Annotated in this window: 57 protein-coding genes, 3 tRNA genes and 1 riboswitch (2 of these 61 cut by a window edge); of the genes, 24 read left to right on the top strand and 36 right to left on the bottom strand. The window is 30.7% G+C overall.

All coding sequences use genetic code 11. The annotated features are described in order from the left end of the window. Window positions 1-81, top strand: partial view of a hypothetical protein gene (locus LG45_RS02560; protein WP_035124096.1) — the final stretch only. The gene continues 738 nt to the left of window position 1, outside the view; the window shows 81 of its 819 coding nt (coding positions 739-819); the start codon falls outside the window, past its left edge; the stop codon is at window positions 79-81. An 89-nt stretch (window positions 82-170) separates the two neighbouring features. Next, window positions 171-1781, top strand: a complete 1611-nt coding sequence (locus LG45_RS02565; protein WP_035124098.1) for a class I SAM-dependent methyltransferase — start codon at window positions 171-173, stop codon at window positions 1779-1781. Here the strand turns inward: LG45_RS02565 and LG45_RS02570 are convergent. The 4 genes from LG45_RS02570 to LG45_RS02585 all read right to left on the bottom strand — a co-directional run bounded on the left by LG45_RS02570 (window position 1778) and on the right by LG45_RS02585 (window position 5905). After that, entirely contained in the window at window positions 1778-2566 is a 789-nt protein-coding gene (locus tag LG45_RS02570) for an ABC transporter ATP-binding protein (RefSeq protein WP_035124100.1), read from the bottom strand. The two genes, LG45_RS02565 and LG45_RS02570, sit on opposite strands and share 4 nt — an antisense overlap. Window positions 2567-2576: 10 nt before the next feature. After that, window positions 2577-3602: an iron ABC transporter permease gene (locus tag LG45_RS02575; protein WP_035124102.1), complete on the bottom strand. Its 1026-nt coding sequence runs from the start codon at window positions 3600-3602 to the stop codon at window positions 2577-2579. 92 nt (window positions 3603-3694) lie between these two features. Further along, entirely contained in the window at window positions 3695-4831 is a 1137-nt protein-coding gene (locus LG45_RS02580) for an ABC transporter substrate-binding protein (RefSeq protein WP_035124284.1), read from the bottom strand. A 225-nt stretch (window positions 4832-5056) separates the two neighbouring features. Then, window positions 5057-5905 carry a T9SS type A sorting domain-containing protein gene (locus LG45_RS02585; RefSeq protein ID WP_035124104.1) on the bottom strand — a complete coding sequence of 283 codons (849 nt, stop codon included), beginning with the start codon at window positions 5903-5905 and terminating at the stop codon, window positions 5057-5059. Window positions 5906-5984: 79 nt separating this feature from the next. After that, window positions 5985-6185: riboswitch (cobalamin riboswitch) on the top strand. A gap of 30 nt (window positions 6186-6215) precedes the next feature. Between LG45_RS02585 and LG45_RS02590 the strand changes: the two genes are divergently transcribed. Further along, on the top strand, window positions 6216-8045 hold the full coding sequence (locus tag LG45_RS02590; protein WP_035124106.1) for a TonB-dependent receptor plug domain-containing protein: 1830 nt from the start codon (window positions 6216-6218) through the stop codon (window positions 8043-8045). A 4-nt stretch (window positions 8046-8049) separates the two neighbouring features. Next, the gene (locus LG45_RS02595) at window positions 8050-9123 is read left to right on the top strand and encodes a YncE family protein (protein WP_035124108.1); all 1074 of its coding nucleotides are present in this window, start codon (window positions 8050-8052) and stop codon (window positions 9121-9123) included. Between the two features lie 54 nt (window positions 9124-9177). Here LG45_RS02595 and LG45_RS02600 read toward each other — a convergent pair whose 3' ends face one another. Then, the gene (locus tag LG45_RS02600; RefSeq protein WP_035124109.1) at window positions 9178-10602 is read right to left on the bottom strand and encodes a S41 family peptidase; all 1425 of its coding nucleotides are present in this window, start codon (window positions 10600-10602) and stop codon (window positions 9178-9180) included. 107 nt (window positions 10603-10709) lie between these two features. Between LG45_RS02600 and LG45_RS02605 the strand changes: the two genes are divergently transcribed. From LG45_RS02605 to LG45_RS02620, 4 genes are read left to right on the top strand one after another with little or no spacing between them, the layout of a single operon-like run. Then, entirely contained in the window at window positions 10710-11219 is a 510-nt protein-coding gene (locus LG45_RS02605; protein ID WP_035124111.1) for an RNA polymerase sigma factor, read from the top strand. Then, the gene (locus LG45_RS02610) at window positions 11206-11664 is read left to right on the top strand and encodes a glutathione S-transferase family protein (RefSeq protein WP_035124114.1); all 459 of its coding nucleotides are present in this window, start codon (window positions 11206-11208) and stop codon (window positions 11662-11664) included. Before LG45_RS02605 ends, LG45_RS02610 begins: the two co-directional genes overlap by 14 nt. A gap of 25 nt (window positions 11665-11689) precedes the next feature. After that, entirely contained in the window at window positions 11690-12211 is a 522-nt protein-coding gene (locus tag LG45_RS02615) for a DUF4252 domain-containing protein (protein WP_035124285.1), read from the top strand. Window positions 12212-12267: 56 nt separating this feature from the next. Then, window positions 12268-12801 (top strand): DUF4252 domain-containing protein, encoded by a 534-nt coding sequence (locus LG45_RS02620; protein ID WP_035124286.1) that lies wholly within the window; start codon window positions 12268-12270, stop codon window positions 12799-12801. Between the two features lie 54 nt (window positions 12802-12855). On the opposite strand, the gene LG45_RS02625 is transcribed toward LG45_RS02620, so the two are convergent. Genes LG45_RS02625 through LG45_RS02640 form a run of 4 tightly spaced genes read right to left on the bottom strand, consistent with a single transcriptional unit; the run spans window position 12856 to window position 16583 of the window. Then, complete coding sequence (locus tag LG45_RS02625) at window positions 12856-13299, bottom strand: sterol desaturase family protein (protein ID WP_035124116.1); 444 nt, start codon at window positions 13297-13299, stop codon at window positions 12856-12858. 12 nt (window positions 13300-13311) lie between these two features. Beyond that, complete coding sequence (locus tag LG45_RS02630) at window positions 13312-14151, bottom strand: phytoene/squalene synthase family protein (protein ID WP_035124119.1); 840 nt, start codon at window positions 14149-14151, stop codon at window positions 13312-13314. Between the two features lie 20 nt (window positions 14152-14171). Continuing rightward, a complete protein-coding gene (locus tag LG45_RS02635) occupies window positions 14172-15632 on the bottom strand; it encodes a phytoene desaturase family protein (RefSeq protein WP_035124125.1) in 1461 nt (486 codons plus the stop codon). Between the two features lie 54 nt (window positions 15633-15686). After that, the gene (locus LG45_RS02640) at window positions 15687-16583 is read right to left on the bottom strand and encodes a MerR family transcriptional regulator (protein ID WP_035124287.1); all 897 of its coding nucleotides are present in this window, start codon (window positions 16581-16583) and stop codon (window positions 15687-15689) included. 471 nt (window positions 16584-17054) lie between these two features. Here LG45_RS02640 and LG45_RS02645 point away from each other — a divergent pair, with 471 nt between their 5' ends. The 3 genes from LG45_RS02645 (at window position 17055) to LG45_RS02655 (ending at window position 20042) form a co-directional block, all read left to right on the top strand. Further along, window positions 17055-17807: an alpha/beta hydrolase gene (locus LG45_RS02645; RefSeq protein WP_089046938.1), complete on the top strand. Its 753-nt coding sequence runs from the start codon at window positions 17055-17057 to the stop codon at window positions 17805-17807. 155 nt (window positions 17808-17962) lie between these two features. Further along, complete coding sequence (locus LG45_RS02650; RefSeq protein ID WP_035124128.1) at window positions 17963-18652, top strand: isochorismatase family protein; 690 nt, start codon at window positions 17963-17965, stop codon at window positions 18650-18652. Between the two features lie 451 nt (window positions 18653-19103). Continuing rightward, window positions 19104-20042: a ring-cleaving dioxygenase gene (locus LG45_RS02655; protein ID WP_035124130.1), complete on the top strand. Its 939-nt coding sequence runs from the start codon at window positions 19104-19106 to the stop codon at window positions 20040-20042. Between the two features lie 172 nt (window positions 20043-20214). Here the strand turns inward: LG45_RS02655 and LG45_RS02660 are convergent, their stop codons facing one another. Beyond that, complete coding sequence (locus LG45_RS02660) at window positions 20215-22170, bottom strand: sigma 54-interacting response regulator (protein ID WP_035124132.1); 1956 nt, start codon at window positions 22168-22170, stop codon at window positions 20215-20217. Between the two features lie 305 nt (window positions 22171-22475). Between LG45_RS02660 and LG45_RS02670 the strand changes: the two genes are divergently transcribed. Beyond that, a complete protein-coding gene (locus LG45_RS02670; protein WP_035124136.1) occupies window positions 22476-24932 on the top strand; it encodes a sensor histidine kinase in 2457 nt (818 codons plus the stop codon). Window positions 24933-25092: 160 nt separating this feature from the next. Here LG45_RS02670 and LG45_RS02675 read toward each other — a convergent pair whose 3' ends face one another. The 16 genes from LG45_RS02675 to LG45_RS02750 form a co-directional block, all read right to left on the bottom strand. Continuing rightward, on the bottom strand, window positions 25093-25506 hold the full coding sequence (locus LG45_RS02675; protein WP_035124138.1) for an OsmC family protein: 414 nt from the start codon (window positions 25504-25506) through the stop codon (window positions 25093-25095). Between the two features lie 111 nt (window positions 25507-25617). Beyond that, window positions 25618-26097, bottom strand: coding sequence for a nucleoside-triphosphatase (locus LG45_RS02680; protein ID WP_165570786.1), 480 nt, complete (start codon window positions 26095-26097; stop codon window positions 25618-25620). Beyond that, the gene (locus tag LG45_RS02685; RefSeq protein WP_035124142.1) at window positions 26081-27082 is read right to left on the bottom strand and encodes a hypothetical protein; all 1002 of its coding nucleotides are present in this window, start codon (window positions 27080-27082) and stop codon (window positions 26081-26083) included. The genes LG45_RS02680 and LG45_RS02685 overlap by 17 nt, the downstream gene beginning before the upstream one ends. Window positions 27083-27087: 5 nt before the next feature. Further along, a complete protein-coding gene (locus LG45_RS02690; RefSeq protein ID WP_035124144.1) occupies window positions 27088-27702 on the bottom strand; it encodes a pyridoxamine 5'-phosphate oxidase family protein in 615 nt (204 codons plus the stop codon). A gap of 43 nt (window positions 27703-27745) precedes the next feature. Further along, window positions 27746-28729: a type I glyceraldehyde-3-phosphate dehydrogenase gene (locus LG45_RS02695; RefSeq protein ID WP_035124146.1), complete on the bottom strand. Its 984-nt coding sequence runs from the start codon at window positions 28727-28729 to the stop codon at window positions 27746-27748. 25 nt (window positions 28730-28754) lie between these two features. Further along, window positions 28755-29516 (bottom strand): sulfite exporter TauE/SafE family protein, encoded by a 762-nt coding sequence (locus LG45_RS02700; protein WP_035124148.1) that lies wholly within the window; start codon window positions 29514-29516, stop codon window positions 28755-28757. 7 nt (window positions 29517-29523) lie between these two features. Continuing rightward, window positions 29524-30408, bottom strand: coding sequence for an alpha/beta fold hydrolase (locus LG45_RS02705; RefSeq protein ID WP_035124150.1), 885 nt, complete (start codon window positions 30406-30408; stop codon window positions 29524-29526). Next, window positions 30405-30824 carry a nuclear transport factor 2 family protein gene (locus LG45_RS02710; protein WP_035124152.1) on the bottom strand — a complete coding sequence of 140 codons (420 nt, stop codon included), beginning with the start codon at window positions 30822-30824 and terminating at the stop codon, window positions 30405-30407. The genes LG45_RS02705 and LG45_RS02710 overlap by 4 nt, the downstream gene beginning before the upstream one ends. Window positions 30825-30963: 139 nt before the next feature. Further along, complete coding sequence (locus tag LG45_RS02715) at window positions 30964-31356, bottom strand: Rid family hydrolase (RefSeq protein WP_035124154.1); 393 nt, start codon at window positions 31354-31356, stop codon at window positions 30964-30966. Window positions 31357-31416: 60 nt separating this feature from the next. Continuing rightward, on the bottom strand, window positions 31417-32283 hold the full coding sequence (locus LG45_RS02720) for an alpha/beta fold hydrolase (RefSeq protein ID WP_035124156.1): 867 nt from the start codon (window positions 32281-32283) through the stop codon (window positions 31417-31419). Window positions 32284-32454: 171 nt separating this feature from the next. Beyond that, on the bottom strand, window positions 32455-33318 hold the full coding sequence (locus LG45_RS02725; protein WP_131494633.1) for a helix-turn-helix domain-containing protein: 864 nt from the start codon (window positions 33316-33318) through the stop codon (window positions 32455-32457). A gap of 408 nt (window positions 33319-33726) precedes the next feature. Continuing rightward, window positions 33727-34071, bottom strand: a complete 345-nt coding sequence (locus LG45_RS16705) for a VOC family protein (protein WP_035124158.1) — start codon at window positions 34069-34071, stop codon at window positions 33727-33729. Window positions 34072-34184: 113 nt separating this feature from the next. Then, window positions 34185-35048 carry an alpha/beta fold hydrolase gene (locus LG45_RS02735; RefSeq protein ID WP_035124160.1) on the bottom strand — a complete coding sequence of 288 codons (864 nt, stop codon included), beginning with the start codon at window positions 35046-35048 and terminating at the stop codon, window positions 34185-34187. 435 nt (window positions 35049-35483) lie between these two features. Continuing rightward, window positions 35484-35566: transfer RNA gene (locus LG45_RS02740), tRNA-Leu, on the bottom strand. 39 nt (window positions 35567-35605) lie between these two features. Then, a tRNA-Lys gene (locus tag LG45_RS02745) sits at window positions 35606-35678 on the bottom strand. A 39-nt stretch (window positions 35679-35717) separates the two neighbouring features. Further along, window positions 35718-35790, bottom strand: a tRNA-Lys gene (locus LG45_RS02750). 126 nt (window positions 35791-35916) lie between these two features. Here LG45_RS02750 and LG45_RS02755 point away from each other — a divergent pair. Further along, on the top strand, window positions 35917-36435 hold the full coding sequence (locus LG45_RS02755) for a shikimate kinase (RefSeq protein WP_035124162.1): 519 nt from the start codon (window positions 35917-35919) through the stop codon (window positions 36433-36435). On the opposite strand, the gene LG45_RS02760 is transcribed toward LG45_RS02755, so the two are convergent. The 3 genes from LG45_RS02760 to LG45_RS02770 are packed head-to-tail and all read right to left on the bottom strand — an operon-like array spanning window position 36427 to window position 37883. Further along, entirely contained in the window at window positions 36427-36924 is a 498-nt protein-coding gene (locus LG45_RS02760) for a phosphoribosyltransferase family protein (protein ID WP_035124164.1), read from the bottom strand. The genes LG45_RS02755 and LG45_RS02760 overlap by 9 nt on opposite strands. Window positions 36925-36928: 4 nt before the next feature. Beyond that, window positions 36929-37510, bottom strand: a complete 582-nt coding sequence (locus LG45_RS02765; protein ID WP_035124166.1) for a class I SAM-dependent methyltransferase — start codon at window positions 37508-37510, stop codon at window positions 36929-36931. Next, window positions 37497-37883, bottom strand: a complete 387-nt coding sequence (locus LG45_RS02770; RefSeq protein ID WP_035124168.1) for an RNA-binding S4 domain-containing protein — start codon at window positions 37881-37883, stop codon at window positions 37497-37499. Before LG45_RS02770 ends, LG45_RS02765 begins: the two co-directional genes overlap by 14 nt. A 79-nt stretch (window positions 37884-37962) precedes the next feature. Between LG45_RS02770 and LG45_RS02775 the strand changes: the two genes are divergently transcribed. Continuing rightward, complete coding sequence (locus LG45_RS02775; protein WP_035124170.1) at window positions 37963-38892, top strand: FKBP-type peptidyl-prolyl cis-trans isomerase; 930 nt, start codon at window positions 37963-37965, stop codon at window positions 38890-38892. 58 nt (window positions 38893-38950) lie between these two features. Here LG45_RS02775 and LG45_RS02780 read toward each other — a convergent pair whose 3' ends face one another. The 3 genes from LG45_RS02780 to LG45_RS16430 form a co-directional block, all read right to left on the bottom strand. Further along, window positions 38951-39904, bottom strand: coding sequence for a transketolase family protein (locus LG45_RS02780; RefSeq protein ID WP_035124172.1), 954 nt, complete (start codon window positions 39902-39904; stop codon window positions 38951-38953). Window positions 39905-39908: 4 nt separating this feature from the next. Then, complete coding sequence (locus LG45_RS02785; protein WP_035124174.1) at window positions 39909-40760, bottom strand: transketolase; 852 nt, start codon at window positions 40758-40760, stop codon at window positions 39909-39911. A 163-nt stretch (window positions 40761-40923) separates the two neighbouring features. Beyond that, window positions 40924-41097 (bottom strand): hypothetical protein, encoded by a 174-nt coding sequence (locus tag LG45_RS16430; protein ID WP_165570787.1) that lies wholly within the window; start codon window positions 41095-41097, stop codon window positions 40924-40926. Between the two features lie 206 nt (window positions 41098-41303). Here LG45_RS16430 and tgt point away from each other — a divergent pair, with 206 nt between their 5' ends. From tgt to LG45_RS02840, 10 genes are all read left to right on the top strand, one after another. Beyond that, window positions 41304-42434 (top strand): tRNA guanosine(34) transglycosylase Tgt, encoded by a 1131-nt coding sequence (tgt, locus tag LG45_RS02790; protein ID WP_035124176.1) that lies wholly within the window; start codon window positions 41304-41306, stop codon window positions 42432-42434. A 50-nt stretch (window positions 42435-42484) separates the two neighbouring features. Then, the gene (locus LG45_RS02795; protein WP_035124178.1) at window positions 42485-43570 is read left to right on the top strand and encodes an LptF/LptG family permease; all 1086 of its coding nucleotides are present in this window, start codon (window positions 42485-42487) and stop codon (window positions 43568-43570) included. Next, complete coding sequence (locus LG45_RS02800; RefSeq protein ID WP_035124179.1) at window positions 43557-44438, top strand: DMT family transporter; 882 nt, start codon at window positions 43557-43559, stop codon at window positions 44436-44438. Before LG45_RS02795 ends, LG45_RS02800 begins: the two co-directional genes overlap by 14 nt. 94 nt (window positions 44439-44532) lie before the next feature. Continuing rightward, on the top strand, window positions 44533-45486 hold the full coding sequence (locus LG45_RS02805; protein ID WP_035124181.1) for an acetyl-CoA carboxylase carboxyltransferase subunit alpha: 954 nt from the start codon (window positions 44533-44535) through the stop codon (window positions 45484-45486). A gap of 140 nt (window positions 45487-45626) precedes the next feature. Then, complete coding sequence (gene dnaB, locus LG45_RS02810) at window positions 45627-47171, top strand: replicative DNA helicase (RefSeq protein WP_035124183.1); 1545 nt, start codon at window positions 45627-45629, stop codon at window positions 47169-47171. Window positions 47172-47434: 263 nt separating this feature from the next. Beyond that, on the top strand, window positions 47435-47746 hold the full coding sequence (locus tag LG45_RS02815) for a hypothetical protein (protein WP_035124185.1): 312 nt from the start codon (window positions 47435-47437) through the stop codon (window positions 47744-47746). Between the two features lie 625 nt (window positions 47747-48371). Continuing rightward, window positions 48372-49175, top strand: a complete 804-nt coding sequence (locus tag LG45_RS02825) for a sensor histidine kinase (protein WP_052087459.1) — start codon at window positions 48372-48374, stop codon at window positions 49173-49175. Window positions 49176-49177: 2 nt separating this feature from the next. Further along, window positions 49178-49849: a response regulator transcription factor gene (locus tag LG45_RS02830; RefSeq protein WP_035124189.1), complete on the top strand. Its 672-nt coding sequence runs from the start codon at window positions 49178-49180 to the stop codon at window positions 49847-49849. A gap of 390 nt (window positions 49850-50239) precedes the next feature. Then, window positions 50240-51505 (top strand): hypothetical protein, encoded by a 1266-nt coding sequence (locus tag LG45_RS02835; protein ID WP_035124190.1) that lies wholly within the window; start codon window positions 50240-50242, stop codon window positions 51503-51505. An 87-nt stretch (window positions 51506-51592) separates the two neighbouring features. Next, entirely contained in the window at window positions 51593-51994 is a 402-nt protein-coding gene (locus tag LG45_RS02840) for an energy transducer TonB (protein ID WP_052087460.1), read from the top strand. Window positions 51995-52001: 7 nt separating this feature from the next. On the opposite strand, the gene LG45_RS02845 is transcribed toward LG45_RS02840, so the two are convergent. From LG45_RS02845 to cphA, 4 genes are all read right to left on the bottom strand, one after another. After that, window positions 52002-54134, bottom strand: coding sequence for a S9 family peptidase (locus LG45_RS02845; RefSeq protein WP_035124191.1), 2133 nt, complete (start codon window positions 54132-54134; stop codon window positions 52002-52004). 124 nt (window positions 54135-54258) lie between these two features. Continuing rightward, window positions 54259-56121 carry a peptidase U32 family protein gene (locus LG45_RS02850; RefSeq protein ID WP_035124192.1) on the bottom strand — a complete coding sequence of 621 codons (1863 nt, stop codon included), beginning with the start codon at window positions 56119-56121 and terminating at the stop codon, window positions 54259-54261. Window positions 56122-56285: 164 nt separating this feature from the next. Next, on the bottom strand, window positions 56286-56741 hold the full coding sequence (locus LG45_RS02855) for a DUF1569 domain-containing protein (protein WP_035124194.1): 456 nt from the start codon (window positions 56739-56741) through the stop codon (window positions 56286-56288). 68 nt (window positions 56742-56809) lie between these two features. Continuing rightward, on the bottom strand, window positions 56810-57671 hold the final stretch of the coding sequence (gene cphA / locus LG45_RS02860; protein ID WP_035124196.1) for a cyanophycin synthetase. 1760 nt of this gene lie beyond the right edge of the window; only the last 862 of its 2622 coding nucleotides appear in the window; the start codon falls outside the window, past its right edge; its stop codon occupies window positions 56810-56812.

Genomic DNA, 57671 nt, shown 5'->3' on the forward strand with positions numbered 1-57671 from the left:
AACTTAGATATTAAATTTGATAAACTCGAAAACCTTCTTCAGGTGTACCGAGTTCGGTTCGAAAAAAGTAATCCGTCATAATTAAATATGTTTTTGTTAACGATTCTAACCTTTAAGTTCCAAAAAAAAATCCTTATATTTGAAAGACTAGAATTTCTAAATTTCAAAATATGATGGATAAAAACCAACTTCGAAGCACCATTTTTAAACACCTTGACGGATTGGCAACCGCGCCAGTTGCAGTAGCATTATCTAAAAAAGGAATTCTAGATTTTATTCTTCAAAATCAAGAAGTTACTCTTGAAAGATTGGTTTTGCAATTTCGTTGCAATGAAGGTTATCTAAATGTTGGTCTCCGGGTTTTGTGCTCTCAAGGTTTTTTAGATTATCATGTAAATAATGAAACTCAAGAAATAAAATTCGCGGTAAATAGTAAATCTAAAACCGCTTTTTCATTGTTTTATTTGTACGATGAAGTTGTCGATTTGTTGCATTTTTCAAGTCAGTTTCATCCGCGTCTATTTGAAGAAGAACCTTTTAATCGTCTGAATTTAATTTTCGAAAAATATAAAAATAACTACGGAATTACTTTTTCTGATGATTTAGAAATTGCAGCAATTCAATACCAAATCATTAAACATGTTGAAGGTTATTTGGTTGGACCTACATTGGTTCGATTAGGAATGAACGGAATGTTTCACAAATATTTTATGGAAAGTTCTTTCCGCGCCGAAGAATACCATAAATCACCAGAATTATTTACTAAAATTCTAGATTTCTTTGTGTTTTTAGGTTGGTTTAATGAAAAAAACGGCAACTATCAGTTCACAGAAGAGGGTTTATTTTTCGCCAAACGTGCTTCGGCTTATGGAGTTACGGTTTCCTATTTACCAACATTTGCTAAAATTGAAGAATTAATGTTTGGAAATCCAGCAATTTTACGATTACTAGATAATGGTGCAGACGAAATTCACGTAGATAGAGAAATGAATGTTTGGGGAAGTGGTGGTGCGCACGATACCTATTTTAAAGTAGTTGACGAAATTTTAATTGAATTATTTAACCTGCCAATTGAGCAACAACCCAAAGGAATTTTAGATATGGGTTGCGGTAACGGTGCTTTTTTACAACACATTTTCGAGGTTATCGACAGGCAAACTTTACGCGGAAAAATGCTCGACGATTATCCGTTATTTTTAGTTGGTGCCGATTATAATCAAGCGGCTTTAAAAGTGACGCGTGCCAATTTAATAAAAGCTGATATTTGGGCAAAAGTTATTTTTGGCGATATCGGAAGACCCGATTTGTTGAGTAGCGACTTGATGGAAAATTATAATATCGATTTGAAAGATTTATTAAATGTGCGTACTTTTTTAGATCATAATCGAATTTGGGAAACTCCAAAAAATGAAACTCCTAATAGAATAAGTACTTCAACTGGAGCTTTTGCGCATCGTGGCGTTAGAATTAGCAATAATTTGGTAGAACAAAATTTACTAGAACATTTACAAAAGTGGTCGCCTTATGTTTCAAAATTCGGATTGTTATTAATTGAATTGCATACTATTTCACCAACTTTAACATCGTCAAATATTGGAAAATCTGCTGCAACAGCTTACGATGCAACACACGGTTTTTCAGATCAATATATAGTTGAAATTGCCGTTTTTAATAAAATTGCTGCTGAAGCCGGATTGTTTCCAGATGAAAAAATATTCAAACGTTTTCCAGATGCCGATTATGCAACTGTGAGTATTAACTTATTGAAAGGGAAAAATTAATTTGTAACAATGAACTTTCCTTTTTCAGGATCAAAATAAATGTTTTCATTTTTGAATAGTGTATCAAAAACGCCTTTTGAAATCAAGTTGCACGGTTCATCTTGTTCAAATGTGGTTTCGGTCATGACAATCATTTCATCAGATAATTGAATTGCCAAATCGATATCATGTGTCGAAAATAAAATACATTTATTAGTTTCTTTGGATAGTTTTTTCAGCAGTTTAAAAACCGAAACTTTGTGTAATAAATCCAAATGAGTTGTTGGTTCATCCAGTATAATTAAAGGCGTATCTTGTGCCAAAGCTCTTGCAATTAGTACTTTTTGAAGTTGTCCGTCGCTTATTTCGTAATGTTTTTTATCTGATAAATGATCGATTTGAGTCAGTTCAATGGCGCTGTTTATTTTCTCTAAATCGTCGTTAGATAATTTTCCAATCCAATTGGTGTAAGGTTGTCTTCCTAAAGCGATTAACTCGAAAATTGTCAAATTACTTGAAGGCAATCTTTCGGTTAAAACCACACTTAAATTTTGTGCCAATGCAACCGAATCAAAAGTTTGAATGTCTTTGTTATTCAAAAAAACAGTTCCAGAAAGTGGTTTCTGAATTCCAGTTAAAGTTCTTAAAAGTGTCGATTTTCCAATTCCGTTGGCACCAACTAAACTGATAAGTTTGCCTTCAGATAAATTGATGTTTAAGTTTTTGGCGATGGTATTTTCGGCATTTTTAGTTTTGTAACCAATGCTTAAATTTGAAGTTGTAAGAATGTTTTTTTTGTCTTCCATTTGTATCAAATTAAATCATTCTTTTTTTACTAAGCAACAACCAAATCACAACTGGCGCACCAACAATTGATGTTATCGCATTTATTGGAAGCGTAAAATCCATTCCTGGCATTTGTGAAACCATGTCACAAAATAACATGATTATGGCTCCAATTAATATCGTTCCAAAAAATAATATTTTATGATTGCTAGTCTGAAAAAGTAGTTTTGCCAAATGCGGAACTGCCAATCCAACAAAAGCAATTGGTCCTGCAAAAGCAGTAATACTTCCTGCTAAAATACTGGTTGCGAATATGATAATCAATCTTGATTTTTTAATATTCAAACCTAAACTACGAGCGTAATTTTCTCCTAAAAGCAAAGCATCTAACGATTTAATAGAAAACAAACTCAATATTAGTACGATTAAAACAGCATTTGATAAGAAAATAATATTGTTCCAAGATAGATTTCCGATACTTCCTAAACTCCAAAAAGTAAATTTTTGTAATTGTTCTGCCGTACTAAAATAGGTTAAAACCGATACGATTGCGCCAGCAAAACTGCTAAACATCAATCCGACAATTAGTACCGACATAGTGTCTCGTAATTTGTTAGAAACCAATAAAACCAATAGTAAAACGAATAAACTTCCTAAGCAAGATGCTATAATTATTCCGAAAGACGAAAGTAACATTTCAGAGAGAAAATTTGGTAAAACTCCTGCTCCTAAAATCACAAAAGCAACTCCTAAACTCGAACCCGAACTCAAACCCAAAACATAAGGTCCGGCAAGTGGATTTCTAAATAAGGTTTGCATCAATAATCCAGAAATTGATAATCCGATGCCAACTAAAATGGCAGTAATTGCTTTTGGTAATCTAAAATTGATGATGATGTATTCCCAAGTTTCTTTGCTTGCATTTGAACCCAACAAACTTTTAAAAACTTCTTTTAACGGAATCGCAACTTGTCCAAACGAAATATTCAATAGCAATGATACCACTAATAAAAGTAGTAAGAATGTGAATAGAAAAGTATTTCGGTTTTGGAACATTTATATGTTTATATGTCAATCTGAACTTGTTTCAGATTCTAAAATTTAATTGTAAGATGCTGAAATAAATTCAGCAGGACAAAGATTGTGTTTTATTTCAACTTCTCAAAAAAGAATGGTTCATAACCAACAAGTAATTCTGGGTGCAAAATTTTAACCAAATCTTTCAATACTAAATCAGGACGATTCGGAGCCAATTCATAATACAAAACGCCACCAGTTTTCCCTTTTTTTCTTGTAAATGAATATACATTTTTATTTTGAAACGCCATGAATTGTTCATAATGCGGATTAGCATCAGTCATTTGTTTTAACGAAGAGAATTGCCCAGATGTGATCCAGAAATCGGCCTCTTTTGCTTTTTCTAAAACCGTTTCAAAAGATAATGATAAACTTCCTGTTCCATTGGTTTCTTTCCATAAGTAATCGCCTTGAGCATGAACTAAAAGTTGCGAACCCCAACTTGTACCTTTTGGTAAATACCATTTATCTTCGAACATATCTCCTGCTAAAATTGTAGGTTTTGAAGTTGCCATTTTAGCAATTTCAATTGTTTTTAAAAAGTCTTTTTCAATTTTATCGAAGATTTCGTTTGCTTCTTTTTGTTTGCCATATAATGCCCCAAAAAATTTAATCCATTCGGCTTTTCCTAGAGGAGTTTCTTCGTTCCAATCGCCGTTTAGCATCACTTTTAAACCGCTTTTTTGCAAATTATCTAATGTTGGATTGTTGTTGTCAAGTCCGTATCCAATAATAACTTCAGGTTGTAAATCGATTAAAACTTCGGTATTTAACGATTGATTTCCGCCAAGTTCCTTTATCTTTTTAGCATCAATTAAAGTTCGAACTTTATCCGAAGAAATGTAATCTAAATTTGGAAAACCAACTAAAGAATTTTCTTCTTTCAGCATTTCTAAAGATGGAATGTGTGTAGTAGAAGTAACGACAATATTTTTAATAGGAACATTAATTTTTAGTAATGAATTTAAGCTATCAGGAACAATTCCATCCTTTTCTATTAAAAGATATTGATACGTTTTAGAAGCTTTTGGCCACGGATTTTTTACAGTGATAATTGTATAACCTTCATAGTTTTCAATAGAAAAACCTTTGGCATATTTAACTGTGTTTTCAGAAGAAATTTCGTTGGTAATTTTGGTTTCTTGTTTGCATTTTACAAAAAGAAAAAATAGGGTTAACGATAAACAGATTTGTAAATTACGAAGCATTCTTTTTTTTGGCAAAAGTAAAATAATGTTTTTACAAATTTGTCATTGTGTTACATTTGATACAAAATCAGATCTTAATTGGTTGTAAATTTGATAAAAGAAAAATCATGAGAGATAATTCTAACACTTTTATGTATGTCGTTGCAGGTATTATTCTGCTTCACTTTATTGTAGGATTCATTTGGCTAATAATTAAATTGTCCAAAAAGAAAGATAATAAATAAATTATTGCTTCACCAATTTATAATTTGCATTTTGACCATTTTCAAACGTAACAGCTAAAACATAAATTCCTTGATGCAAATGCGAAGATAAAATATCAAGTTTTTCTTTGGAAGTTGTATTAATCAGTTGTTTTCCTGTGGCATCAAATAGCAAGTAGTTTGAAATTAATTCTTCTGTTTGAATATTGAAATTGTTTGTAAATGGATTCGGAGAAATAATTGTTTTAGTATTTTCAAATGGTGTATTGGAAAGCGCAATTCCTCCAACAATATTTTGTGTAGATTGAACAACGGTTGTATAAGTATCAAGCGCGGTTTTAAGAAGATTTTTATCGCAGTTACAAACTACGTCGTAATATTTTAAAAGATCATTACCAATTGATGCCGAAGGATAAGTTTGTGAATAATAAAATACATTATGATTTTGAAAAATAGCGTTCAAACCCGCATCATTGGTAGTTATTATTCCACTACTTTCACCTATTGGCGAACCGAGATTAATATTCGATAATTTCAGTTGTACTGCATCAGTATAGGAGCAATCATCTGATATTCTTGCAAATTGAATAACACTTGAATAATTTGTCAAGTCAGTAATTAATGCTGGAGAATAGGTGCCTGCAATTCTTACTGTTCTTTGAGAGTAGCCTGGATACGGATGAATTATATACACTTCATAATTTTGTACTCCATAATTACTTAAAATTGTATTTAAACCTGCATCATTTGATTGTGTGGAGCTTACAGGTAATCCAATGGTAGCATTTACTAACCTTATGTCCATCATTGGCGGACAAGACTGACCAAAACTAAAATTGAAAAACAATAAAAGTAGTACTACTTTTTTCATAAAGAGTTGTTTAACGGTTGCGTAAAGTTACTAATTTTTTTTAATTGCTATTAATTTGCCAAATGAGTTTTAAAATCTATCTTTGCATCCGAAATAAGGTTGTGATTTAGAATCATTAAAATCACATTAAAAGGGAATTTGGATAAAAACCAAAGCTGTACCCGCAACTGTAAGCTATCAAGCTTGTTGTTAACTACAAAACCATTGTTCCGATACATCGGAATGAGAAGGTAAACAACAAGACGCAAGCCAGGAGACCTGCCTTTTTTATAACAAATATCGAATCTTCGGGAAAAAAGATTCTGAAATTATGACTTTAAGAAAGCAGTTTTTATTTGCAGTTTTGTTTCTGTGCCAAGCTATTTGTGCGCAACAAGATTCTATTACCATTTTAGACGATGTTTTAATTTCAGATCTTCAGCTTAAAAAATTCTCCAATTCGCAGTCGGTTGTAAAACTTCCAGATTCAATACTTTCTAAAAATCGAACTTCGTTAACCACTTTATTAAACTACAATTCAGTAATTTATTTTAAAGAAAACGGACTCGGAATGGTTTCGTCAGCGTCATTTAGAGGAACAACTGCGCAACAAACTGCGGTTATTTGGAACGGAATAAACATCAATTCACAACTTAACGGTCAAACTGATTTCAATACTATTTCTGCCAAAGATTTTAATTCGATTTCGATTCGTGCTGGTGGCGGAAGTACTGTTTATGGAAGTAGTGCGATTGGTGGAAGTATTCATTTGAACAACGATTTAAGCTTTAGAAATAAATTTGATAATACAATTCAAAGTAACTATGGTAGTTTCAATACGCTTGGTGTAAATTATAAAATGCAATTGGCATCTGCTAAATTTAGTTCGCAAATTAGCATTTCTAGAAATTCTTCCGATAACGATTATGACTATTTAGATTCTGATAAAAAAAACGAAAATGGACAATTTTATAACACCAGTTTCAATGTGAATTTGGGTTATAAATTGGATTCTAAAAATATTTTGAAATTGTATAGTTATTTATTTGATGGTGAGCGCCATTTTTCGGGAACACTTGCTGCGCCTTCTAAAAGTAAGTACAACGACTTGAATATCAGAAATTTATTAGAATGGATTGGAAGCTATAATCAATTTACATCAAAGGTAAAAGTAGCTTTTTTATCTGAAAAATATAAATATTTCGAAAATGCTGCGACTTCAATTTTTAGTGATGCCAAAGCCGAAACTTTTACTGCAAAATATGATTTATTGTATAAAGTAAATTCAAAATTAGAGTTGAATTCGGTTGTAGATTTTACTCAAACCAAAGGTTTTGGAAGTGATATTGGCGAAAATAAAAGACAAATTGGTTCTGGAATTTTATTGCTGAAACACAGACTTTTCACTAAATTTTTATACGAAATAACGGTTCGAAAAGAAATAACCGATAATTATAAAAGTCCGGTTTTGTTTTCTGTTGGAACCAATTTTTCGGCATTTTCATTTTATAATTTAAAGATAAACGCTTCAAGAAATTACAGAATTCCAACGTTTAACGATTTGTATTATCAAGGAAGTGGTAACTTGAATTTAAAACCAGAAAGTTCGTATCAAGTTGAAATCGGACAAGAATTTAAATTTAAAAACACCACTTTTTCACTTACCAATTATTACATAAAAATTCAGGATTTGTTACGTTGGTCACCAAGTTCAGGAGGCAATTGGACGCCTAATAATGTTGCGAAAGTTACAACTTATGGCGCCGAAATTCTATTGAATTACAACAAAAAAATAGGTAAAAATCAATTTGATTTTACTACAACTTATGCCTACACAATATCTGAAGATGAACAAAAAAAGAAGCAATTAATTTATGTACCGTATCATAAATTCACAGCTGCTTTGGCGTATTCATTTAATAAATTGTCGGCGCATTATCAGTATTTATACAATGGTGAAGTTTTTACTTCTTCGGATAATTTTTACACACTCGACGATTATTTGGTTTCTAATTTTGGAATCGATTATCAATTTGGAAAAAAGAAATTCTTGCAACTTGGATTTGATGTACTCAATGTTTTTAATGAAAACTATCAAAGTGTTAGCACACGACCAATGCCAGGAAGAAATTACACAATAAATCTAACCTTTAATTTTTAATAGAATGAAATTCAGTAAATTAGTATTTGTAGCTTTAGTAAGCTCGATTTTTTTAACATCTTGTAGCGACGATGATGACAATAATGAAACACCTTTGGGTAGTTATGATAATGGCGTTTTAATTTTAAATCAAGGTGGTTTTGGAAACGGAAATGCAACAATTTCTTATATATCTGAAGATTTTGTGACTCATCAAAACGATATTTTTTCGATTGTAAATCCAACTATTACGCTTGGTGATACGGCTCAAGATATTGGTTTATATCAAGATTTGGCTTTTGTAGTTTTAAATTATTCAAATAAAATTGAAGTTGTAAATCGTTACACAATGACGCATGTTGCTACAATTTCTACAGGATTAAGTAACCCAAGATATATTGCTTTTTCAAACGGAAAAGGATTTGTAACCAATTGGGGTGATGGCGGAAGTACTTCGGACGATTTTGTTGCTGTTTTAAATCTTTCGACTTATGCAGTTTCAAGTACAATTTCAGTTGCTGAAGGTCCAGAACGTATTGTTGAAGAAAATAATAAATTGTATGTTGCTCACGCTGGTGGATATGGTTACGGAAATACAATTTCTGTAATTAATGGTTCTACAAATACACTTTCAACTACTATAAATGTTGGAGATGTGCCAAATTCATTAGAAGTAGAAAATGGTTCTTTGTATGTAATTTGTGGAGGAAATCCGAGTTATGCTCCTACAGAAACAGCTGGAAGTTTGGTGAAAATTAATTTGTCAAATAATTCAGTTTCAAATACGATAAGTTTTCCAGCAGCAACACATCCATCGAATTTGGCAATTGAAGATGATAAAGTTTTTTATACTATTGACGATGCTATTTTCTCAAAAGGGTTAAATGAAACGACTTTGCCAACAACTCCATTATTTACAACAACTGCCCAAGGAGTTTATGGTGTTTATAGTTTTGCAGTAGAAAATGATAAAATTTATGTAGGTGATGCAGCCGATTACAGTTCTAATGGAAAAGTATATATCTATTCTTCAACTGGAACTTTAGAACACCAATATACTGTTGGAGTAATTCCAGCGGGTTTTTACTTTAACAACTAGTTAATTAAGAATTTTAAAAAAGCCCAAAACTATAAATTAGATTTGGGCATTTTTTTATTTTATTTCCGAATACATTTCGCTTCGTAAAGGTTCTAATTCTTTGGAATCGGAAAGGTATTCGAATTGTTTTACCTTATTTTGGTTCGACTTTCGATTGCCATTGGATATTAAATCTAAAGTATAACTAATCATTGGTTCGTTTGAATTTCCAATTTCTCCCATGTTTCCATAATCTTCTAAAAAAGGAAAATCAGCTAACAATCCTGTTTGATAATCGCCAAAGCCGTCTGCGTTAATTACCTTTAAAACAATGGGTTGCATGGCATATTTGTGGGTTTTCCGTGCGCTCGATTTTTTGAAATTTGGTGCGTCATATAAAGTTACTGAACCCACATTTTTACCTGTAGTTCTATCGCCAATTTGGACTACATCTATATAAGGTTTCAATCCGTTGATTACCAATTCACTTGCTGATGCGGTACTTCTTGAAGTTAAAATGTAGACTTTTGTCAAATTTAGTCTGTTGATAGCAGTTCCATTTCCGATGGAGTTCGTGAAATTATTAACGAATTGTCCTGGATTATTATCTTGCCAATAATTTTCTAATTTTTCATTCCATTGTTCTTTTGCAAATAGTTGTCCCGAAAATTGTCCGGTAATCATGCTTGCTAAACGCGTTGCTGTTGCAATCGATCCACCAGAATTATAGCGTAAATCGAGAATTAAATCGGTTACATTTTCAGTTTTAAAATTTGCGAAAGCGGCGTTCAATTGATTTTCATAACCAGTAAAAAATCCGTTGTACATTATATAGCCAATTTTTTTGTCGCTTTGTGTAAATACATTGGTTGCATATACAGGATTTTCAGCAAGAGCCGTTTTGGTTAATGTCACCGATTGTCCGTTTGGAGTAATGTTTCCGTTATCATAATCGGCTAAATTTAAAGTATAAGTTGTAGCCGAAAGCAACGATTGGAAATTGCTAGCAGTTAACGGCGTTCCGTTTACCGCATAGAATAAATCACCACGCTGAATGTCTTTTGCGGAAGCATCAGAATTTGGTAAAATATATCGAACCCATCCGAAAATATCAGTCGAACTTCCAGATTTGTATCTTAAACCATAATCAACTCCATTGTTTAATGTGTTTCCTGTTAGAATTCCTTCCAAAACGGAGTAATTACTATAAATAACAGAAAATCTATCGATTGATGAATCAACTCTTAAATGATTGAACAAATTTACAGGATTAGAATAATCTGAATTGGATAGAAAAGTATTCAATTCATCTTGATTTGCAAATCGATCATCTGATAAATCAGAAACATCTTCTTGCCACAGATAATATAAATTTAAACCTTTCCAAACGAAATTATTTATTTCTAAATCTTCTGGAACCGATAAATCATCTTGCTTTTCACAACTTAAAGTAACGATTACCAATAGGAAAATTGGAAGAATAAAAAATATTTTTTTCATTGAAAATGAGTCTTTTACATAGCTAACATCAAATATATTAAAAAATATTTAGTTATCTTGTAACAAAAATAAATGTGTCTCGTCTTTACTATATAACCAACAACCAAATGAACCAAAACGAGTTTATAAAAACAGTTTCTCCTTTTAAAGACAAGCTCTTTAGATTGGCAAAACGACTGCTCGTAAGCACAGAAGAAGCAGAAGATGCAACGCAAGAAGTTCTAGTGAAATTATGGACAAGAAATGAAACGCTAAGCGAATTGAAAAGTGTAGAGGCGATGGCAATGACAATGACAAAAAATTATTGTCTAGATCAATTAAAATCGAAACGTGCTGGAAATATGACGATTGTTCATAATAATTACACCGATAGTCAAGCGAGTTTGCAGCAAAAAATTGAGGATGTTGATAGTTTGAATTGGGTTGAAAAAATAATTAACGATTTGCCCGAACAGCAAAAATTAATTATTCAAATGCGAGATATAGAGCAATACGAATTTGAAGATATTGCAAAAATACTAGACATGAGCGAAGCAACAATTAGAGTTGCACTTTCAAGAGCTAGAAAAACAATTAGAGAAGTAATGACCAAAACACATAATTATGGCATTGGATAGAATAGAAAAATTAATAGACAAATACTTTGAAGGAGAAACAAGTATTGCCGAAGAAAACGAATTAAAAACGTATTTTTCTTCATTAGATGTTGCGCAGCATTTACAGCAGTACAAACCAGTTTTTGGTTATTTCTCTCAAGCAAAAGCAGAAGAGTTTAAAGCTGAGATTCCATTAAACACTAAAAAGCGCAATGTCGCTGTGTGGTTATCAATTGCTGCTTCGTTTGTGATTATGCTTGGCGTAGGAACGTTTATGTATCTGAATACAATTGAAGAAATTCCATCAACTGCAACAGCTTATGGAACTTATGATGATCCTGAAAAAGCATTAGCCGAAACAGAAAAAGCATTAGCATTGGTATCAGAACATTTAAATACTGGCATTGAAAGTGTGAGTTACATCAATGAGTATCAAAACTCAAAAAATAAAATTTTTAAAAAATAATCAAATCAAAAATCGAATAGAAATCATGAGAAAAGTAATTTTAATTATCGCGTTAGTATTAGTATCTAATACATTTTTTGCACAATCTGTCTTTGATAAATTTGACAATCAAGACGATATCACAACTGTAATTGTAAATAAAAAAATGTTTACAATGTTGAGTAAAGTGGATGCCAAAGACAAGCAATCACAACAATACATCAACTTAATTAAGAAGTTAGACAACCTAAAAGTATTTGTTACTTCCAATACAAAAAAAGGAAGCGAAATGAAATCGGTTGCCGAAAAATACCAAAAATCTGCTGGTTTAGAAGAGTTAATGCGTGTATCTGATAAAGGTAAAAATGTAAAAATTTCTGTAAAATCGGGAGCAACAGATTCACAAGTAAAAGAACTATTAATGTTTATTGAAGGTTCTGGAAAAGAAGAATCGGTTTTAATGTCATTAACTGGTAATTTTGATATCGATGAGTTATCTGCTTTAACAGAAAAAATGAACTTACCTGGCGGCGAAGAGTTAATCAAAGCTGGAAAAGGTAAAAAATAAGGAATTAACAATGGCAACTTTGAAAAATAAGTTGCCATTTAATTTAATCTAAAATGATGAAAACTGCACTATATATTGCCATCGCCGTAAGTTTAATTTTGGTTGGCTGTGAATCGAAACCTAGTTTGCAAAAGTTCTTTGTAGAAAATCAGGAGAAAAAAGATTTTATTGCTTTGGATGTTTCACCGTCCATTTTAAATGTTGATAAAGCGAGTTTGACAGGTGAGCAAAAAAGTGCTTTAGAATCGTTTAAGAAAATGAATATAATTGCTTTCAAAAAAGACGGAAAAAATAACGCCGAATATGAAGTTGAGAAAGCAAAATTAAATACCGTTCTAAAAGACGAAAAGTACCAACAATTAATGAAATTTGGATCAGGAAGTGAAGGTGCTTCTGTTAGTTTTGTTGGAACTGAAGATAATATTGAAGAGTTTATATTTTATGCCAATAAAAAAGAAAATGGTTTTGCCGTTGTTCGAGTTATAGGAGACCAAATGGATCCTAATGACGTGATGACAATGTTATCGGTTTTGCAAAAGTCAAATATTGATATGGAGCAATTAAAACCATTGCAAGGTTTATTGAAGTAATTATAAGAGGTTAGTTGTAAAGTAAAAAACCCGTTCAAGTTGAACGGGATTTTTTTATTTTTTAAAATATTTTAAAGGAACAAACAACATTCCAAAACATTCTCCATCTCCTTTTCCAATATGTTTGTGGTGCATTTTGTGAGCGCGACGAACTCCTTTTGCATAGATATTGTTGGCATTTCTAAACAACTTAAAGCGTTGATGAATAAAGACGTCGTGAACAATAAAATAAGCCAAACCATAAGCGAAAATTCCTAAACCGATTGATAATCCAATCTCTAGAATTCCGTTTTGCCAAAGTAAAAAACATCCGATGCTTACTACAGCATAGAAAATAAAAAAAGCATCGTTTCTTTCAAACCATGAGTCGTGATCTTTTTTATGATGGTCGGCATGAAGACTCCATAAAAAACCGTGCATTACATACTTGTGTGTGAACCAAGCCATGAATTCCATGATGCAGAAAGTTAAAATAAAAACTAGAATATGAATCCACATAACGTGTAAAATTTAAATAATATTTAATTTATAAGTAAAATAGCATTTGGCAAATAAGCCATATTTTTGATAATCGGAAACTCTAATTCGAGTATTTTTGATTTCTGCCGAAGGTGTTTTCTTTAATTTAGATAACAATTTTTTGTAATAAATATACGCTGTATAAACTCCGAATTTAGCTTCCAATGGCAAGTTTACAATTCCTTGATAACCAGCTTCGAAATCGGCTTCAATTTCTTGAATGATTTTATTTTTAGATTCTTCATCTAGTTTTGATAAATCGGTATTCGGAAAATAAGTACGACTTAAATCTTCAAAATCGGCTTTTAAATCTCTAAGGAAATTCACCTTTTGAAAAGCAGAACCCAATCGCATTGCTGAATGTTCTAGCTCGTTATATTTTGTATCATCGCCATTTACAAAAACTTTCAAACACATCAATCCTACAACATCTGCCGAACCATAAATGTATTCGTTGTATTCTTCAAATGTTTTATATTCGGTTTTAACCAAATCCAAACGCATGCTTTTCATGAAAGCATTTATCATTGAATTTGGAATTTGATATTTGTGAACTGTATGCTGAAAAGAATTTAAAATCGGATTCAAACTGATTTTATTTTGTAAAGCAGTTTGTAAATCTTTTTCGAACAAATCGAATAAATCTTCTTTATTATAGTCGTGAAACGTGTCTACAATTTCATCTGCAAAGCGCACAAAGCCATAGATGTTGTAAATATCTTGACGAATTGAAGGCGCTAACATCTTTACAGCAGCCGAAAATGATGTGCTGTAAGATTTAGTTACATTTTTGCTGCATTCAAAAGATACTGTGTCAAAAATAGATTTCATAGAATTAACTCTTTTAAAATTTAGCTGTGTTTTTGTATTAAATCGGCAACCAGTTTACCAGAAATTAATGCTGGCGGAACTCCAGGTCCGGGAACTGTTAATTGTCCAGTAAAATAGAGACTTTTCACTTTTTTACTTTTCAATTTTGGCCTTAAAAATGCGGTTTGCAATAACGTATTTGCCATTCCATAAGCATTTCCTTTGTATGAGTTATAATCGTTTATAAAATCATTTACGCAAAAAGACTGTTTAAAGATAATGTTATTTTTCAGACTTTGTTGCGTAAGTTGCTCTAAACGAATCATAATTTTTTCAAAATATTTTTCGCGTAGTGCATCTGTATCGTTCAATCCTGGCGCTAATGGAATCAAAAATATTGCAGCTTCCTTACCTACAGGTGCAGAGTTCTCATCAGTTTTAGATGGAAAACTTGCATAAAATAGTGGTTCTTCTGGCCATTTTGGATTGTCGTAAATATCTTTGGCATGAACATCAAAATCTACGTCAAAAAACAACGAATGGTGTTCTACATTTTCTATTTTTTTATCAAATCCTACATAAAATAGGAGTGAAGAAGGAGCAAAAACGCGACTTTCCCAGTATTTTTCAGAGTAAGCACGGTATTTTTCATCCAATAAAGTTTCAGAATGATGATAATCGGCACCTGATAAAATCACATCAGCCGATAAAGTTTCTCCATTGATAACAATTGCAGTAGCTTTTCCGTTTTCTACAATTATTTTTTCTACGTTGGAATCGGTATTTATTGTTACTCCAAGTTCTTTAGCCAATTTTTCCATGGCTAGAATTACAGAATACATTCCGTTTTTTGGATGCCAAGTTCCTAATCCGAAATCCGCAAAATTCATGAAATTATAAAAAGTTGGAGTATCAGATGGTTTTGCACCTAAGAAAAGGACAGGAAATTCTAATATCTGAACTAGTTTTTTGTTTTTAAATCTTCTACGAATGTCTTTAGAAATATTTCCAAAAAATTGATCAACTTTCTTTGCGGTTTCAAGTGTTACTAATTCCAAAGGCGAAACTCCCGGACGATAAACCAAATCTTTTATTGCAATGTCATAATTACTTTGAGCTTCTTTTATGAAAGTAGTCAGTTTTTCTCCACTTCCTTTTTCAATTGATTCAAAAGTGGCTACGATTTCAGGAAGATTATCTGCGATTGTTACAAACTCGTTTATTCCAAAATATACTTGATACGCTGGCGACAATTTGATTAAATCGTAATAATCGGAGGGTTTTTTATTAAAATCTCCAAAAAATCGTTCGAATACATCGGGCATCCAATACCATGTTGGACCAATGTCAAATGTAAATCCGTCTCTTTTAAGTTGTCTTGCTCTTCCGCCAATGGTACTATTTTTTTCGTACACATCAACATCATAGCCTTTTTGAGCTAAATAGCAACTTGCGGCTAATGCTGAAAAACCTGAACCTATTATTTTTATTTTCTTTTTCATATTGTTTAACAAAAATAATAAAAAGTTAAACAATAAAAACTATTTAGGAAAAATTTATATGTTTTCAACTAATTGATTTATTGAATTAAATACATTTACATTGTGAGATACGCTCTTTGGGTCAACATTTTCTGTCATTCTACCGATAAGCCAAACTTCTGAATTTTCATCTAGAATTTCTTCTTTTAAATTTTTGATATAATCATTAACTTCTGCTTTTTCTGGTTCTACCGTCATATAACAAACGTAAACTATGTTGTCAAAATATTTTTTAATGTCTTTCAAGCTATCAGTAGGAACGCTTTCACCAAGATAAATTGTCTTGTAACCTTGACTTAAAATTTCATAATTTAGATACATCAAACCTAATTCATGGATTTCATTCATAGGTAAATATAGGACAAAAACTTTATCATTTCTAGTCGGTTCCTTACTCTGAATTTTTTCGGTATTTACAAGTAATTTTAATTTGATTAAATAACTTATGAAGTGTTCGTGCGCCGGAGTTATGGTATCTACTTGCCAAAGAAATCCGATTTCTTCCATTAACGGAATAAAAACTTCAAAGAAAACTTCTCTAAACGATTTTTCAGATAACAGAGTGTCATAAGTTTTGAAAAAAAGATTTTGATCAAAATTCATCATGGCAAGTTTGAAAGAACTTATAGCATGATTTTTAGCACTTTTGTTAGACACAATATCGCGAACTAATTCTGGAATTTTTTCAGCTGGCATTTTAGAAATCTTCGAAATCTTATAGCCATAATCATGCAACAATGTTATGTTTAGTAACTTTTGCAATGCGTTCAAATCGTAAAATCTTATGTTGGTATCTGTTCGCATAGGTTCTAATACGTTGTATCGTTTCTCCCATATTCTAATAGTATGCGCTTTAATACCTGAAAGATTTTCTAAATCTTTAATGCTAAAAGTATTTTTTACATTGTTCATCATTTATTATTTTTTGTTAAACAAAATTAGTGAAAAATATCTATATAATTATAAATTTTACTTGAAATAAAAAAAACAACCTTTTAAGTATTGTTTTTAGCAAAAAAAATATTAAAAATAGTGCGCTCAATAGAGTTTTCAGATATTTTTTGATTTGAGTATACTCCTATGTTTAATTTTATCAGTTCATTTTTAATTTTAAAAAAAATTATACTTTAATCAGTCAATAATCGCATTATTATTTACTCTATATCGTTGACATAATTTTATCGATCTCGATATATCGCTAAACTTTAATTATAAAAATAATTTAAGTAATTGATTTTTAGCATTTTAAATAAAAGGCATGAAGCTTGGTCTTTTTTGTTTAGTAAGCATCAAAAAAATGATGATTAAATAAACTAAAGAAATAATCTATTAACATCAAAAAAAATGAAAAATGTAAATCACACAAAAAACATTGTAAGAATCATGACAAAAGCAATCATGCTGGTTCTTCTAGTAATTATGTCGGTAAATGTTGCTTTTGCTCAAAAGCAAGTTAAAAATGTTGTATTGGTTCATGGAGCATTTGCCGATGGATCTGGATGGGAAGGAGTTTATAAACTCTTAAAGAAGAAAGGGTTAAATGTGAGTATTGTTGCTAATCCTAATACTTCATTTGAAGAAGACATTGCCGCTGCCAAACGAACTATTGATAGGCTAGATGGACCAATAGTATTGGTAGGTCATTCTTATGGAGGTGCAATCATTACAGAAGCTGGAAATTCTGATAAAGTTGTAGGACTAGTTTATATTGCTGCCTTTGTTCCTGATGAAGGAGAAACTCTATTACAGTTGCTTCAATCTGGTCCACCTGCAAAAAACTCTGGTATTGAACCACCATCTGCTGATGGATTTGTATGGTATGGAAAAGAAAAATTTCACTCTGGTTTTTGTGCTGATATAAGTAAAGAAAAAGCTAAATTTTTGTATGATTCACAAGTTCCTATTGCTGCATCGGCATTTGTAGCCAAAATTGGAAAGCCAGCATGGAAAACAAAGCCAATTTGGTATATTTTAGGGACAGAAGATGAAACACTACCAGTTGAGGGTGCAAGATTCATGGCGAAAAGGGCTAATGCAAAAGTTACAGAAATTAAATCTAGTCATGTAGTTTATATATCACATGCTAAAGAAGTAGCGGATATTATTGCTCAGGCAACAAATGAAAGTTCAAAATAAATAATACTATTTTAAAGTGAATATCAATTAAAATTATGATGGTAAAGTATAGAATTTTAATTAAGATAACAACTGTTTTTATCATCAAGGATTAAATTTAAATTAAATATCAAATAAAAATTTACAAACAATAACATTTTAAAAAATTAAATATCATGAAAAAATTAATATTAATAATAGTTTTAGCATTAGAATCAATAGTTGCTTTTGCACAAAAACCAAGTCCAAGTTTATTAACACCAACAAACCATAGTTTAGTAATGGTTGATTATCAAAGTCAAATGGCATTTGCTACTAAAAATATTAGTGTAGATCAGTTGAGAACCAATGTTGCATTGGTAGCTGGCACTACAAAAATTTTTAATGTTCCAACGACAGTAACTACCGTAGCAGAAACAACTTTTAGTGGTCCAGTTTTTCCAGAAGTTTTAGAATTTTACCCAAAAGCAACTTCAAATTACATCGATAGAACTACAATGAATTTTTGGGAAGATGTTAACGCTCACAAATCTGTTGTAAATAAAGGTAAAAAAATACTTGTAATAGGTGGTTTATGGACAAGTGTATGTATTGTAGGTCCAGTTTTATCTGCAATTGATGAAGGATATACAGTATATGTGCTCACAGATGCAAGCGGAGATGTTTCTAACGAGGCACATGAGATGGCTATAACTAGAATGGTTCAAGCAGGAGCACGTCCTATTACTTCATTACAATATATATTAGAATTACAACGCGATTGGTCAAGAAGTGCAACTTATAAAGCAGTTACAGATTTAATAGTTAAATATGGAGGTGCATATGGCGTAGGAATTCAATATGCTCGTACGGTGATAAAACATTAATCTAAGTTATAAAAAAACCAGAGACTTTTATCTCTGGTTTTTAAATTATTTTAAATAAAAAATAGTTGTTAAGAATTTAATTTCCGTTGTTCTGTTTATATCAAATAAAGAGCTTTAGCCGAAAAGCAGCAATTGTTAGTTTTAATGTAAAATTAATTTGAGTGCTAACTATATCAATTTTGCTTTAATTTTTAGGATAATAGTTTGCTTCAAGATTAGTAATTTTTGATCAATTGAAAAATATAAAATGATGTTGAAATATCAGAAACTGTATCAATTTTTTTTGTTCAGTGTTTTTTTGGACCATTTATTCCGAACAATTATTTACTACTTCAAAATTTGAATTTGCTTTTAAAAATGAGCTTAAAAACTAAAAGATCTCAATCTAATAAAATGTTTGATGCATTTTAACGATTAAAAATTTGTTTTATAATTAATTTAAAGAAGAATTATGGAAAACACTATCTTAGGGATACACCATATCACAGCAATTGCTGGAGATGCACAGCGAAATTTCAATTTTTATTCAAAAATATTGGGATTAAGATTTATAAAAAAAACAGTTAATTTCGATGATCCAGGAACGTATCATTTTTATTTTGGAGATGAAATTGGAAGTGCAGGAACAATTTTAACATTTTTCCCTTGGGGAGAAGGCATTCAACAAGGAAGAAAAGGATCAGGAATGGCTACCGAAATTGGATATTCAGTACCAAAAGGAAGTTTAGACTTTTGGATTAAACGTTTTGAAGAACATAATGTAATTTTCAGTAATCCATCAGAAAAATTTGGCGAAAAATATTTAACATTTACAGATCCAGACGGTTTAAAATTAGAACTTATCGAATCGAAAACTTTAGATTCCCGAAAAACATGGGAGACTAATGAAATAAAAAGTGAAGTTGCACTTAAAGGATTTCATAATATTACTTTAACTTTAAATAGTATTAAAGCTACGTCTGCAATTTTAACAGAGATTTTTAGTTATAGATTATTAGATAAAGAAGCAAATCGATTTCGTTATTCAACGTCATCGGTAGAAAATGCTGCCATTGTGGATTTAGTTGAATTAGAGTTTGAAAAACGTGGACATGTAGCTAACGGATCAGTCCATCACGTAGCATTTCGTGTAAAAAATGATGAAAGCTTAATGTATTTTCGTGAAATTATTAGTGAATTAGGATTTGGTATTACACCGCAAATTGATCGCCAATATTTTCATTCATTATATTTTAGAGAACCTGGAGGAGTACTTTTTGAAATTGCTACAGACAATCCAGGATTCACAGTTGACGAAACTTTAGAAAATTTGGGTAAAGAGTTAAAATTGCCCGCACAGCATGAATCAAAAAGAAAAGAAATAGAAGCGCTTTTAGTAAAAATAAATTGATGATTTTGAGTTATTTACTTGTTTAAGATGTTCGTGGATTTTTGTTAGGATGTCCATGAGCATCTCTTTTTATGTGTTAACTTTAATTTTTTTTTTGATTATTAATTTCAAAATTTAAAATGTCTAATATTTAATTGAATGTGTAGTATTTTTATAGATTTTTTTTAAAAAATTATAGAAAAGAGCTGTTCTTTATACCAAGTTTTTTCATTTTCGAATTTAAAGTAGAAGCAGGAATGTTTAAAATTTCTGCAGCACCGCCAGCTCCAGAAACTTTTCCCTTGCATTTCTTTAAAATGTACGTAATATAGTCTCGTTCATTTTCGTGAATTGTTTTTATTAAAAATTCTTGCATTTTATCTTCTTCCGATTTTTTTGAAAAGTTTGGTAACAAAATTTCTTTTATTAAGTTACCATCAGTAAGTAACAAACTTCTTTGAATTACATGTTCTAATTCTCTGATATTACCAGGCCAATCATAAGACATCATTAAATTTAATGCATCATCGGATAATTCAGGTGATTTAGTACCTGCTATTTTGCAAATTTTTTCAATAAAATAAGAAGCCAAGACAGGAATATCATCTCTACGTTCTTTAAGTGACGGAACAGTAATTGGAAAAACATGCAGTCTGTAATATAAATCAAGTCTAAAACGACCAGACGCCACTTCATTTTCTAAATTACGATTGGTTGCTGCAATGATGCGAACATCAATATTAATTGGAGTGCTTCCACCAATTCTTTCAATTTCTTTTTCTTGAAGAACTCGTAATAATTTGACTTGAATATCCATAGGCATTTCACCGATTTCATCCAAAAAAATAGTGCCTCCATTTGCAGTTTCAAATTTTCCAATACGCTTGTCTAATGCACCTGTGAAAGCTCCTTTTTCATGACCAAAAAGCAATGATTCAGCAAGATTGTCAGGAATAGCTCCACAATTAATAATTATTAGTGGCTTGTCTTTTCTAGGTGATAAATTATGGATACTTTGCGCTACTTTTTCTTTACCTGTTCCACTTTCTCCTAAGATTAAAACAGAGGTCTCTGAAGGTGCTACTTTTTTTATGTAATCAAAAACGGACAACATTTTTTGACTATTACCAATCATATTGCAAAAACCATTGGAATTTTCCTCAATAATTACGGGTATCTTTTTTTTTATTAAATCATTGGGAATTTCAATTTTGGAAGTATTCATTGTTGTTACAAACTTGGCTAAGATGGTTTCTAGTTTGGTTAAAAGTTCCAAATGATCTTTGGTGTAAGTATCTGCAAATCTATTATAAAAGAAAAAATTGAATATGCCGCCATCTTCAATTCGTATTGGAATTGCTATAAATGATTTAATCCCATATGTTTTAATAATCAATCTTTTAATAGCAGAATTTTGAAAAATATCCTTGAAAGAATCTCCATTATAAATCTTTGGAAATTCATGCTTTGGAGAATTTGACTTTAAATCAGTCAATTCTTTTACGTTTTTGCCTGTTATTTTTGCAAATTTATCAATATCGATAATATCATAATTGTCAAAATTTTTTCTAAATAGTGTTACTGGGTTATATTCATTTTCTACAAAGCCAACTTGCATATAGTCAAAGGGCATGTAGGTTTGTAATACTTTTGCTAATTCTAACAAGGCATGTTCCCATTTTAAAGGATAATAACTTATAGCATCAATATTTTCTCGTAAAATATTTTCTTGTTGTAATTGTGATTCAATGCCATGATTGTGTCTATAACAGGCAATTTCGAGGGTTATTAATACGTCTTGTTCTCTAAATGGTTTAACGATAAACCCATAAGGATGTGTTTTTTTTGCTTCCTCTAAAATAGATCTATTAGAATTTGCAGAAAGAAAAATGAAACCTATAAAATTTTCATTCAATTTTTTGGCTAAGTCAATGCCTGTTTCAATACCTTTTAAACAAATATCGACAAAAACTAAATCTGGTTTTTCATTTTCAATAAACTCAAGTGCCTGTTTTACAGAACGGGCAATACCAATTACTGAATAATCTGCCTTCTCAAGAATTAATTGTAAATCATGTGCTTCAATAAATTGATCTTCAACTATGAGGATTTTCTTTTTTCTATCGGTAGTATTTTTTATTAATTCCATGGTTAGTCACATTAAAGTGGAATAAAATAATTTTGTGTTATAAAAATACAAAAAGTTAATAAATTTGATTGATTAAAATAGAAAAAATTAACTTCAAAAGGATTTTGATAAATTATTTTCAAATTTAATGATGTAAAATTAAAAATATTGTAAAAAAAGATATTTAAAATTAATAATTTAATTGTTTGGGTATTTATGAATAGTGATAAAAATTTGTTTTTTTTCAATGAATTTGTATTTTATTAATAAAAATAATATTAATATCTTTATAATAAGATTAAAAAAAAATATTTAATAAAGTAAATATGAAATTATTGCATTGTATTTGTCTATTTTTAGGAGTTGTTGTACTTAGTTATGGTCAATCTAATACATCTATTTTTAATAATTACAATGTTAAAAAAAAGAGGTTGCTAATTAAAGCCACAGGTATGTATATTCATTCAATCAATCAAGGTGTGATTGATATGGATAGTGCAATGGTTTTGGCATGTAATGCAAATAGGGTTCCAATATCCTTTTCATATGACGAAGGTTATAACGATGGAAGATATTTTCCAGAAGCTAAAATGGTTGATCAAAATAATATTGATGAAGCAGTTAAAAGGTTAAATCAGTTAGAAAAAAAAGATCGCATAAAATTATTGTTACATATAGCAAGCCATTATCTTTTTAAAACTGGCGAGAAAAAGGTTGATACACAAAAAGCATTTATGTATATTAAACAAGCCAAAGAGTTAAGTATTTCAATAGGAATAAGTAAATGGAAATGGCAGAGTGATTTACTATTAGCTAAATATTATTCACAAATAAATAATCTTGTAGAGAGCAAAAAGCTATTTTCAAAAGTTGTAAATGAAACTAGAAGGGTTAACGATAAAAAAGCTTTAGCCGAAGCCTTAAATAATCAAGGTACTTATTTATTATTAGGCGAACCTGATAAAGTGAAGATATTATCTGAAGCAATGTTATTATATAAATCAATTAACGAAAAGGAGTTAGAAATAGAAATGCTCATGAAAATGCTTACCGTTCATTTCTGGAATGGAGATACTAACTTGGCAGAAAAGCAACTTTTAGAAAGTTATGAATTACAAAAAAAAAATGGTTTTAAGCATATTCATTATACTTCGGCACCTTTATCCTACATATATACATCCAAACTTAATTTAAATAAAGCTTTATTTTATTCTATAAAAAGTTTAGAATCAATGAATTTGACGAATGACATGATTTGTGCCGATAGCTTTTACCTACGTTTAGGAAGTACTTATGACAGCATGGGTCATTCTGAAGAGGCAATAGAATTGTATAAAAAGAGTTTTGATTTTGGCACTAAAAATCTCAATAGCGGAAGTTGGTTTAAAAGTTTTCCGTTAATTATTCAGTCGCTTCTTAAAGAAAATAAATATGATGAAGCACTAAAATATATAGAGAAAACTAATGATTATCCTCCAAAAAACGAATTAGATATTTTTTTTCTATCCCAAACGAAAGCTTCTTATTATGAAAAAATTGGTAATTTATTGGTTGCCGAAAAGTTTTATATTGAAATGGAGAAACATGCAAAGGATATAATTTCTTTACGAACTGCAACTAGCGTAGCTAATGGATATTCAGATATTTCATTGTTTTATGCAAAAAATGGAAATCCTGTTAAAGCAAAGTATTATGCTAATAAAGTTTCCGATTTAAGCGTGAAAATGAAACAGAAATTTAATTTTAGCAATCTTAAACTTTCTTTATTTAAGATAGATTCTATAGAGGGCAATTATCTCTCTTCAATACGTCATTACCAGAGTTATAATAGAATTAATGACTCTTTATACAATCAGTCAAAAAACCGGCAAATTGAAGAATTAAAAATTCAATATGAAACTTTGATGAAAGAGGATGATATCAAGACATTGGAAATGCAAAGTAAATTACAACAAAGTAAATTGGATAGATCAAAACTCTTTATCAATTTGTCAACAGGATCAATAATTTTACTCATCATAATAATTATATTATTATTTAACCGATATTTGTTAAAACAAAAAAACAATAAAAAATTAGAGATTAAAGAAAAGCAAATTGGCCAAAAAAATTTAAATCTTCAACATTTGTTAGCTGAGAAAGAATGGCTAATAAGAGAAATTCATCATAGGGTAAAAAACAACCTTCAAACAGTAATTAGTTTACTTAATTCTCAATCTGCATATGTTGAGGATGATTTAGCGCTATCTACAATAAAAAACAGTCAGCATAGAATTCATGCAATGTCCCTAATTCATCAAAAGCTGTATATTTCTGAAAATATTTCCACAATAAGCATGCCTATTTATGTAAAGGAGTTAGCCGAATATTTAAAAGACTCTTTTAATTTAAAACAACGTATTCGTTTTAAAATTAAAATTGATGAGTTGAAATTGGATGTTTCACAAGCTGTTCCACTGGGATTAATAATCAACGAAGCTGTCACCAACTCAATAAAATATGCTTTTCCTGATAATCAATCAGGAATGATTTCCATAACATTAACAGCTGTAGATATCAATCACTATTTACTTACTATTCAAGATGACGGAGTGGGAATTGATATTAATTCAAACAAAAAAGTTAGTGCCTCATTTGGAATGAGTTTGATTAAAGGATTAAGTGATGACCTAGATGGAGATTTTTCAATAGAAATCAATAATGGAACTTTATTAAAATTGTATTTTGAAAAAAATGTAATTGACAAGCAAAAAATAAGTTATGATAAATTTATTTCCGGATAATTTGTTTTAATTAAAAATAAAGCGAGTATGACTCGCTTTATTTAATAATTTGTTATTTAATTGAAAGATTCAATAGATAATTGTAGTCTTTTAAGTCTAAATTTTTAAATTTAAAAAAGAAATTGGCTCTCTAAAATTCTGACCCAAAAAAATTAAAATTTTAACTTTCTAAAGTTGACTCTACAGAAATTTTAAGATTGAGTGCCTTGCTCACAGGACAATTTTTTTCTGCATCATTTACAGCCTCTGCAAATATTTCTTCACTAAGTCCAGGAACCTTTGCTTTTACTGTTAAATGTGATTCGGTAATAGTGAATTCTTCTAATGAAATTACTGCATTAGTTTCCAATTTTTCAGCAATAAACCCTTTTTCTTGCAACCAAAAAGTGAGTTTCATTGTAAAACATCCTGCATGTGCTGCTGCTAATAATTCTTCGGGGTTTGTTCCAGAACCATCAGCAAACCTACTTTTAAATGAGTATTGTGTTTCATTTAATACACCGCTTTGTGTAGAAAGATGTCCGCTACCATCCATACCTGTGCCGCTCCAAACGGCTGTTGCTTTGCGTTTCATAATTTTTAGTATTTAGTTTTTAAAATATTTTTTTAATTTATAATTCATACTTATTGTATAGTTCAAGTTATTTAGTAATAATTAGTTTGTTATAAATCAATATCTTACTTTTTAATACAATTCTCTTAAATCATCAATTCCAATAATATTAATCTCATTTAAATTATATTTTATGATGACCTCATCTAACAGATTAGATCGCACTACAATTAATAAATTAGAATTTGAGTTTCGAAGTAATTTCTTAAATAATATGTTATGACCTTTGTTTTGTAATTCTAATTTTCCTATTTCGTCAATAATTATCCAATCAAATTTTTTTTGAGAACTTTCTTTTATAATTATATTGGAAAGTTTAAAAGTATTCTTGTTTAAAATGAAGTCACCAATAATAACAGAATCGCTTGTTTTTTTTTCTAATTGGTATGGATAGTAAGCTTCTTTTTCTATATCATAAAATTCTTTTCTTCCTTCAATTGTAGGTGTCAAGAAACCACTTACTTTTTTGTGTTTAATCCAATTTAAAAGTGAACTCGATTTCCCAGTTTTTATTTTTCCAGATAAAACTACTATTTTAGGTTTCTTCTCCATTATTAAAAACATTTAACCAAATCATTAGATGAACAAAAACTTCTATTCGTTTTAGACCTTTATATTGTTTACTAATTATATTTGCACGCCAAGAATTTTGATACATTAAAGAAATTAATTCTTGCACTTTATTAACTATATGCTTTTTTTTGAATTGTGTTTTTTTTTGATAAAAAAGCAATAGTTCAGGTGTAATCTTATAAAATAATATTAAAATTAAACAGGTTTTAATTAGATATAAGCTAACAGATTGTGTATTAGTAAATACAGCAATTAGAGAAATGCTTAACAAAAAGAATAGTAAAATAAATAACCCTATTTTTTTAGTTGATCCATTAATATTGGCAATAGCCAGCTTTTTATATGGTACTTCATTTAAAGCACTACTATACTTTTTTTTAAAGAGAGTATAGTTTTTTATAAAGCTTAATGCCCAAATTCCAATTAAATATGCCCATATTGCATAAATTGTAAAATAGATAACAATCAATATTTTTAAAATAAATTGTGATGCCTGATTGTTTTTAAAAAATGTCGTTATAAAAAATGTTATTCCTTGCCATAACTCATTACCAAAAATTAGATAGGCCATTAATGGTTTTTGTATTGCAGATTCTAACATCACTAATAACGAATATAAAAATACTGAAAATGCATTTAATTTAAAAACAGGAAAAATAAAGGATGCCAAAACTCCCTGAAAAAAAACTGCTACATAAGCTCCTGGTGGCGAATATGGGCTAATTAAAAGTTTTGCTAACAATACAATAGATAGAGATTTAAGAAATTGTTTTGAATTGTTACTGAAATATGCAATAAGAATATTTGTAATTACAGAAAAACCACCTATTAAAAAACCCGTAAATGGAATGTGTAAAAGATGCATAGCTCCGCCTAATCCGCCTTCTACAAAAATCCAAAAGGAGGTCAAATTTAGTAGGATTCCATCATTTCCTGTTTTTGTAGTTGTATTTCCTGTAATCACAATAATTATTTTTTGGAAAGAATTTCTTTTAAATCTTTAATTTGATTTTCTAAATCGGTTATATATTTTTTTTGAGGTGCAAATGCTTCTTCAATTTCGGCTGCTGTGAATCTGGGTATTATATGTTGTGGACAATTCCAATCATAGGCCTTAATATTAAAAACAATCATTCTTTCGGGTCTAAATTTATATTCGTCTGGCTTTAAAAATTCATACAATTTATCATCATCTTTGAGTTCAATAATTTGAGCTTCGGCATAAATTTTTAACCTTGCTTTACGTGGATATGAAACCATAATTAGAGCAACTTTAGGATTATTTATTATGTTTCCAACAGAAATATACTGACGATTACCAATAAAATCGACTATTCCAATGTTAGAGTCATTTATAATTTTTATAAAACCTTGCGGTCCACCTCTATGTTGTACATAAGGAAAATCGTTTTCACCATGAGTTGCCATATAAAAACTATCTTGTTGAGTAATAAACTCTATTTCATAATCGGTTAATCCATCAACATACGACATCTGTTCCATTCTTGCGTAGCTATTTCTACTGCCAATTTTTTCTTGCATTTTTTTAATAGTATTCGTAAATGCTGTTTCTAAGTAATTCATAAATAGGTTTTTATGTAAGTTTAATTAAATTCAAAAATAGTAATTACAGTTCTTGAATTTGCCTAATCATTTGGTTTGTAAATCCCCATTCGTTATCATACCAAGCCATTACTTTTACTAAGTCTCCATCGACTACTCGTGTCATTTCAAGATCTACTGTAGCAGCAAATGGACTTTTAATAATATCTGTTGAAACCAATGGTTCATCAGTTACCTCTACAACTTTATTGTAGCGAGTTGTTTTTGCTTCTTCAGTTAATATGGCATTGATTTCTGCTACGGTTGTTGGTTTCTCAGTTACAAAAGTAATATCTGATATAGATCCAATAGGAACAGGAACTCGTACAGCAATACCATCAAACTTGCCAACAAATTGAGGTAATGCCTTAGTTACTGCTATAGCGGCACCAGTTGCTGCAGGCGCCGAATTTACTCCGGCAGCTCTACCCATTCTAGGTTCTTTTTTGGAAGGTGCATCAACTAGTGTTTGCGATGCAGTGTAGGCGTGAGTTGTATTTAATATTGCTTTCTTAATACCAATTCGTCTTCCAAGAATTTCAATTATTGGACCAATATTATTAGTTGTACAACTTGCACATGAAAATATCGCAACCTTTCCTTCTTCGGTATTGACACCATGAACAATAGTTGGAGTATCTTTTGTAGGTCCAGAAATTACAACAAACTTTGCTCCAGCAACCAAATGTTTTTCAGCATCTGTTTTATTTGTAAACAATCCTGTACTTTCTATAACCACTTCAACGCCCAAATTTTTCCATGGAAGTGCTGATGGATCTTTGATAGAAGTATACTTAATAGAATTTCCTTCAACAAAAATAGAATCTTCTTTATACTTTATTTCTTTTTCGTACTTTCCATAAATACTGTCTCTTTTAAGTAGGAAAACGGCATTTTCAATATCCATTAGATCATTAATTCCTACCAATTCCAAACCCGGAGTATCCATGATGATTTTTAATGCTGCTCTACCAATTCGACCAAATCCATTAATTGCTATTTTTTTCATAACTTGATTATTTTGAATGTTTTGATTATAAATTTAAAAAATAAAGAGTCACTATTGCACCTATAACACTTAAAATTTTTTTGACAACGGTCAAGTTTATTTTTGGTTCAAATTTTTTTCCGAGATTTCCGCCTATGATGCATCCAGCTATCATAATTGTAGCGTATGGCCAGTAAATCAATCCACTCCAAACATAAACAAGTATTGCAATTCCATTGTTAACTAATAGTATTAAAATAATTAATGCCTCAAGATTGGTTTTATTTTTTACGCCATAAAAACTATATAAAGCAAAAATTAACATACCTAAAGCTGCACCAAAATAACCTCCATAAATACCCAATAAAAAAAGAGGAATTAATTGCCAGTGTGAGTATTTGAAATTTTTTTTATCTTCAAATAGTGAATTAATGTAAATTAGAATTTGATGATAAAAAGCAAATAAAAACCAAGAAAAGAGTAATAAATAGGGTGCGATTTTTTTAAAAATTTCTTGAGATAAGGTTGCAAGTAAAAATGCCCCAATAAAACCACCAATTGCAGAAATAAAAACCATAAATTGTATGTTTTTTTTTGATATTTCATGATTTCTTTTGTTGATTTCTGATGTTGCAATTTGCTCAGACCAAAGAATCATTGCAGTTGTTGAATTACCTATTACTGGCTGGATTCCATTATAAATTAGGCTTGGAAATACAATAAACCACGCGCCACTAATTGTTTTATTTAATACTCCACCAATTATTGCGATAATAAATAAAAAAATAAATTCAAGATATGTACTCATACAATAATCAATTAAAGTTTAAGTTCCAGTAGTTTATTATTTCCTCTTGTATTGCATCTCCAAACTCTTCGAGGGCAAAATGTCCTGTGGGATAAAATACCAGTTTTGAATAAATTAAATCTTTCGCTAGCGATTGTGCTCCTTCTTTGTTAAATACTTCATCATTTTCGCCCCAAACTATTAAGGTTATTGGTTGGAGTTTTTTTATGAAATTTTGCCAAACTTGATATAATGTGATGTTATTTTTATAATCCTTCTTTAATTCTATTTGAATTTGTAGAACGCCATCTCTGTTTATTAATAGTTGGTCTAATGAGTAGGTTTCGAATGCTATTTTAGAAACATTTTGAACACCATTTAAATATTCCCATTTTATATAATCTAACTCGAAATATTTCTTTAATTTAAGATTACTTTCAATTGTATCATGCATAAGTAATTTACCAATATCTTTTAACACATTTCCAACTCCTTCGTTGTAAATAGTTCCGTTTTGAAAAATGAGCATCTCAATTATTTCTGGACGCTTTGTGAAAAGACGCATTAAAATTGGTGCACCATAATCAAATAGATAAAAACTAGCTTTATTGATATTCAATTTTCGGAGGAATTTTGAAATCAAATCAGAATAATTTTCAAAACTATATTTAAATGCAGCAGGGCTCGGAATATCACTAAATCCAAATCCAGGTAAATCTGGAGCAATAACATGAAAATGTTGAGATAAGTTTGGAATTACATTTCTAAACATGTGTGATGAAGCCGGAAAACCATGTAGTAAAAATAGCACTGGATTGCCAATTTGTCCAGCTTCACGGTAAGCGATTTTTACATCATCAATTAAAACATATTGATAACTTACTTTATTTAGTTTTTCATTACTTGAGTTCATAAATCTTTGAATTTCCTATCTTTTTCTTGAATTTCCAAATCATTAATACTAGCAAATCGCCTTTTCATTAATCCGTTTTCATTGAACTCCCAATTTTCATTACCATATGCTCTAAACCATTTTCCTTGTTCATTTTGGTACTCATATTCAAATCGAACTGCTATTCTATTTTCTGTATGAGCCCAATATTCTTTCTTTAGTTTATAGTTTCTTTCTTTTTTCCATTTTCTTGTTAAAAAAGTAACAATTTCCTCACGACCATTAATGAATTCTGATCGATTACGCCATTCACTGTCGATAGTGTATGCCTTAGAAACTCTTTCTGGATCTTGACTGTTCCAAGCATCTTCTGCTAATTGTATTTTTTCTAATGCTGTTTCTAAAGTAAAAGGAGGTATAGGATATTTTTTTTCCATGATTAATAATTTCTAATATTTTTGAATTTTATATCACATTACAACCAAATTTATTGCTATTATAATATAATCTTTAACTCAATGAAGAAATAGTGCAGTGTGATTTGAAAGTTAAGATTTATAAATAATAATATTAAAATCACTGACGAGCAACAATCTTTATTTCTATTAATTGCCCAGGAAGAGCCAATCCAGTTACAACTACAATTGTACTAGCAATTCTCATTGGATCGGGATAGAATTTATACCCCAATTTTTTTCTACACTCAAAGGCAGATGCCATATCAATGACATAAATTACTTCTTCTACAATATCGTCTGGATTCATATTAAAGCCTTTTAACAGTTTTCCAATATTAGCATAGGTTTGTCGCATTTGATTTTCCATTCCTTCAAGTAATGAACCTTTGTCGTCATGACCTAATTGACCAGATATCCATACAAAATCTTTGTGTTGTACTGCTTGAGCATAACCATATTCTTTTTCCCAAGGCATATTTAGTGCCTGATATTTTTTAGTATCGTTTAACATAATTTTAAATTTTTAGTTTTGTAAAATCATTATAATATTTTGTCATTGAAAAGATTTGATTTATTTTACAACTTTTCTTTTAAGAAAATTTCCAATCAATACACCAATTTCTACTCCAAAACTTTCAAGAGCAAAATGTCCTGTATCAAAAAGATGAAATTCTATGTTTTTTAAATCTTTTTTAAAAGCTTCAGCACCAACTCCTGGAAATATATAATCATTTTTTCCATATACTATAAGCGTTTCGGGCTGATATTTTCTAAAATACTCTTGCCATTGTGGATATAATTTTACGTTAGTTTGATAGTCATAAAACATTTGAAGTTGGATAGCTCCGTTTTCTGGCCGTTCTAGATGTCTTAAATCAAGTTCCCAATTATCGGGTGAAATCAAGTTTGTATCAGGAACACTATGTGTATACTGCCATTTTAATCCATCAGGACTATGAAATCCTTTTAAAGTTTCTTCAGCCTCTTTATTGTTTCTATCGTTCCAGTACACTTTAATTGGATCCCAAAAAGTTTCTAATCCTTCTTCATATGCACAACCATTTTGGATAATTAAAGTGTCAATTTTTTCTGGACTTGCACTAGCAATTCTAAAACCAATAGGTGCGCCATAATCCATTAAATACAAGCTATATTTTTGAATATCTAACTCTTTAAGTAGCGAAGTCATTAATGCCGCCATATTTTCAAATGTATAGCTAAATTCTGCCATCGGTGGTTGCTCACTTCTGCCATATCCAGGATAATCGGGAGCAATTAAATGATAGTTATCTGACAAGTCATTTATCAAATTTCTAAACATGTGTGATGAGGTTGGATAGCCATGTAATAATAATAAAGTAGGTTTATTTCTGTCACCTGCTTCTCTGTAAAAAATTTCTACTCCATTGATTTTCTTTGTGTGATAATTTGTTTTCATGATTATTTTTTTAATTAATTATTAAATTGATATTACAAAGATGCTTAGCTTTATACCTAATCTAGTAAACATATTTTCCCGATAGGTTGACTATTTTTCCTTAGTAATAGTTTGTATTATAGAAATGTAATTTTGGTATAACTAATTGATTGTCATATTATTAATAGTATTTTAATTGACTTTTAGACTACTGACAACAGCATTAGATGTATATCTAACTCTCTCACGATATTGAATTGGAGACAATCCTTCTTTATTTTTAAAAAATCTACTAAAAGTTTGGATGTCTTCATATCCTAATTCGTAGGCAATTTCTTTTATTGATTTGGTAGTATCATAAATTTGTTTACGAGCGTGAACCATTATTCGTTCATGAATTATGTCAGTAGGAGTTTTGTTAGACAATGATGAAAATATATTTGACAAAGTTTTAGGCGATTTATTCAACATTGAAGCATAAAAAGCTACATTGTGGTGTTTAGAAAAATAATTTTCAACTAGAAAACTAAATTCTTTAATAATGTTTGATTTTCTATTTTCAGATGTTACTCTATTTTCTTTTTTTAATTTTCTGGTGCAAAGTATAATGATACGTTTTAATATCGATTGCAACATTGCATGTTGAAGGCTATCTTTAGATTTCATCTCTTCGCAGAAGGTATCCCATGAATTTTCAAAAGTGATTAACTCATCTATATTAATCGATATTATTGGCAGACTTAATGCATTAAAAAAAATAGCTCCCTTTAGTTCATTTTCTACTTCATCAGCAATTTGACTAAAGAATGGAAGGTTAAATTTTATTAATCGAGCAGATTCAAAATTTAAATTTTCAACATCATGGTGTTTAGTTAATATAATAATATCATTTTTTAATAACTGATAACTAACTTGGTTAACAAAAATCTTCATTGTACATCCTCTATTCCAAACAAAAGTTACATCAGTAGTTTTAAGTTCAAAAAAATTGTTATTATTTTTACTAGTAATCTCTAACAGACTTAAAAACTCAAAAGTATTTTTATTGTAAATCATAATGATTTGTTTTAATGTTTTTGTTATCACCTAGAATTGAGGTAAAAATGGCACTGTTTTTTAGGATCATAATGAATCTTGGAAGTGTTAATAATTGAAGTCCAAAACATATGCCAAAACATAAGCTGTTGAAAAACAATAATTTATGTCGATTAGTAAAATCGATTTGTAGCGAAATATCAATATTAAATAAATCGTTCTCGATATATCGTGACAATAAACTCAATGAACAATGAAAACAACATTTCAAATCTATTAAAAAGCAATATTGATGATTATTGTAAAAAAAATAAGGACAGTGTGATATTGCTATTTGAATTATTTTGGAAATAAAATAGCAGTTGGTATTTGATAAATATTTTTTTATAGATTGATGATTTTGAGTCAAATTATCAATTTACTGAAAAATCATTTTTTATAAAGTTCAATTTTTCTTCCATCAGGATCAGAAACTACAGTTAAAAAACCAAAATTTGTTAGTTCAGGTTTTGAAATTGTAATGTTATTATCTTCTAAAAGTTTTAAAGTTTCTTCAAAGTTTTCAATTGCAAAACCTAATCTTAAATTTTGGACTGTTTCTAACTGATTTTTTGATAAAGGGTAAATTTCAAAAGCCAAACTTCCAATGGTTGCTGAATAATGAAATGGAGAATTATTGTGTTTATGAAACTGAAATTTTAGACCTAGTAAACTGTAAAAGTCAACGAGTCTTCTTTGGTTATTTGTTCTAATAACAATTAGTCTAATTTCCATTTTAAATACTATTACTATTGAAATTAATGATTTTAAAGCATTTCACTTTAAATTAAAAAGTTCACTTTATTGTAACATAAAGTGAACATAAAATAGTATCTGAATTAATAATTTTATTTTTTATTTTTCAAGATAAAGTTATCTATTAGTTTTGCTACATCTAAATGGTGTTCTTCTAAAATAAAGTGTCCACCATTAAAGAAATGAATTTCTGCTGAAGGTAAATCTTTTTTATAGGCATTTCCGCCTGCCTCAATAAACATTTCATCATTTTTTCCCCAAACTACAAGTGCATGTGGTTTATGTTTTCTAAAATAGTGTTGCCATTCTTCATACTTACTAATATTACTACCATAGTCTCTAAAAAGTGCTAATTGTATTTCATTATTTCCAGATCGATTGAGGTAATATTGATCCATTGAATAGCTGTCCGGGCTTATTTTTTTTGGATTATCGGCTCCATTTAGATATTGCCATTTTGTAGCATCCATCGATAAAAAGAAGCGTGCAGATTGTTCATTAGCCTCAGGATTTTCAATATAAGCAACTAATGGTTGCGCAGCAGTTCCAAATCCTTCTACATAGGAGTTGGCATTTTGAATAATCAATGATTGTATAAGTTCTGGACGACGACTAGCAATTCTAAATCCTACTGGACCGCCATAATCTTGAACATAAAGATTGATATCTTTAAGATCTAAAAGGTCTATAAAGCGCTCTATAATTAAAGAAATGTTGTCAAATGTATAATTGAGTTCATCTGTATTTGGTGAGTCACTTTGACCAAAACCTGGATAATCTGGCGCAATAATATAGTATTTATCTGAAAGGTCATTTATTAAATCACGAAACATATGTGAAGAAGAAGGAAAACCATGTAATAAAAGTAAAGTAGGAAGATTTTCTGTGCCAACTTCACGGTAAAAAATAGATAGAGAATCAATTTCAATTTTTTTGTATAAAATTTGATTTTTCATGATTTTTATATTATTTTGATAATTAAAACTTTAACTACTGATAATTGATTAATTTACTAGTCTTAATATTGTATTTAGGAATTAAAGTTTGATAAAGTCAATATTTTCATGCAGATATATTCCTTTTAAATTTTTCTAGATTGGAAATTTTGCATGAAAGTGACAACAAATTTAACCAAACTCGTAGGTATTGAACATGACACATTTTCCTAATTTGTTGGCAATTCTTCCTTAAAATAGTTTTTTAACTCAAAATTTGTAGTTACTTCTTAAATTGGATTTTGCAGTGATTTTAAGTTCATTATAGTTTTTAGATTGATTTGCAGGTTTTTTTAACGAAAAAAAGTTCAAAGTTTTTTAATACAGAAATACAATATAAACTATTGTAAAAAAAATCCCCAAGCCACCATTTATAGTAGTTTGGGGATTAAAATGTGACCACGGTGGGATTTGAACCCACACGCCCTTTCGAGCACCAACACCTCAAGCTGGCAAGTCTACCGTTTCTCCACGTGGCCTAAATAAAAAAAGTCAAGCAAAATGCTCGACTTTATTTGTGACCCGACTGGGGCTCGAACCCAGGACCCCATCATTAAAAGTGATGTGCTCTACCAACTGAGCTATCGAGTCTTTGCGTTCAATAATTTTTTTAGACTTTGGTCAATTTTGTGACCCGACTGGGGCTCGAACCCAGGACCCCATCATTAAAAGTGATGTGCTCTACCAACTGAGCTATCGAGTCATAATCATTTCTTGAACGCGGGTGCAAATATAAGGCGTTATTATTTATTTTTCAAAGCAATTTTGTTTTAAATTTACCTTTTTTTAATAATATCTCTTAATGCCTTAATTTATAAGGTTTTATTTTATGAAGAAAGTTGTTTTAATAGGGTACATGGGTAGTGGTAAGTCGGTTTTGTCTAAAAAAATGTCTGATAAAATTGGAATTTCCTTCGTGGAGCTGGATGAAATGATCGAAAAAAAATGTGATTTAAGTATTGAAAAAATATTTGCAACTAAAGGCGAATTGTTTTTTAGAAAACTTGAACACCAACTTTTTTTAGAATTATTAGAGTCTGATGATAATTTAATTATAAGTACTGGTGGAGGAACACCTTGTTACTTTAACAATCATGAACTTTTGCAAAAAGATAATGTGGTTTCTATTTACCTAAAGGCTTCGATAGATACACTTTTTAATCGTTTAGTTGATGAAAAGCACAAACGACCATTGATTGCTCATTTAAATGACGAAGAGACAAAAGAATTCATTGCTAAGCATTTATTTGACAGGAGTTTTTACTACAATCAAGCTAATTTTAAAGTGAGTGTTGATGGAAAAAGTATCGATAGCATTGTTGAAGAAATGTATCAGCTACTAACTTAAAGTTGCATAGGAGTTATCTTTTTCGAAAACAACTGTAACATGTTCTAGAGATGAGGTTGAAAGTGAAATGCCTTTAAAATCAACTTTTATTGGGTATTTTTTGTGATTTCTGTCAACCAATACAGCAGTTTTAAATTTCTTTAACGGAACATCCAAAAAGTGTTTTACACCATACATTAAGGTAGAACCAGAGTTTAAAACATCATCAACAAGAATAATTCCTTTGTTTTGATATATTTCTTTTGGAAGCGATGTTTTTATCTCAGAATTTAGGTTTTGTTTGTCTAAAGTCACCTCGCACAAAATTACTTCTAGTGGAGAAATTGATTGTAAAACGGCTGCTATTTTTTCGGCAAAAACATAGCCATTACTTGCTATTCCTGCTACAATAATACTTTCTTCATCAACAAATGTTTCAAATATTTGATAGGCAATTCGCTTGATTTTATGATCGATTTCCTGTTTGTTTAAAATAATATTGTGGCTCATGGTTTTATTTTTTTGTAAATATAAAAAAGAGTTCGTTTCCTTGTCTTGGTTTTATCGAATTATATGCAGTTTCTAACTTTTTTACTTCAAAATCATTTTGAAATAACGCTAAATACTCTGATTTAGAACCACCAAACGGCGGACCAACATCGGTTAATGGAAATTGAAATAACAATCCGGCAATTTTACCATTTGAATTTAATAATGATTTCATTTTTGTTACATAATCTCCTCTTAACGAAGGATCAATTGCACAGAAAAAAGTTTGTTCCAGAATTAAATCATAGGTATCATCATGTTCAAAAAAATCAGATTTAATTAATTGATTTTCATTGCAATTTGAAACTCTTTCTTTAATATTATCCAATGGTGATTGCGCAAAATCCAATACAAAAACATTTTGAAATCCGTTGCTTATTAGATATTCAAATTCATAACTATTTCCGGCTCCAGGAATTAAAATTTTAATCGATTTATCTTCAATCTGATCAATATATTCTTTTAGTGGAGTTGTAATTGTTCCTGCATCCCAACTAATTTCATTGGTTTTATAACGGTTTTCCCAATAATCACTATTCAACTTCATCTTCGTCGGTATTGAATTCTATATCGTCTAGATCACGTCGGTCTTTTTTAGTTGGTCTACCTGTTCCAGTTTTTCTGTAATGTTCTTTAGAAAGTTTTAAAAGTTCTAAATGAGCAAATGATTCTGCTGGAGTTTCATCTTTTCGATATACATCAACAAGCTTAGCTCCAACACGATTTGCTGGAACATCCAAAACCGTAATTATATGAGTAATTTGGTCTTTTCTAAACGTGATTTTATCGGTAGCAAAAACCTCCTTAGAAGCTTTGGCAACTTGACCGTTTACAGTAATATGGTTCTTTTTGCAGGCTTCTGTTACCATATTTCTAGTTTTGTAATAACGTACGCACCATAAGTATTTGTCTACTCTCATAATTTTTTCTAAAATCAGCGTTAAATAGTTTACAAAAATAAATCAATATTGTATCTTGCGCACCTAATTTAATATAATAATGAACAAATATTTTAAAATTATTTTTTCTCTATCGATTATTGTAACACTTTTTTCATGTGAAAAAGAAGATAATAATCCTGTAGTAAAGCTGAGAGATTATACAGAACAGTATGCCGCAGATATTGACTCAATTGATAAATTTATTGATACACACTCAATGACAGTGGATGCTGATTATAATGTTACTTTTACAGAGATTACAGCCGAATCTCCACCAGGAACTCTTAATATTAGAGATGAGTATGCAGATGAGTTACAATTTAAAACTGTAACCAACGAAACTCATGGAGTTGATTATAAAATTTACTTTATAAAACTTCGTGAAGGTGATGGTGAAAGACCTTCAGCTGTAGATTCAATTCATGTTAGCTACAGAGGAGTAGAAACTATCGAAGGAGAACAATTTGATTTTGCTCAAAATCCTGTGTGGTTTAATACAGATGAATTAGTACCAGGTTGGAGTGAAATAATGCCATATTTTAAAACTGGCACTTACGATCCAGCAGATGGACCTGACCCGGTAACCTTTAGTGGTTATGGCGCCGGTGTAATGTTTTTACCATCTGGAATGGGATATTATAACATATCTCAAGGTGTAATTAGTGCCTATTCTAATTTAGTATTTTCATTTAAGCTTTATGAGTTGAGATATAGAGATCATGATAGAGATGGTATATTATCAAAAGATGAAATTGAAAATGTTTTAAATAATGATCCAAGAAAGTATGATAGTGATGGCGATGACATTCCTAATTATTTTGATAACGATGATGATGGAGACAGAGTGTTGACTAAATTTGAATTAAAAAAACCAGATGGAACTTATCACACCTTTGAAACTGTTCCAGGATGTGACGGTTTAGCAACCGATCCTGCTAGAGTAAGAAGATATTTAGATCCTACTTGTAAACCACCTTTTATAAATTAATAAAGCATAAAAAAAACCAGTTCATTTTGAACTGGTTTTTTTATATCTAATAATGAAATTATTTTCTTTTAATAACTCGTTCTACAGCTTCAACAATAGCTTGATTGTTAAGTTTGTATTTCTCCATAAGTTGTTCTGGAGTTCCGCTTTCGCCAAATGAATCTTGAACTGCTACAAACTCTTGCGGAGTTGGATTGTTTAACGATAAAGTTCTAGCAACGCTTTCTCCTAATCCACCAAGAATATTGTGTTCTTCTGCAGTTACGACACAACCTGTTTTTCCAACCGATTTTAGAATTGCTTCTTCGTCTAATGGTTTTATAGTGTGGATATTAATTACTTCAGCCGAAATTCCTTTTGCTTCAAGTGCTTCTGCTGCAATTAATGCTTCCCAAACTAAATGTCCTGTAGCAATAATAGTAACATCTGAACCTTCGTTTAAAAGTATTGCTTTTCCAATTACAAATGGTTCGTCTGCTGGCATAAAGTTAGGTACAACAGGACGACCAAAACGTAAATAAGTTGGACCATGATGATCTGCCAAAGCCAAAGTAGCTGCTTTTGTTTGATTGTAATCGCAAGTATTGATAACAGTCATTCCCGGTAACATCTTCATCAAACCAATATCTTCTAATATTTGGTGTGTTGCTCCATCTTCTCCTAATGTTAATCCGGCGTGAGAAGCACAAATTTTTACGTTTTTATCTGAATAAGCAACCGATTGACGAATTTGATCATAAACTCTTCCTGTAGAAAAGTTAGCAAATGTTCCAGTAAACGGAATTTTTCCACCGATAGTTAAACCAGCAGCAATTCCAATCATGTTGGCTTCAGCAATTCCAATTTGGAAAAAACGCTCTGGATGATTTTTTTTGAAATCGTCAAATTTTAATGAACCAATTAAATCGGCACACAAGGCAACAACGTTTTCGTTTTTTTGTCCCAATTCGGTCATTCCTGCACCAAATCCTGAACGGGTATCTTTACTTCCTGTATTTTCGTATTTTTTCATGATTCTAGTAGTCGCTTTGTGTTTCAGTATAATTTTGTGCCAATGCAGTTTCCAATTGCGCATCATTTGGTGCTTTTCCGTGCCATGCATGAGTATGCATCATAAAATCTACACCATGACCCATTTCTGTGTGCAATAAAACGCAAACGGGTTTTCCTTTTCCTGTTCTTGATTTAGCATCAGTCATTCCAGCAATTATCGCTTCGATATCATTTCCAGCAGTAATTTCTAAAACATCCCAACCAAATGCTTCAAACTTAGCGCGAACGCTTCCCATGTTTAAAACTTCGTCTGTTGTTCCGTCAATTTGCTTTCCGTTTAAATCGATTGTTGCAATTAAGTTATCCACTTTTTTAGCCGATGCATACATAATTGCTTCCCAGTTTTGACCTTCTTGTAATTCTCCATCGCCTAAAAGTGCATAAATCAAATGATTACAATTGTTCAATTTTTTAGCTTGTGCTGCTCCAATAGAAACCGATAAACCTTGTCCTAATGAACCCGATGCAACTCTAACTCCAGGTAAACCTTCATGTGTAGTAGGATGTCCTTGCAAGCGTGTGTTTAATTTTCTAAAAGTTGCCAATTCTGAAACTGGAAAATAACCACTTCTAGCCAAAACGCTGTAAAAAACTGGTGAAATATGACCATTTGATAAGAAAAATAAATCTTCTCCAATACCATTCATGTCAAATCCTTCTTTTCTGTCCATTAATTCTTGGTATAATGTCACCAAAAATTCAGTACAACCTAATGAACCTCCAGGATGTCCAGAGTTTACGGCATGTACCATTCGAAGAATGTCTCTTCGTACTTGTGTTGAAAAATCTTGTAATTGTTGTGTGTTAGTCTTCATTTTGTTTGTTAAAGTTAAACTGCCGCAAAGATAATCAGATAATTCGATTTTTAGTTTAATGAGGTTTTAGACTTTTAAAAAGTTATCTACAAATTGGAAATAAAAAAGATTGAAATCAATTTTAAATCAATTTCAATCTTTAGTAGATAATTTAATTTCATAATTAACTCTTTTTAGAAAACTTGCTGATAATAAATATTATAACTGCAATAACTGCAATCACGATAAAAATTCCGACTCCCATTCCAGCTTTAAAAATGCCTTCTATCAGTTCGCAACTTGTAAATAGAAATGAAATCAAAAATAAAGGAACGATTTTTTTTAGTAGATTTTGCATGATATTTTTTGTTTAAAGGTTACTTATTTCGTTTAATCAAATTTCAGAATTTTACCTTTTTTATCTCTTATACTATTTTAGTTTTAATTTATATTATTTACTCTTTTGTGGTTTTAATAGTACAAAATCATAAATCAGTATTAAAAATTTACATTTACTAATTCAATTTTTTTTATTCTGTTATCTTTGCCACTTCAAATAGTTATATGAAATTCGATTTATTACAAAAAGACCCAAATTCTAATGCCCGAGCAGGAACAATAACTACCGATCACGGAGTTATAGAAACCCCAATTTTTATGCCTGTAGGAACTGTTGCCTCTGTAAAAGGTGTGCATCAGCGCGAATTGAAAGACGATATTAATCCAGATATTATTTTAGGAAATACTTATCATTTATACTTGCGTCCACAAACAGAAATTCTTGAAAAAGCTGGCGGATTACATAAATTTATGAATTGGGATAGAAATATTCTTACTGATTCTGGTGGATATCAAGTGTATTCGCTTTCTGCAAATAGAAAAATTAAAGAAGAAGGAGTGAAGTTTAAATCGCACATTGATGGTTCGTACCACTTCTTTACACCCGAAAATGTAATGGAAATTCAGCGCACAATTGGTGCTGATATCATCATGGCATTTGACGAATGTACACCATATCCTTGCGATTATCGATATGCGCAACGTTCGATGAAAATGACGCACCGTTGGTTAGACCGATGCATCAATCATTTGGATAAATTACCTTTCAAATATGGTTATGAGCAAACGTTCTTTCCTATAGTTCAAGGAAGTACTTATAAAGATTTACGTCAGCAATCGGCAGAATATATTGCCAATTCTAATCAACAAGGAAATGCCATTGGTGGACTTTCTGTAGGTGAACCAGCCGAAGAAATGTATGCAATGACTGAGGTAGTTTGTGAAATACTTCCAGAAGACAAACCAAGATATTTAATGGGCGTTGGAACTCCAATAAATATTTTAGAAAATATTGCACTCGGAATTGATATGTTCGATTGTGTAATGCCAACAAGAAATGCGAGAAACGGAATGCTATTCACAGCAAACGGAACCATAAACATTAAAAATAAAAAATGGGAAGCCGATTTCTCTCCAGTAGATGAAATGGGAATCACATTTGTTGATACCGAATATACTAAAGCCTATCTTCGTCACCTTTTTGCTGCAAACGAATATTTAGGAAAGCAAATTGCAACAATCCACAATTTAGGTTTCTATATGTGGTTGGTTCGTGAAGCAAGAAAACATATCTTAGCTGGCGATTTTAGAACATGGAAAGATATGATGGTAAAAAATATGAGCCAAAGACTTTAACCGTTTATTGTTTATAGTTAACTATAAATGAGAAACCATAAACTTTATGAATGTTAAAAATAATTGATAAATACATTTTAAAGCGCTATTTAGCAACATTTTCAGTGATGTTGTTGATGTTTATTCCTATTGGAATTATCATCGACGTATCTGAAAAAGTAAATAAAATGATTGCGAACAAAGTACCTTTCAAGGAAATTGCTATCTATTATTTTGACTTTACAATCTATTTTGCCAATTTACTATTCCCTATATTTTTATTTTTATCAATTATTTGGTTTACCTCAAAATTGGCCAATAATACTGAGATTATTGCCATTTTAAGTTCTGGAATTTCATTTTCTCGCTTTTTAAGACCTTATATTATTGGTGCAACAGCAGTTTCTTTATTTGCTTTGCTAATGGGTTTCTTTTTAGTTCCAAGTGCAAGTGCCGGATTTAAAAATTTTAGGTATATGTATCTAAATAATTCTGGTATTAGCGGAATGAGAGATAACTCGGATGTTTACCGACAAATTAGTGATGATGAATACATTTATGTTAGTAATTTCAATAATGTTTCAAAAGTTGCTTTTAATTTTTCGCTTGAAAAATTTAAAGATGGAAAATTATTATATAAAATTAATGCTTCTCGATTAAAATGGAATCCAAAAGATAGTACATACACAATGTTCAACTATAAAAAAAGAACAATAGGTTTGTTGGATGATGTTTTTGAAAAAGCCGATAAGAAAGATGCTAAATTCAATTTCGATTTAGATGATTTATCGCCTGTAGTTTTTATTGCCGAAACACTTTCTTATGGAGAATTAACTAGTTTTATCGAAAAAGAACGTAAGCGCGGATCATCTAATATCAATACCTATTTGGTTGTTCTTTACAAAAAGTATAGTATTCCAGTTGCAGCTTTTATCCTAACAATTATTGCAGTTTCTGTTTCCTCCATGAAACGTCGAGGCGGAATGGGTTCTAACTTAGCAATCGGAATTTTACTAGCATTTTCATTCGTATTTCTCGATAAAATATTTGGTGTTTTAGCCGAAAAATCATCTTTTCCACCAATTATTGCTGTTTGGATTCCAAATATTGTTTTCGGAATTTTAGCAATTTACCTTCTTAGAAATGCTAAGCGATAATACCAAAAGTTATTTACATCTTCACCTCATAGTTTTTATTTGGGGCTTTACCGCAATTCTTGGCGCACTGATAACTCTTGAAGCGATGCCATTGGTTTGGTTTCGCATGTTATTTGCGGTATTTTTTATTCTAATTTATATCAAATGGAAGAAAATTCCAATAACGGTTCCTAAGAAAGTAATTCTTAAATTTCTTGTCGCAGGATTGATAATTGCATTGCATTGGTTTACTTTTTTTAGAGCAATAAAAGTTTCAAATGTGTCGATAACTTTAGCTTGTTTATCGACAGGAGCTTTTTTTACCTCAATAATAGAACCAATTTTCTTTAAAAAGAAGATGGTTTGGTACGAAATATTTTTCGGATTAATAGTTGTTTTCGGACTCACAATTATCTTTAATGTAGAAGGTAAATACGTTGAAGGAATTGCTTTGGCATTGACATCTGCTTTTCTCTCAGCTTCATTTGCAGTGATTAATAGTAAGTTTGTCCAGCAGTATGATGCTACGGTAATTTCGTTTTATGAACTTTCAGGCGGTGTACTTTTCTTCTCAGTTTTTCTGCTTTTTTTAGGAAGTTTTAATGCTGATTTCTTTAAATTATCAGTAGAAGATTTTGTTTATTTGATGATATTGAGTTCGGTGTGTACAGCTTATGCTTTTATTGCATCAACAGCTGTTATGAAATTTTTAAGTCCTTATACTGTGATGCTTACTATAAATCTTGAACCTATTTACGGAATCATTCTTGCCGTTTTATGGTTTAAAGATAAAGAGCAAATGAGTCCAGAATTTTATATTGGAGCAGTAATAATTTTAATTACAGTTATAATAAACGGAATCATAAAAAGCAGAGCAAAAGCAACTTAGCTATTGTTTGAAACTTATAATGCAAAATTACTTTTACAGACGATTTAAAATTTTATCTTTGTAATTCGAATTTTAATTAAAACGAACAAATCCTATGGAATATTTAGATTTTGAACTTCCTATTAAAGAATTGGAAGACCAATTAGACAAATGTCAAATAATTGGTCAAGAATCTGATGTTGATGTTACCAATACGTGTAAACAAATTCAGAAAAAATTAGACGAAACTAAGAAGAATATATACAAAAATTTAACGGCTTGGCAACGTGTACAATTATCGCGTCATCCTAATAGGCCTTATACTTTAGAGCATATTACAACTATAACAAAAGGTACTTTTTTAGAACTTTTTGGTGATAGAAATTTTAAAGACGATAAAGCCATGATTGGTGGATTGGGTCGCATTGATGGTCAATCGTTCATGCTAATTGGTCAGCAAAAAGGAGTTAATACCAAAATGCGTCAGTTTAGAAATTTTGGTATGGCGAATCCAGAAGGTTATAGAAAAGCATTACGCTTGATGAAAATGGCTGAAAAATTCAATATTCCAGTAGTAACTTTTATCGATACTCCAGGTGCATATCCAGGATTGGAAGCCGAAGAAAGAGGACAAGGTGAAGCTATTGCAAGAAATATTTTTGAAATGTGTCGTCTTAAAGTGCCTATCATCTGTGTAATTGTTGGTGAAGGTGCTTCTGGTGGAGCATTAGGAATTGGTGTTGGAGATCGCGTTTTAATGATGGAAAACACATGGTATTCTGTAATTTCTCCGGAATCTTGTTCATCAATTCTGTGGAAAAGTTGGGAATATAAAGAACAAGCAGCAGATGCATTAAAGCTAACTTCAGCCGATATGAAAAAACAAAAGTTAGTCGACGATATTATTCCAGAACCACTTGGTGGCGCTCATTATGATAAAGAAACAACTTTCAAAACTGTCGAGCAATATATTATGAAAGCTTATAACGAATTAAAAGATTTATCAACAACTGACTTAGTTGCGCAGAGAATGGATAAATACAGCAATATGGGCGAGTATAAAGAGTAAAATCTTACAAATTTATCTAAAATCCGAAGCCCTTTAGTTTCGGATTTTTTTTTACTTGTTAACAAAAAAACTTTAGTTATAAACATACATATGTAATAACTAAACTCACTAAAAATTAAAGAAATAGTTACTTTCGCTTAATGGAAAATCTCAGAAATATAAACCCAATAAAAGTAGATAAAACTACAATCATAAATCTTGAAAAAGGAAAGCTTCCACCACAAGCATTAGACCTTGAGGAAGCAGTTCTTGGTGCCATGATGATTGATAAAAAAGGTGTTGATGAGGTTATTGATATACTTCAATCTGAAGCTTTTTATAAAGATGCACACAAACACATTTTTGAGGCGATTTTTCAGTTATTCACAGATTCTCAACCTATTGACTTATTAACAGTTTCTTCGCAGTTAAAGAAGAATGCAAAGCTAGACTTGGCTGGAGGCGATTTTTATCTAATTCAGCTTACGCAAAAGATATCTTCATCGGCACATATTGAGTTTCACTCGCGTATAATTTTGCAGAAATTCATCCAAAGAAGTTTGATAAGAATATCATCAGAAATCATTGAAGAATCGTATGATGAAACTACTGACGTATTTGACTTATTGGACAAAGCCGAATCTAAATTGTATGAAGTTACGCAAGGAAACATCAAACGAAGTTCAGAAACGGCTCAAAGTTTAGTTATTCAAGCCAAAAAACGAATTGAAGAAATTGCTAACAAAGAGGGATTATCTGGAATTGCTACTGGATTTGAAAAATTAGATAAGCTTACTTCGGGTTGGCAACCATCCGATTTAATTATTATTGCTGCAAGGCCAGGTATGGGTAAAACGGCTTTCGTACTTTCTATGGCAAGAAATATAGCGATTGATTTTGGTCATCCTGTTGCATTGTTTTCTCTAGAGATGTCTTCTGTTCAGTTAATTACACGTTTAATTTCTTCTGAAACTGGTTTGTCTTCAGAAAAATTAAGAACTGGTAAATTAGAAAAGCACGAATGGGAACAACTTTCTGTAAAGGTAAAAGATTTAGAAAAAGCTCCTTTATTTATTGATGATTCGCCATCACTTTCTATTTTCGATTTACGTGCCAAAGCAAGACGTTTAGCATCGCAACACGGAATAAAATTAATTATTGTCGATTACCTTCAGTTAATGACTGCTGGTGGAAATGGAAAAGGTGGTGGAAATCGTGAGCAAGAAATTTCTACAATTTCTAGAAACTTGAAAGCTTTAGCAAAAGAACTGGAAGTTCCTGTTATTGCACTTTCTCAATTATCGCGTGCGGTTGAAACTCGTGGTTCTAGTAAAAGACCTTTGCTTTCTGACCTTCGTGAATCGGGTGCGATTGAGCAAGATGCCGATATTGTATCGTTTATCTATCGTCCAGAATATTATAAAATTGATGAATGGGACGACGATGAACAATCTCCAACCGCAGGTCAAGCCGAATTTATAATTGCGAAACACAGAAACGGTTCTTTAGAAAATATTCGATTAAAATTCATCGGAAATCTTGGTAAATTTGATAATCTTGAAGAATATGGTGGCGGTTTTGACGATTTACCATCTAAAATGAATCATGATGATAATCCGTTCATGACCAAGAATTTACCTACTGCACATGAGGCTTTTGGTAGTAGTTCGAACTCCAATGATGATGATAGTGATGTTCCTTTTTAAAATATAAAATCTCAAGAAATTGGGATTTTTTTTTTCACATAAAAACACGTAGTTTTACGTGGTTGTATGTCTCAATAATAGTTTAAATTTACCTCAAATATTTTCAGGTTTAAACTAGATGAGAGATTTTCAACTTAACGAGTCACAGATAATTGAAATAATAGAAGTTATTTTTACAGCTTGTTTATTCTTTGCATTTTTAATAATAATAATCTTTCATTATTACAGAAACAAATATTTAACCCTAACCAAAAAATAAAACCATGTCTCAAAACACAATTACTTTAGCACAAGCTCAACAATGGGCGCAAAATTGGAGAAACAATCCCAATCCTGATGTTATTGCTTTTTTAATTCCAGAAATTGATCTTACTCAAGTTATCGAAGAACGTGATACTGTAAATGTTCGAACGTATTTAGGAATTGATGATGATAATAGATGTAAACTAATGATAGTAGGCGTTGACGCAAGTGGAAATGATTTGATAGACGATACAAAAGGTCAGTATATATATGATTTAACGACGGCTTGCCAACCTGATTGTGATGTTAATAGTCCATTATTTAACATTTAAAAATGTATAAAATATTCAAGTACATACCAATTATTCTATTAATTATAAATTTTATTCTTTTTCTTTCGCAATTTAAAAAGGAAAATAGAACTTATAAAATTTACACGGTTTATTTAGGACTGATTGTTTTAATTGAAGTGTCATCAAGAGTATTAATTGCCAATGGATATCAAAATTTAATGTTATCACATTTATACTTTACAGGACAATTTGTTATGTTAAGTTTATTTTATTTACAATTGCTAAAAGAAAATTATCAAAAGCAGATTATTAAGTTTAATTTAATTATAATTCCTCTGTTATTACTAGTGAACTTTTCAATATTTCCATCTCAATTACACGAGTTTTCAATGGTTGAAATATTGTTAACTTCTGTAACAATAATTAGTTATAGTACTTTTCATTTTTACAATATGCTGTCCAATAAAAAAGATTTTTATTTGATAAACTGCGGAATATTAATATATTTATTTGGAAGTACAGTTACTTTCTTACCAAGAAATTTGCATGTTATTTATGGTAAAAGTTTTACAATAATATTAACTATATTAAACATTCTGTTATATATAGTATATCTAGTTTTTATTTTTTTAGAATGGCGACAAATTAAAACAAGAAGTAAAGGATGAAAAAAATTAACGATTCCATTGGTGGCAATAGCGTTGACATTTATGTTGTTTTAGGATATTTATTCATAGCTTTCTTGTTAATGGCTGGCGTTTTAATTTTGTTTTTTTATTTTTCAAGAAAGAAAATTATTCAAAAGGAAATCGAAAAAAAAATTCTAGAAATTAACCATCAAAAAGAACTTTTACGATCAGTTATTCTTACTCAAGAAGCCGAAAGAAAACGCATTGCTCAAGACTTGCACGATGATATTAGCTCTAAATTAAATGTAGTTTCATTAAATACACATCTTTTAAAAACGCCAAATTTATCGGATGATGAAATTCTAGAAATTACCGATAATATCACAGGATTAACTCAAAAAGCTTTAGAAAGTTCTCGACGAATAGCACACGATTTATTACCACCAGTCTTAGAAAAATTCGGATTAAATGCTGGAATTGAAGAGTTAATCGTAGAAGTTACAAGTAGTAAAACGGTTAAAGTGAATTATTTAAATGAGTTAAAATTTCAATTTGAAGATACCGAACGTCATTTACACATTTTTAGAGTACTTCAAGAATTGTTAAATAACTCTATACGTCATGGTAAAGCAACCGAAGTTTCTATCAGATTTAGTAAAATTAATGATATTGAAACTTGCACTTATAGCGACAACGGAAAAGGTTTTGACACATCCAATAATGAATCTCAAAAAGGATTAGGAATGAAAAATATTGAAAGTAGAATTAGTTTTTTAAACGGTACATTTTCAATTTTTTCCAAGGTTAATGAAGGTGTAAAAGTAATTTTCACATTTTAAATATGAGTAAAACAATAAAAATTATACTGGCTGACGACGAGGAATTATTTCGAAAAGGAATCTATTTTCTATTGCAACGTGAAAAAAATATCGAAATTGTATTCGAAGCTTCTAATGGCAATGAAGTAATTGAATACTTAAAAAAGACGGATAATTATCCAGATATTATTTTGATGGATTTAAAAATGCCAGTCGTAAGCGGAATCGATGCCACAAAAATCATCCATAAAGAATTTCCAATTGTAAAAATTATAGCATTAACTAGTTACAATACCAAAGCATTTATTGCTAATATGATTAACGTTGGTGCATCATCCTACCTAGTGAAAAGTGCAACACCAAAGGAAATGATTGATACTATAAATAAAGTCGCACAAAAAGGATTTTATTATAACGATGCCGTTTTGCAAGTTATTCAAGATGATATCATTGCGACAGATAAAAGTATTGTGAATTTATTTGACCAAGAATATCTTACCGTTAGAGAAAAAGAGGTTTTGGAGTTGATTTGCATGCAATTTAGTACACATGAAATTGCCGAAAAATTAAGTATAAGCTCAAGAACTGTAGAAGGCCATAGAAATAATTTACTATTAAAAACCGAATCCAAAAACATTGCAGGTTTAGTAGTATATGCAATTCAAAAGAAAGTCGTTGTTTTAGAAAATTTCTAGCTATTTTTTTTAAAACACAAAAAGATGTAAGGAACTTTGATTTTGTTCTTTACATCTTTTTTTTTTATAAATTTATTAGATTTTTGTTTCTAGCTAAAAATAAATTTTAATGATAATATCAAATACACTACTATCATGATTACAAATAGTGATAAACCAACTTTTTTTAATAAATTCATACTTTTAAAAGAGTTATTCATTTCTGATGTTATATTAATATTCATACTTAATTCCCTTTATTTATATTTTCAAATTTAAGTAGTATTTTTTTCTCCCATATACGTAGTTTTACGTGTTTTTTAATTTTTTTCAAATTTTATTTTTAACAAAAAATTATCTTTGATTCTAGTGATTTAAAATATATCTTCGGATTAAATTTATTTGTTTAAAATGAAAAGTTTAAAACTAGTTTGTCTATTGCTTTTATTGGTTTGTGTAACACCATTACGAGCCAATTTTATTCTTTTGCCAATGGATGAAGTTTCTCAAAAAAATCATCTAAAAGCTTATGGAATAACCTATTGGTGTTTAGATAAGCAGTACAAAGCAAGTTGGTTACTAAATTATCGCGGTGGTTCATTTTTATTGCCAGATGCACCCGAAATTAGAAAAGAATGCCAAATTAGAAATGTAAGTTTCGAAATACTTTCTGATAGTGAGGCCAATCAAATTTTAGATGAAATTTCCTCTCCATCACAAAATATGGAAACCGTTGTTCTTGAAAAAGCGCCTAAAGTTGCTGTTTATACACCTAAAGGAAAGCAACCTTGGGATGACGCGGTTACAATGGTTTTAACTTATGCCGAAATTCCGTTTACACCAATATATGATGAAGAAGTTCTTAGTGATCAATTAATTTTATACGACTGGTTGCATTTACATCACGAAGATTTCTCAGGTCAATATGGTAAATTTTTTGGAGCTTATAGAAATGCTCCTTGGTATATTGAACAGAAAAAAGAAGCAGAAGCTTTAGCCAAAAAACTTGGTTATTCTAAAGTTTCTGAAGAAAAACTAGCCGTTGCTAAAAAGATCAGAGATTTTGTAATTGGCGGCGGATTTATGTTTGCCATGTGTTCTGCAACCGATAGTTTTGATATTGCATTATCTGCTGAAGGTGTTGATATTTGCGAGCCAATGTTTGATGGTGATGAAAGTGAAGCCAACTATCAATCGAAAATTGATTATTCGAATACATTTGCTTTTAAGGATTTTGTGTTGGAACGAAGACCAGAACGATACGAGTTTTCGGATATCGACATGACTGAAAAAAGAAGAATCCAATTTGAAAAAGATTATTTCACCTTGATGGAATTCTCAGCAAAATGGGATGTAATTCCGAGTATGTTATGTCAAAATCATACGCAATTAGTAAAAGGATTTATGGGGCAAACCACTTCATTTGAAAGAGAGTTAATAAAATCGAACGTACTTGTTTTAGGAGAAAATCAAATAAATGAAGAAGCGCGTTACATTCATGGTCAAAAAGGAAAAGGATTTTTCACCTTCTATGGCGGCCATGATCCAGAAGATTACAGACATCAGGTAGGAGATGAACCAACTGTTTTAGACTTACATCCAAATTCTCCAGGTTTCCGACTTATTTTAAATAATGTATTGTTTCCGGCAGCTAGAAAGAAGAAACAAAAAACATAAAATATATAAGATTATACTTTTTTTATGAAATCTTTTAAAATTATAAATTATTAAATTTACAGATTGAATTATAAATTACTAAACTAAATGTTTAACAAAACTATTATCATATTATTTCTTACACTTACTCAAGTTGCTTTTTCTCAAGCAGAAAAAGAAAGCACTTCAAATTCTAGAATTTACTTTAACAATGAGGTAACCACAGTACCACAATTTGTTGGAGGACAACTTGCGCTTGATTCTTTTTTAAAAGCAAATTTTGTACAACCTAAAAAATCAAAAGTAAAAGGCGAAGTTTTAGTTGCTTTTGTAGTAGAAATAGATGGAAGTTTAACGGAAGTAGGAGTTCTTAGTGATGCAGGTTCTGGTACTGCAGATGAAGCTATAAGAGTGATGTCAATTTCTCCTAGTTGGATTCCTGGAACGTTAAATGGTAGGAACGTGAGAGTTCAGCACCTACTTAAAATTCCAGTAAATCAACAACTTTAATAGACTTTTACTTATTATTGTCTATAATATAGTTCAATACTTTGGTCATTAAATGTACTCGGTCTTTACCAATAACATTGTGTTTGTGCATTGGGTAAGGAAAATAGTCTACTTGTTTTCCAGCTTCAACGAACTTTTTTACTAGGGATAAATTGTGTTGTTCTACCACAACATCATCATTTGTACCATGAATTAAAAGTAATTTTCCTTTTAAATCTTTAACGTAAGTTAGTAAACTTGATTCTTCAAATCCTTTAGCATTTTCTGCTGGTGTATCCATATAACGCTCGCCATACATTGCTTCATACCATTTCCAATCTACAACTGGTCCGCCGGCAACACCAACTTTAAAAGCATCTGGTTTTCTTAGCATTAATGAATTTGTCATAAATCCGCCATAACTCCAACCGTGAACAGCCAAACGATTTCCGTCAACATAAGGTAATGATTTTAAGTATTCTACACCTTTCATTTGATCTTCAATTTCGTTGGTTCCACATTTTCCATGAATAACACTTTCAAATGCAAATCCGCGATTGTCAGAACCACGATTGTCTACTGTAAATACCAAATAACCTTGTTCTGCCATCCAATACATCCATAAATTCGCTCCGTCTAAATAGGAATTGGAAATCATTTGTGCATGTGGTCCGCCATAAACATAAACCATTACTGGATATTTTTTATTTGGATCAAAATTACTTGGTTTTATTAAACGTGTATATAAATCGGTTGTTCCATCGGCAGCTTTAATCGTTTTAATTTCAGCCGAACCCATTTCATAACCGTCGTATTTATTCTTACTTTCTAATAAAGTAGTAGCTTTTAAATTTTTATCATACAATACTGATTTTGAAGGAGTAGAATGATTAGAATATTCATCAAAAAACCAATTTCCATCTGATGAAATTGTAACGTTGTGAACGCCTTCGTCTTTGGTAATCAAGGTTTGCTTTCCTTTTAAATCTACTTTATAAACCAACATATTCGTTGGGTTTGGTCCTGTTGCTTTAAAATAAATTTCGGTTCCAGCAGGATTTGTTCCTATGATATCTCTTGTAACAAATTTATTATTGGTCAATTGTTTGATTAATTTACCATCAATTGTGTAATAGTATAAGTTTTGAAAACCATCTTTTTCGCTATGCCAAACAAAATTATTAGATTTTGAACTAGGGAAAAACGCATCGTGTTCTGGTTCTACCCATTTAGGATTCGTTTCATTTAATAAAGTTTTGATGAATTTACCCGAATTTGCATCATATAAATTCAAACACATATCATTTTGACCACGGTTTAACTCAGCAATCAAGATGTATTTTTCATCTGGTGTCCATGAAAGATTTGTTAAATAATCTTCTGAATTATTTCTTGGAGCGATAAAAACCGTTTTCCCAGTTGCAAGATTGTAGATTCCAACTTTTGGTTTTTCCGATTTTTGACCTATCATTGGATATTTTATCGAAACCAATTTCCCTGGAGTTTCATTTACATCTAATAATGGATAATCGGCAACTTCGGTTTCATCTTTTTGGTAAAAAGCTAATAAAGATGCTTTTGGTGACCAGAAAATTCCGCCTGAAATTCCGAATTCACTTCTAGAAATAGTTTGTCCAGAAACGATATTTTTATCAGTATTAGAAGTTACTGCAATTTTTTCTTTGTTTTTATTTAAGAAATATAAATTGTTTCCTTCAGTAAAAGCAAGGTTTTGATTGGCTTTATCAAAGGTTAGATTCTCTGCATTTTCAACCGCATCTTGAATTTTTTTACCAGATTTTGAAGTAAGCGAATACAAATAATAATTTCCGTTTTCCGAAACTATGATTGTGCTTGCATCAATCCACTGCAATCCGAAGAAGTTTTTCAATTTTGTACCTAAAGCCGAATTGATTTCTGCTAAAGTAACTAATTCAAATGTTTTTTTATCTGATGTTGTAGCAGTTACCATCTTGCTCCAACCATCGGTATAATAAACGTATTTGTTTGAGTTCGGAATCCATTGAAAACCAGTTAATCTATCGGCTCCAAATTTTCTTCCTTGTTGTAAAACGCCGTCTTCTAATGTAATTTTCTTTAATTGCGCTTGCGATGTAAAAGCAAGGAATAAGCTAAAGAAAACAATAATTTTTTTGTTCATGATTACTATTTGTTTGTTGTTGTAAAGGTATAAAAAAAGGATAATGATTAGTTAGACTAAAATCATTATCCTTTGTTACATTTTATGAATTGTAAAGCTCAAACAGCAATCTGAAATCTTCAATCTAATCTTCTTCAATTTCAAATTCGGCATCTTTCTCCCAAATTTCCATTTCACATGGCTTGCAATTGAATTTTAGTTTGTATTCTAATTCGCCTTGTTTTAAAACTAATGGTTCTTTAAGCTTAGTTTCCATTGTATCTTTATGATATTTTGGACATTTTTCTAATTCGTATTTGATGCAATATTTGGTAGTCATCACTCGTGATTTTCCTGGATCCCATTGCAATTCGAATGCTTTTTCAATTTCCGTTACGCCGTGTCTTTCATAAAATTTACGAGCCACTTTATTAGCAACATTATACGTAAAATCCAACTTACTTTCTGGATAAGGATGCGATGTTTTTACGATTTGATGTTCGTGACGAACGTAATTTGCCAAACGAATTTCAGATAATTGTTCGTAAACCGTTCGACGCATTTCATTGATTTTTGAAATAGGAAGAAACCAATTTTGCGAAAATACTACATCAATTTCATCAGCAGTGTAAGGTGTAAAACCTGTTTTTGCTAAATTTATTTTGAAGTTTTCTTCTATCGATTCGTTATTTTTAGTAGTTTCCTTCGGATGAACCAAAGTTACCGTGCTCACATTTCCATCTTCATCGGTTGCCATTAATTGAAATCCGTTTTCGGTTTCAGATAATAATAAAGTCGTACTAATTTTTCGAACCGCACTATCTTCACGTTCTACTATTTTGATAAAAGCAGCATCATTATTTCTGTAAATGAAAGTTCCTTCTTTGATTTCCTTTAAAACATTTGGAAAAACGAATCCGTTTTCGGCTCTATTTACATAAATACCATCTGCTTCGTTATTTTCGTTGATGAAGCAAAGTCCGTCGCCATTATTCAATAAATGACCGTTTTCAATTTCATACGAATTTCCAACCGTTTGAATTAGTTTCCCTATATATTGACCTTTCGATTTTGGGCTTTCCCAAGAACCGATAGCTTGGTGTCTTTCATTTACAAAATAATCGGTGTAACCACGATTGAAACTTCTATCTAGCGAAGAATCAAAAGTATAAGTGCATTTTCCAGACGAAGCTTTGGTATATTTAGTACTATTTTCTTCTAAAAAAGCATCTAATTTCTGACGTAAATACGACACATTATTTTTTACATAAACTATATCTTTTAGACGTCCTTCAATTTTAAAGGATACAATTCCTGCTTCAATTAAATTCGGAATTTGATCTGAAACATCGAAGTCTTTTATAGAAAGTAAGTGACTGTTTTTTATTAAAGTATCGCCATGACCATCAATTAAGTTGTAAGGCAAACGGCAGTTTTGAGCACACGAACCACGATTGGCAGAACGTTCGCCATTGGCAACACTCATGTAGCAATTTCCGCTGAAGGAAACGCATAACGCACCAGTTACGAAGAATTCTAGTTCTACATCACTAGCTTCACTGATTTCTTTTATTTGATGCAAATTCAATTCACGCGCCAAAACAACACGTTTAATTCCGGCATCTTTTAGGAATTTTATTTTATCCGCATCACGATTATTGGCTTGCGTACTTGCGTGAAGAACAATTGGAGGCAACTCCATTTCCATAATCGCCATGTCTTGAACGATAAGCGCATCGACACCAATATCATACAACTGATAAATCATTTTGCGACACGTTTCTAGTTCGTTATCATATAATATGGTATTGATAACTACGAAAACTTGGGCGTTAAAAAGGTGTGCATATTTTACTAAATCTGCAACATCTTCGATAGAATTGTTGGCATTGGAACGCGCTCCAAATTGTGGTGCACCAATATAAACTGCATCGGCACCTGCATTTATTGCTGCCATTCCGTGAATTAAATCTTTTGCTGGAGCAAGTATTTCTATTTTTTTCTTCATCAACTAATTTCCTTAAATAAAAGTGTGCAAAGGTCTTATATTTTATTGAAGATTTCTAATTTTATTTTGGCAAATCAAATTATTTAAAACTCATTGAAAAATAGAAGCATATATTTAAAAGTAGTTTTGCTTTTGATAAAATTTATATTTGCTTGCAAAATGTTTTATTTACAAATATCATTTACAATTTTTAAATGATGGTTGGTGTGTAATTTCAAAAACCATTCGGTTGATTTTTTATTTAAATTTCCAAAAAAAGGATGTTGAAAGTAGGCATTTTTATCAAGAGATTTCCATTCTTCTATAATTGTATTTACATTTTGTAAGCTATTTGTAAGTGATTCTTCGGAAATAGTTCCGTCAGGTAGAACTACTTTTGGAGCTTTGGCTTTACCTCTTGGAATGAAACCAATGATTGAAATAAACAATTTACTTTTATTAAACTTCCATTGGTATTCTATAGGATTGGAGTTTTTAACAGCTAAAGAAATTTGATGTATTGTTTTCAAACTGTGTTCTATTTGCCAACCAACAGTGGAATTAGAAACTGAAGGGTTTGCCTTATCGAAAAAAGGAATCTTAGATTCTAGTTGGGAAATTAGATTTTCGAGATCTTGCATGATGTAAAATTTAAAAAAAATCCCAAAAACTTATAGGATTTGGGATTTTAGTATTCAAAATTTATTTTTTAAATATTCTCTTCTTGTTCTTTATCTAAATATTCTTGTACAATATTTATTGCATTGGTTACTACGTCGCTTAAAGCTGTAATAAACGTTCCGTCTTCGGCATTGTCGATGGCGTGTTTAATGGCTTCTACTTCTTTACTGATAATTTCATGTGTAACATTTCTGCCAGAAGCGGCGATGCCTTCCATAATCAAACCAATAATTTCTTCTTCGGTTCTTCCGCGAAGGTATTTTTCTTGACGGATGATGATGTGGTCAAACATTCGTGCTGCAATTGTAGCGCATTCTTTAATGTCTTCGTCACGTCTGTCACCAACACCTGCGATAATTCCGATTTTTTTGGTAGCTTCAACACTACTTAAATATTCTTCAACACCTCTATAACCTGACGGATTGTGAGCAAAGTCAATCAATACTTTAAATCGTCTGAACTCAAAAATATTCATTCTGCCTGGCGTTTGTGCCGCACTTGGAATGAATGTTTGTAGTGATAAACTGATGTCTTCGGTTTTGAATCCTTGTAAATAAGCTGCAAGAGTTGCCGCAAGTACATTGGCAATCATGAATTTAGCTTTTCCACCTAAAGTTAAGGGAACATGCGTTGCTCTTTCTACACGAATTTTCCATTCGCCTTTCTTGATGGTGATGTATCCGTTTTCGTAAACTGCTACAATTTTTCCTTCTTTAGCAAATTGCTTCACTTTCGGATTGTCTTCATCCATAGAGAAATACGCAATATTGCAACTCAATTCGTTTGCGATTTTCAAACATTGGTCGTCTTCGGCATTTAAAATTGCCCATCCATCTTTTTTGATACTTCGAACAACAGTTGCTTTAACTCGAGCTAAATCATCTAAATTA

The organism is Flavobacterium aquatile LMG 4008 = ATCC 11947 (assembly GCF_000757385.1).
Classification (GTDB): Bacteria; Bacteroidota; Bacteroidia; order Flavobacteriales; family Flavobacteriaceae; genus Flavobacterium; species Flavobacterium aquatile.

What these genes read in the sequence shown, in the direction of transcription:
- LG45_RS02565 (WP_035124098.1), top strand. Translation starts at nt 171, where the DNA reads ATGATGGATAAAAACCAACTTCGAAGCACCATTTTTAAACACCTTGAC.
- LG45_RS02570 (WP_035124100.1), bottom strand. Translation starts at nt 2,566, where the DNA reads ATGGAAGACAAAAAAAACATTCTTACAACTTCAAATTTAAGCATTGGT.
- LG45_RS02575 (WP_035124102.1), bottom strand. Translation starts at nt 3,602, where the DNA reads ATGTTCCAAAACCGAAATACTTTTCTATTCACATTCTTACTACTTTTA.
- LG45_RS02580 (WP_035124284.1), bottom strand. Translation starts at nt 4,831, where the DNA reads ATGCTTCGTAATTTACAAATCTGTTTATCGTTAACCCTATTTTTTCTT.
- LG45_RS02585 (WP_035124104.1), bottom strand. Translation starts at nt 5,905, where the DNA reads ATGAAAAAAGTAGTACTACTTTTATTGTTTTTCAATTTTAGTTTTGGT.
- LG45_RS02590 (WP_035124106.1), top strand. Translation starts at nt 6,216, where the DNA reads ATGACTTTAAGAAAGCAGTTTTTATTTGCAGTTTTGTTTCTGTGCCAA.
- LG45_RS02595 (WP_035124108.1), top strand. Translation starts at nt 8,050, where the DNA reads ATGAAATTCAGTAAATTAGTATTTGTAGCTTTAGTAAGCTCGATTTTT.
- LG45_RS02600 (WP_035124109.1), bottom strand. Translation starts at nt 10,602, where the DNA reads ATGAAAAAAATATTTTTTATTCTTCCAATTTTCCTATTGGTAATCGTT.
- LG45_RS02605 (WP_035124111.1), top strand. Translation starts at nt 10,710, where the DNA reads ATGAACCAAAACGAGTTTATAAAAACAGTTTCTCCTTTTAAAGACAAG.
- LG45_RS02610 (WP_035124114.1), top strand. Translation starts at nt 11,206, where the DNA reads ATGGCATTGGATAGAATAGAAAAATTAATAGACAAATACTTTGAAGGA.
- LG45_RS02615 (WP_035124285.1), top strand. Translation starts at nt 11,690, where the DNA reads ATGAGAAAAGTAATTTTAATTATCGCGTTAGTATTAGTATCTAATACA.
- LG45_RS02620 (WP_035124286.1), top strand. Translation starts at nt 12,268, where the DNA reads ATGAAAACTGCACTATATATTGCCATCGCCGTAAGTTTAATTTTGGTT.
- LG45_RS02625 (WP_035124116.1), bottom strand. Translation starts at nt 13,299, where the DNA reads ATGTGGATTCATATTCTAGTTTTTATTTTAACTTTCTGCATCATGGAA.
- LG45_RS02630 (WP_035124119.1), bottom strand. Translation starts at nt 14,151, where the DNA reads ATGAAATCTATTTTTGACACAGTATCTTTTGAATGCAGCAAAAATGTA.
- LG45_RS02635 (WP_035124125.1), bottom strand. Translation starts at nt 15,632, where the DNA reads ATGAAAAAGAAAATAAAAATAATAGGTTCAGGTTTTTCAGCATTAGCC.
- LG45_RS02640 (WP_035124287.1), bottom strand. Translation starts at nt 16,583, where the DNA reads ATGAACAATGTAAAAAATACTTTTAGCATTAAAGATTTAGAAAATCTT.
- LG45_RS02645 (WP_089046938.1), top strand. Translation starts at nt 17,055, where the DNA reads ATGACAAAAGCAATCATGCTGGTTCTTCTAGTAATTATGTCGGTAAAT.
- LG45_RS02650 (WP_035124128.1), top strand. Translation starts at nt 17,963, where the DNA reads ATGAAAAAATTAATATTAATAATAGTTTTAGCATTAGAATCAATAGTT.
- LG45_RS02655 (WP_035124130.1), top strand. Translation starts at nt 19,104, where the DNA reads ATGGAAAACACTATCTTAGGGATACACCATATCACAGCAATTGCTGGA.
- LG45_RS02660 (WP_035124132.1), bottom strand. Translation starts at nt 22,170, where the DNA reads ATGGAATTAATAAAAAATACTACCGATAGAAAAAAGAAAATCCTCATA.
- LG45_RS02670 (WP_035124136.1), top strand. Translation starts at nt 22,476, where the DNA reads ATGAAATTATTGCATTGTATTTGTCTATTTTTAGGAGTTGTTGTACTT.
- LG45_RS02675 (WP_035124138.1), bottom strand. Translation starts at nt 25,506, where the DNA reads ATGAAACGCAAAGCAACAGCCGTTTGGAGCGGCACAGGTATGGATGGT.
- LG45_RS02680 (WP_165570786.1), bottom strand. Translation starts at nt 26,097, where the DNA reads ATGGAGAAGAAACCTAAAATAGTAGTTTTATCTGGAAAAATAAAAACT.
- LG45_RS02690 (WP_035124144.1), bottom strand. Translation starts at nt 27,702, where the DNA reads ATGAATTACTTAGAAACAGCATTTACGAATACTATTAAAAAAATGCAA.
- LG45_RS02695 (WP_035124146.1), bottom strand. Translation starts at nt 28,729, where the DNA reads ATGAAAAAAATAGCAATTAATGGATTTGGTCGAATTGGTAGAGCAGCA.
- LG45_RS02700 (WP_035124148.1), bottom strand. Translation starts at nt 29,516, where the DNA reads ATGAGTACATATCTTGAATTTATTTTTTTATTTATTATCGCAATAATT.
- LG45_RS02705 (WP_035124150.1), bottom strand. Translation starts at nt 30,408, where the DNA reads ATGAACTCAAGTAATGAAAAACTAAATAAAGTAAGTTATCAATATGTT.
- LG45_RS02710 (WP_035124152.1), bottom strand. Translation starts at nt 30,824, where the DNA reads ATGGAAAAAAAATATCCTATACCTCCTTTTACTTTAGAAACAGCATTA.
- LG45_RS02715 (WP_035124154.1), bottom strand. Translation starts at nt 31,356, where the DNA reads ATGTTAAACGATACTAAAAAATATCAGGCACTAAATATGCCTTGGGAA.
- LG45_RS02720 (WP_035124156.1), bottom strand. Translation starts at nt 32,283, where the DNA reads ATGAAAACAAATTATCACACAAAGAAAATCAATGGAGTAGAAATTTTT.
- LG45_RS02725 (WP_131494633.1), bottom strand. Translation starts at nt 33,318, where the DNA reads ATGATTTACAATAAAAATACTTTTGAGTTTTTAAGTCTGTTAGAGATT.
- LG45_RS16705 (WP_035124158.1), bottom strand. Translation starts at nt 34,071, where the DNA reads ATGGAAATTAGACTAATTGTTATTAGAACAAATAACCAAAGAAGACTC.
- LG45_RS02735 (WP_035124160.1), bottom strand. Translation starts at nt 35,048, where the DNA reads ATGAAAAATCAAATTTTATACAAAAAAATTGAAATTGATTCTCTATCT.
- LG45_RS02755 (WP_035124162.1), top strand. Translation starts at nt 35,917, where the DNA reads ATGAAGAAAGTTGTTTTAATAGGGTACATGGGTAGTGGTAAGTCGGTT.
- LG45_RS02760 (WP_035124164.1), bottom strand. Translation starts at nt 36,924, where the DNA reads ATGAGCCACAATATTATTTTAAACAAACAGGAAATCGATCATAAAATC.
- LG45_RS02765 (WP_035124166.1), bottom strand. Translation starts at nt 37,510, where the DNA reads ATGAAGTTGAATAGTGATTATTGGGAAAACCGTTATAAAACCAATGAA.
- LG45_RS02770 (WP_035124168.1), bottom strand. Translation starts at nt 37,883, where the DNA reads ATGAGAGTAGACAAATACTTATGGTGCGTACGTTATTACAAAACTAGA.
- LG45_RS02775 (WP_035124170.1), top strand. Translation starts at nt 37,963, where the DNA reads ATGAACAAATATTTTAAAATTATTTTTTCTCTATCGATTATTGTAACA.
- LG45_RS02780 (WP_035124172.1), bottom strand. Translation starts at nt 39,904, where the DNA reads ATGAAAAAATACGAAAATACAGGAAGTAAAGATACCCGTTCAGGATTT.
- LG45_RS02785 (WP_035124174.1), bottom strand. Translation starts at nt 40,760, where the DNA reads ATGAAGACTAACACACAACAATTACAAGATTTTTCAACACAAGTACGA.
- LG45_RS16430 (WP_165570787.1), bottom strand. Translation starts at nt 41,097, where the DNA reads ATGCAAAATCTACTAAAAAAAATCGTTCCTTTATTTTTGATTTCATTT.
- tgt (WP_035124176.1), top strand. Translation starts at nt 41,304, where the DNA reads ATGAAATTCGATTTATTACAAAAAGACCCAAATTCTAATGCCCGAGCA.
- LG45_RS02795 (WP_035124178.1), top strand. Translation starts at nt 42,485, where the DNA reads ATGTTAAAAATAATTGATAAATACATTTTAAAGCGCTATTTAGCAACA.
- LG45_RS02800 (WP_035124179.1), top strand. Translation starts at nt 43,557, where the DNA reads ATGCTAAGCGATAATACCAAAAGTTATTTACATCTTCACCTCATAGTT.
- LG45_RS02805 (WP_035124181.1), top strand. Translation starts at nt 44,533, where the DNA reads ATGGAATATTTAGATTTTGAACTTCCTATTAAAGAATTGGAAGACCAA.
- dnaB (WP_035124183.1), top strand. Translation starts at nt 45,627, where the DNA reads ATGGAAAATCTCAGAAATATAAACCCAATAAAAGTAGATAAAACTACA.
- LG45_RS02815 (WP_035124185.1), top strand. Translation starts at nt 47,435, where the DNA reads ATGTCTCAAAACACAATTACTTTAGCACAAGCTCAACAATGGGCGCAA.
- LG45_RS02825 (WP_052087459.1), top strand. Translation starts at nt 48,372, where the DNA reads ATGAAAAAAATTAACGATTCCATTGGTGGCAATAGCGTTGACATTTAT.
- LG45_RS02830 (WP_035124189.1), top strand. Translation starts at nt 49,178, where the DNA reads ATGAGTAAAACAATAAAAATTATACTGGCTGACGACGAGGAATTATTT.
- LG45_RS02835 (WP_035124190.1), top strand. Translation starts at nt 50,240, where the DNA reads ATGAAAAGTTTAAAACTAGTTTGTCTATTGCTTTTATTGGTTTGTGTA.
- LG45_RS02840 (WP_052087460.1), top strand. Translation starts at nt 51,593, where the DNA reads ATGTTTAACAAAACTATTATCATATTATTTCTTACACTTACTCAAGTT.
- LG45_RS02845 (WP_035124191.1), bottom strand. Translation starts at nt 54,134, where the DNA reads ATGAACAAAAAAATTATTGTTTTCTTTAGCTTATTCCTTGCTTTTACA.
- LG45_RS02850 (WP_035124192.1), bottom strand. Translation starts at nt 56,121, where the DNA reads ATGAAGAAAAAAATAGAAATACTTGCTCCAGCAAAAGATTTAATTCAC.
- LG45_RS02855 (WP_035124194.1), bottom strand. Translation starts at nt 56,741, where the DNA reads ATGCAAGATCTCGAAAATCTAATTTCCCAACTAGAATCTAAGATTCCT.